Below are 57124 nucleotides of genomic sequence, written 5' to 3' on the forward strand. Positions count from 1 at the left end.
ATGCATTGATGGAGCCAGCGACGAAGCATGCTTAGAAATGATTCAGCACCGATGAAAGCGATTTATTCAGCGCTTCCTTAAAGCGTGCATGTTCGCCGGGATAGATCAACCCACGTAATGCAGGCTCGACGCGGAGTTTGGGCGCGCGCGTGCGGCCTGATGATTTTTCCGCTTGATTTTACGAGACGATCGGTTTAATGTTGTCGCATGGATGTCAAACAACACACCCCTCGTCGCCGCGGCAGGCCGCCCAGGCAGCGTGAGAACCTGACCGAGACGCGCGAGCTGTTGCTGCGCGCGGGTCTGGAAGTGCTCACCGAGAAGGGGTTTTCCGCCACCGGCATCGAGGAGATCCTCGGCCGCGTCGGCGTGCCGAAAGGCTCCTTCTATCATTACTTCGGCAGCAAGGAGGCGTTCGGCCTCGACCTGATCGAGCGCTATGGGCTGTTCTTCGCCCGCAAGCTGGATCGCCATTTCGGCAATCCGTCGCTGGCGCCGCTGGAGCGCCTGCGTTCGTTCGTGGCCGATGCGATGGACGGCATGGCGCGCTACGAATTTCGCCGCGGCTGCCTGATCGGCAATCTCGGCCAGGAGATGGGCGCGCTGCCGGAGAGCTTCCGCGACCGGCTCAAGGAGACGTTCGAGGATTGGCAGGCGCGTCTGGCGGCCTGCCTTCGCGAAGCGCAGCAGGCCGGGGAAATCGCCCCGGATGCCGACACCGAACAGCTCGCGGTCGTGTTCTGGATCGGCTGGGAGGGCGCGGTGTTGCGTGCCAAGCTCGAGCGCAGTGCGAAGCCGCTCGAAGTGTTTGCAGGGTTTTTCTTCGCCAGCCTGGCAGCAGGCTGATTTTTTCGACCATCACTAGACAGTCGGTCTAAATGGAGGAGGATGACATGTTCAAGGGCATCTTGATCGAGCGGGACGAAGCCGGTTATCGCGCCGGCGTGAAGGACATCGACGAAGCGCAACTGCCCGAGGGCAACGTCACGGTGCGGGTCAGCCATTCGACGATCAACTACAAGGACGGCCTGGCGATCACCGGCAAGGGGCCGGTGGTGCGCAAGTTCCCGATGGTGCCGGGCATCGACCTGGCCGGCGTGGTCGAGGACAGCAGCCACCCGGACTACAAGGCCGGCGAGGCGGTGGTGCTCAATGGCTGGGGTGTTGGTGAGACCCACTGGGGCGGGCTGGCGCAGAAGGCGCGGCTGAACGGCGACTGGCTTGTGCCGCTGCCCTCGTCCTTCACGCCGCAGCAGGCGATGGCGATCGGCACCGCGGGTTATACCGCGATGCTGTGCGTGCTGGCGCTGGAGCGGCACGGCGTGAAGCCGGCGGATGGCGAGATCCTCGTCACCGGCGCGGCGGGCGGCGTCGGCAGCGTCGCCGTCGCGGTGCTGGCGAAGCTGGGCTACACGGTGGTGGCGATGACCGGCCGGCCGAACGATGCCGACTACCTGAAGGCGCTCGGTGCCACCGAGGTGATCGACCGCGCCGACTATGCCGCGCCCGGCAAGCCGCTGGGCCGCGAGCGCTGGGCCGGTGCGGTCGACGTTGCCGGCAGCCATGTGCTGGCCAACGTCTGCGCGACGACGAAGTACCGCGGCGTGGTGGCGGCCTGCGGCCTGGCGGCGGGCATGGACCTGCCGGCGAGCGTCGCGCCCTTCATCCTGCGCGGCGTGACCCTGGCGGGCGTCGACAGCGTGATGTGCCCGCGTGCCGACCGCCTGGTGGCGTGGCAGCGCCTGGGCAGCGACCTGGACGTGACCAAGCTCGGCCAGATCAGCCGTGAAGTCGGCCTTGCCGAAGCGATCCCGCTGGCCGAAAGCATCCTGAAGGGCGAAGTGCGCGGCCGCGTCGTCGTGGACGTCAATCGATAAAAACCTGCAGCGCCCGAAATCTGCCTCATCACTCGAAGGAGAAGTACATGACTCAAGCACAACAGGCCGCAGTGAGCCGTTTCCCGGTCCCCGCACTCGAGGACATGCCCGAGGACATCCGCGAGCGGATCGTTGCCGTCCAGGAAAAAGCCGGTTTCGTTCCCAACGTGTTCCTGACCCTGGCCCACCGCCCGGACGAGTTCCGCGCTTTCTTCGCCTACCACGATGCCCTGATGGAAAAGCCCGGCAACCTGAGCAAGGCCGAGCGGGAGATGATCGTGGTGGCGACCAGCGCGGTGAACCAGTGCCAGTACTGCGTGATCGCGCACGGTGCCATCCTGCGTATCCGCGCGAAGAATCCGCTGATCGCCGACCAGGTTGCGACCAACTACCGCAAGGCCGACATCAGCGAGCGGCAGAAGGCGATGCTCGATTTCGGCATGAAGGTGTCGCAGGCGGCCCAGCTGGTCGGCGAGGCCGACTTCGAGGCGCTGAAGGCGCACGGCTTCACCGATGACGACATCTGGGACATCGCCGGTATCGCGGCCTTCTTCGGCATGTCCAATCGTATCGCCAACGTCACCAGCATGCGGCCCAACGCAGAGTTCTACTCGATGGGGCGCTAAACTCCGGGGCCGGCGCGTTCAGCGCCGGTCATCGCTTTGGGGAGGCAGGATGAGCGTCGATTGGAAAAGCAGGGCTGCGGAGCTGGAGCAGTTGCTCAAGCTCCGCAGCTTCGTCTTCGGCATGAAGCTGTACGAAAGCCGGGCCGAGATGGAGGCCATCCCCAAGATCCGGCGTCCAGCGTCAGTGCACAACCTCGATCAACTCGTCGCGCAGGCCGCCAGGCTGGGCTGGACGGTCGGTGTCACCGCGGAGAATCTCTACGGCCCGCAGTGCCGTTCGGTCGTCGGCCTGGGCAATGCCAAGGATGCCGAATGGCGCAGCGGCGAGTTCATGGTCGGCCACTGGTTCAAGACGGCTGCGGATGCAGCCGCGCACCAGGCGGCGATGCACTGCGTGGAGGACGGCAAGTACGAGGCGCTGGCGATTTCGCCGCTTGCCGGCGGCCGGCTCGACCCGCCCGACATCGTGCTGTTCTACGCCACGCCGGGGGCGATGATGTACTTCATCAATGGCTTGCAATGGAGCGGCTACCGGAAGTTCGACTGGTCGGTGGTGGGGGAATCCGCCTGTGCGGACTCCTGGGGGCGCGCGCTGAGAACCCGCGAACCGAGCCTGTCGATTCCCTGTTTCGCCGAGCGGCGCTATGGCGGCGTGCTGGACGATGAAATGCTGATGGCGCTGCCGCCGGATCATCTGGACAAGGCCATCGAGGGCATGAAGGCGCTTGCGCGCAACGGCTTCCGCTATCCGTTCCCGCAGTACGGGATCCAGCAGGACGTGCGTGCCGGCATGGGGGCGAGTTACGCCTGATGAGCGACATCCTCTTTTCGCTGTGGCCGCTCTTCGTCCTGATCGTGATCGGCCACCTGATGCAGCGCTCCGGTTTTCCCGGCGCAGGATTCTGGCCGGGCGCGGAGCGCTTCAACTACTTCGTGCTGTTTCCCGCGCTGCTCTTCAGCAGCCTCAGCGGCGCGCCGCTGAACAGCCCGGCGCTGCCGCGCCTGCTCGTCGTGCTGGTGATCGTGCTGGGCGTGGTCACGGCCGGCCTGCTCGTCGCCCGCCGCATCAGGCAGTGGCCGGCAGCCCGCTTCGGTGTCCAACTCCAGGGCCTGCTGCGCTTCAACACCTATCTCGGCATTGCGGCCGTCAGCGGGCTGTACGGCAAGGAAGGCATGGTGTTCGCCGCGGTGATCCTGGCGGTGCTGGTGCCGGCGGTGAACGTGTTGTCGGTGCTGGCGCTGTCGGCCGACAAGAGCGGGAGCGTGATGTCGCTGCTGGTGCCGGTGATCAGGAATCCGCTGATCCTGGCCTGCCTGGCAGGAGCGCTGTTCAATCTTTCCGGGCTGGAGCTGAAATGGGGCACGGACAGGCTGCTGACCCTGCTGGCGAACACCAGCCTGCCGCTGGGCCTGCTGTGCGTGGGGGCGGCGTTGAAGCTCGAGGAACTGCGCGGGCAGGGTGGCGCGCTGCTCGGCAACAGCCTGATCCGGCTGCTCGTGGTGCCGGCGGTCGCATTCCTGAGTGCCAGGGTTCTGGCGCTGCCCGCAATCGAAACCGCCGTCGTCGTGTTGTTCTTTGCCTTGCCCACCGCCCCGTCGGCCTACGTGCTCACGCGGCAGCTAGGGGGTGACAGCCACCTGATGGCCGGCCTCATCACCTTTCAGACCTTGCTGTCCGCAATCAGCCTGCTGCTGGTGATGGCGGCGCTTGCGCAGATGTAGAGCGACCCGATGGGTCTCATGCCAGAGAAAACGAAATGAGCATTGCATTCCAGTATTTCTATGCCGAGAAGTTCAGCCATTGCTATGGATGTGGCAGGAACAATCCGGCAGGGCATCATCTGAAGAGCCATTGGGATGGCGACGAAACGATTGCCCGCTTCCTGCCGAAGCCCGAATACAGCGGCGGCGTTCCGCATCACGTTTATGGCGGCCTGATCGCATCCCTGCTGGATTGCCACGGTGCGGCTTCCGCGGCGGCGTTTGCCCATCGGGCCCAGAACCGTGAAATGGGGTCGGAAGGCGAGCCCATCCGGTACGTCACCGCATCCCTGAAGGTCGACTTCCGCCGGCCCACGCCGATGGGCACCGAGCTCGTCATCAAGGGGAAGCTGCGCAGCATGGAAGGCCGAAAGGTGTGGGTGGATCTCACGCTGTCGGCAGATGGCGAGGTGTGCGCAACGGGGGAAATGCTGGCGGTCCGGTATCAGCAATGAAGCCTTCCTTCGGCTGCTCCATCACGGCTGGACTGCCTTCGTCGGCGCCGTCGCCGCAGGTGATCATCCTTATCGGCCTGGTCGCGCTGGCGATCGCGATGGGCGTCGGCCGGTTTGCGTTCACGCCGATGATGCCGCTGATGCTGCGCGACGGCAGCCTCGATGCGGTGACGGGCACGGAGTGGGCCACGGCCAATTACTTCGGCTACCTGCTGGGCGCGCTGAGCGCGTCGTGGTTCGCGGGCAGCCCGCGGCGAGGGCTTCAGATCGGGCTGGTCGGGGTGGCCGTGACGACGCTCGGGATGGTCTGGGGCGATGCCGGGCTGCCGTGGCTCGGCATGGCGCTTCGGGCCAGCGCGGGCATCTTCAGCGCCTGGGTGCTGGTCTGCGCCAGTGGCTGGTGCCTGCCCGAACTGAGCCGTCAGCATGCGACCTCGCTCGGCGGATGGATGTATACCGGAGTCGGCCTGGGTATCGCGGGAACGGGTGTCCTGACCTGGCTGGGCGGCGGGCAGAGCGCCGTGGTGCTTTGGGCAGAACTCGGGCTGCTCGCCGTCCTCGGTGCCGCGTATGTCCTGCGGAAGCTTCCGGAGTCGTCCACCGCTGCGGCGCCATCGGGTGCCTCCGCTCCGCCAAAGCCGGCGTCGTCGACTGCCGGGCGCGGTAACCTCGGCGTGGTGCTGTGCTACAGCGCGTTCGGCTTCGGCTACATCATCCCCGCGACTTTCCTGCCGACGATGGCGCGGCAGCTGGTGGCCGACCCGCTCGTCTTCGGGCTCACCTGGCCGATCTTCGGCACGGCGGCGGCACTGTCGGTTGCCTTTGCCTCGCGCTGGCTGCATGGCTGGTCGCGCCGGAAGGTCTGGGCGATTGCCCAGGGCGTGATGGCCGTGGGCACCTTTCTGCCCTTGCTGCAGCAGTCGCTGTGGGTGCTGGCGGGGTCGGCGGTGCTGGTTGGCGGCACCTTCATGGTCACGACCATGGCGGGTCTTCAGCTGGCGCGCGAGCGCATGCCCGATAATCCGACGGCTCTTCTCGCGCGCATGACCGCCGGTTTCGCGGCAGGCCAGATCGCCGGCCCGCTGCTGGTGCGGCTCATCGGCGACTCCCGGATCGCCGGCTGGGATGCCCTGAGCTGGGCCAGCGCCATTGCAACCGTGCTGTTGGCGGGCACGGCGCTATCGCTGTGGCTTGGCAGCCGTCACAGCGACCGTCCGGCCATCACGAGCCCCAGCAGCAGGAAGACGCCGTAAAGCACGCGCTGGAACTGCATCGGGTCCAGGCGACCCCGTAGCCGCGCGCCCGCCCACAGCCCTGCAAAGGCGGCGATGAATGCCGTCGCGCATGCCGGAGCGTTGGCGGTCCAGTCGGCCAGGTTTGCGCTCCCCAGCCGCAGCATCAAGGCCACGGTCGCCAGCATGAAGCTGATGCCCATCGCCTGGATGAAGGCGTCCCTGGGCAGCTTCAGCGCCTGCAGATAGGGCACCATGGGGATCACGAAAACGCCGGTCGCGGCGGTCACCAGCCCTGTCGCCGAGCCGGCGACGCCGCCGGCGAGCCGGGCATGGCGCCCGAGCTCGGGGAGCGCAGGCCGGGCAAGCCCCCAGATGCCGTAGATCACCAGCACGAGCCCGAGGACCAGCGAGGCGCGTGCGCCGGGGATATCGATCGCCGAGATCGGGCTGAACAGGGCTGCCAGCAGCAGGCCGGCCCACATCGGCCACAACTGGCGCGCAAGCATCGCCCAGTGCGGGCCTGTGCATTGGGCGACGTTCGTCGCCAGCGAAGGCAGCACCATCAGCATCGCCGCTTCCGCCGGCGGCATCAGCAGGCCGAGCAGCGCCATCGAGACCGTGGGCAGTCCCATGCCCGAAACGCCCTTGACCGCGCCGGCCGCCAGGAACACTGCGGCAACGATGATGAGAGATGTGGTTTCCATGAGGTGATGATCGGAGGCGGGAGGCCTGCTGTCGATCACGCATCGGCGATGGTATCTTTCGTCGAAATCGAAGGATGAGGCCGATGATGAAGCGAAGTGGTGTGGCTCCCTATCGCATTTCCACGTTTGATCTTCATCTGTTTGCCGCTGCCGTCGAGGCAGGATCGATCACGCGCGGCGCCGATGCCATGCACCTTTCGCTGGCGGCGGCCAGCGCGCGCCTGCAGAAGCTGGAACATGCCCTGGGTACCGCCTTGCTGCATCGTTCCAAGCTCGGTATCCGGATGACCGATGCAGGGCGCACCCTGTTGCGGCATGCTGGCCGTCTCGAGCGCGAACTGGAGATACTGCATGCGGAGATGGCCGCCCATGCGCACGGCATTCGCAGCACGATACGGCTGGTTTGCAATACCGCGGCGATGACCGAGTATCTGCCGCCGCTCATCGGGCGCTTTCTCGCCGGGCACGCGGACGTGGATATCGACCTGCGCGAACTCGGCAGCCAGGATGTGCTGCTGGCCATGCGGCAGGAGCAGGCCGACATCGGCATCGTCGCCGATTACGTTGAAACCGAAGGGCTGCATACCCGCATGTTCGTAAAGGACGACCTGGTTGCAGTCTTTCCGTCGGCTGCATCCTGGCCGGCGGGTGCCGACGTGCACTTCGCCGATCTGCTCGAACATCCTTTCGTCGGCCTGCCGGCCGAGAGCGGCTTGAGCCGCTTCCTGCAGGGACGAGCGCTGCAGTACGGCAGGGGGCTTCATTACCGGGTCCGGGTGCGTAGTTTCGAAGCGGTGGTCAGCCTGGTCGCGGATGGTGTCGGCATCGCCATCGTGCCGGCCGCCGCCGCTCGGCGCCTGGCTCATGCCCGCATCGGAATGGCGCGGATCGCGGACGCCTGGGCGGCCAGAAGCTTGCTTCTATGTACTGCGGGCGGGACGAAACCCGAAGGGCGGGCAGCGCAACTGTTCGACTTCCTTGCCCGGCACGGCGATTGACGGCCGCTGCGCGGATTGCAGCGGATTCGTCCTGCCGTGTTGCCGCCGGCTGGCATCGCTGGCGGGTGGCCGCTGATGCCCGCGACGCGGTGTCGAGGGCCTCGTCAAAGTGTGTTCAGGCCTTTGGCGCCGGCTTGGCAGCCTCATCCGTCTGCTGCTGCGCTCCGGTTTCGGCAGCCGGCTTCAACCTGGCGGCGAGGAAGTCGTCGAAGCCCTTCGAGACCAGTTCGTAGGTCTTCATGATGCCGTTCTCGATGTCGCTGCCGCCGAGCACGCCCAGCCCGTCGAGGATGTCGCGCGCTTCCTTGAAGCCCTTTTCGAAGCCGCCCCGCACCAGGTCGGTGAAGTTGCGGGCGAGTTCTTCGGGGTCCTTGCCGGGGTGCTGCGCCGCGTAGGCGTCGAAGAAGCCGGTGGCGAAGCTCAGGATGCGTTCGGCGGTGGCCTCGGGCGAGTTGTCCTGTTCCATCGCCTTGCCGATGACGTCCACGTTCTGCCCCGGCGCCAGCACTTCGTTCAGGTGGTCGATGGCCGAGCGGTAGAGCAGGGCGAGGGAGTCGTTGCCGGCCTTGATCGAGACCTGCAGCGATGCGGTGATGATCGCGGCGTTCTGTTCGTGGCGTACGGTTTCCGCGCTTGCCATGCGGCTGCTGCCTTCGCTGCGTTGTGCGCTCTTCGCCGCCTGAGGGGCCTGCGTTGCGCTGCTTGCCGTTGTCTGGTTGATACCGCTGCCTGTCGTTGCCATGGTGCTCTCCTCCGTTTGCCTCGGGCGTGACTCCAGCCGTCGCCACACTAAGGGATTAACGGCTGGCTGCAGGGAAACTTTATGCCGCGAAGGCTTGGCTTGCGATTACCCGGCAGCCTGGGTGCGTTGTGCCTATATTGTGGATACATGCTCGTGAAACTGCATTTGCAATCCAACCGGGAGCGCTGGCATGAATGCGGAGAACGCACTGAAGATCGGTCTGGCGCTGTCCGGCGGCGGATTCCGGGCAACGCTCTTCGGGCTCGGCAGTTTGTGGCGCCTGAATGAGGCCGGCTTGCTCGGGGGGCTGGCGCGGGTCACCAGTGTGTCGGGCGGCTCGATTCTGGCGGGGATCCTGGCGCACGGATGGCGTCGGCTCGATTTCAGCGCTGGCCGCGCCGGCAACTTCGAGGCGGTCGTGGCGCAGCCCGTTCGCCAGTTCTGTAGCCGGTCGATCGACATCAAGACCGCCTTGCTCGGCCATCTCGTGCCGTTCAAGACATCCGGCGAGTTTCTCGCCGACCGTTACGCCGATGACCTGTTCGGCGAGACGTTGCTGCGGTCGCTGTCGGATCCGAACCAGGAACAGGCGCCGCGCTTCATCTTCTACGCTACCAACATGCAGACCGGGCGCAGTTTCCGCTTCCGCCAGGACTATGTTGCCGACTATTACCTCGGCATGTCCCGCAGCACGGATGTCAGGCTGGCGGATGCCGTGGCGGCGTCGAGCGCTTTTCCGCCGATCTTTTCTCCGGTGGTCGTGAAGACCGATCCCGGTGCCTGGGAGAAGCCGCAGCACGAGTTGCCTAATCTGGAAAAGCTGCGCCGGCGCATCGTGCTTGCCGATGGCGGGATCTACGACAACATGGGCCTGGAGGCCTTGCTCGAGGGCCTGGACATCGTCCTGGTCAGCGATGCCGGGGCGCCGTTCGAGATCGATGAATCGCCCTTCGAGGATGATCTGCTGCAACTGGGCAGGGTGCGCGACATCCTGATCGACCAGACTCGCGCGCTGCGCAAGCGCTGGCTGGTCGATGACTTCCAGGCCGGGCGGCGGCGAGGCGCTTACTGGGGAATCGGCACCCGGATCGAGGCTTACGGCGATCCTGGCGCGATCACTGCCGACAACGCAATCACCGCCGTGCTCGAGAAGATCCCGACACGCCTGAAGAAGTTCGAGGCGCGCGAGCAGGGCCGCCTGATCAACTGGGGTTATGCACTTGCCGACGTTGCCTTGCGCAGGCGCGCACGCCTGGACGTTGCGGCGGCGCAGGGCTGGCCGGTGCCCGAGTGGCCGCTGAACTGAGGCTGCAGCCATGACCAACCGCCACGGCCTCGCCGCCTGGAGCCTGGAAGTCGACGATGCGCGCTTCGCGCAGGCCTGTGCGGCGCTCGGCATCTTGAATGCTGCTGCCCGCCGCCAGCGCCGCCGCCGCATCGACCTGCTGGAGCAGCTTGCCGCCAAGCGGACGGAGGTGCATCGAATCGCAGACATCGCAGCCGTGTTCCGCAGCATGCGCGACGGCGACAAGACCCTGGACTGGGAGATGCCTGCGCTGGCGGGGCTGGCGCGATTTCCATCCGCAAGCGTGCTGGCCGCAGCGTGGCAGAAGTACGTCGACGACGCGCCCTGGGGCACGCGCATCGCGGTGAAGAGCCGGGGACGCCGCTGGGGTGGGTTGCTGCCCATGTTGCGCACCTTGCAGCAGGCGCCGGTGGACGCCGGCAGCGTGTTCGTCGCCGATGCCTTCGCCTGGGACGGACAGGTCGATTGGCAGTTGCCATTCAGCTTCGCCGCCTTGCCGGACGATCCGCTGGCCGATGCCTTCTCGGACTTCCGTACCTATTGGCGGGAGCCGTGGCCGTACCGCTTCTGCGTGGCGGACCGTTCGCAGGCGCGAGTGGAGATGCTCGTGTTCAGCGGACCGCTGCGGCATGTGGCGGGCCAACTGCTGGCGAAGGGAGTGAGGTGCCGGGCGGCGCTCGTATTGCTGCTGGGTGGCATCGACGATGATGCCGACGTCGAGGACGTCGCGCGCATCGTGGCCCGCGAATTGTCGGCAGAGGGTGTGGTGTGCGTCACGCCGCCAGCCGAAGCGGAACCTGATTGGGAGATGCAGGCGCTGGTGCGCCTGGGTGATGAGCTGACCCATGACCGCCCGCTCGACGTGGCGCTGCCGATGGCTTTCGGGGAGGGCGTGATCGCTTTCCTGAGCCGTGACCTCGTTCAGCTCAGCCATCTCTCGAACTCGGTGGACCGGATCGCGGGGCGCCTGAAAGCCTTGCCGCCAGATGCATCGCTGGTGGTGAGCGAGCGCTCGCTGGATGATCTGATCCATGTTCCCGACTTCGTCGACACCTTGGAAACTGCGGAGCCGAGAGAAGGGCTGGCAGGCGCCAGCCCTCCGGAAGAGGGAGGCGCGCCGGCCATGGCGGACGCCCTGCGCAAGGTCTCGCCGAAAATACTGGCCAGGAACATCAGCGGATCGCGGGGAGCCTACGGCTACTACCGCGAGTCCGACGAGGCCTCCTCGCTGACGGAGGTGACCAACGAGGTGAGGAAGCATGAGGCCGCCCGAGCTGCCGAGCAGCCCGAGACGCGCTACGTGCAGCACAGCTTCTGGCGCACGGAGGCAGGCGAACTGGTCGAGGAGCGTCAGCGCCTGATCGTGGGCACCACGGTGATGCTGCGCGTGCGCATCGGACCGCCGGACGAACGCTGGCAGGCTGCGCCAGAACCCTTTCCGGCACATGAGCTGCCGCGCAATCGGCGCCGCCACCGCCTGCAGATCGTGTTCCACGAGCCGACCCAGCTCGACGCGCCGATGGTGGAGGCACTCTGGCTGCCCGGTTCGGGGCCGAGCAGCGTGGCCGAGTTCGTGTTCACGCCCCGCGAGCCCGCGGCATTCCAGGCCCGGATCGCCGTGCTGCACCGGGGGCGCGTGCTGCAGACGGTATTGATCCATACCCGTGTCGTGCCGCAGGGTGTGCGGGCCGGCGCAGGGGAGGGCATCACGCAGCGGATCGAGGCGCGGGTGCGCGAGCACTGGAGCGACCTGGGCACCCGGCGCCAGTTCGACGCGTCCTTCGTCCTCAACCAGACGAATGCCGAGCGGCCGTTGCTGACCGGCGTTGCCGGCAAGCGGGCCTGGGCCACCGACCTTGGCGGCATCAGGGAGCCGGTCGATACCATCAACCAGTTGCTGTCGGAGGTCGCCTACAGCGTGGCCGACTACAGCGGAGGCCTGACCCAGGGCGACAACCTGAAGCTGTTCTACAAACTGGCCCGGGTGGGGAGCGACCTCTATTCGGTGCTGGTGGCCGACCATCTGCAGCAGTTGCGCAATGGCGGAATGGATGTGGAGGAAGCCACCCATATCCAGATCATCAGCACCCGCGCCGACGAAGTGGTGCCTTTCGAGTTCATCTACCAGTATCCGCCGCCGGACGACGAGGGCAGCGTCCGTTTTTGCCCCGACGCGCTCGAAGCGTTGAAGTCTGGCGCCTGTCCCGGCCATTGCGACGGGCAGCAGGAGCCGGGACGGCATGTGTGCCCGATGGGCTTCTGGGGCTTGCGCAAGGTCATCGAGCGGCACATCTACAGTCCGGCGGTCAGCGGCAGGCCCGACGGCGCGGAGTTGATCGTCCAGGCGGAGCCTGCCGGCGACCGGGTGCGTCTGCAGCTCGATCAGCCTGCCCTGGTGGCTTACAGCAAGGAGGTGAAGCACGGCGAAGTGAGCCCCGTCATCGCAATCCTTGCGGCGCACCTGAACGGGCGCGTGCAGGAGGTGAAGGACTGGGACGAATGGAAGGCCACCGTCACCGGAAGCCGTCCGACGCTGCTGGTGGCGTTTCCGCACAACACCGGCGACAAGCAGGACATCGCGCTGGAGATCGGCGGCAAGGCCTTCAAGACGCTGCGCCTGCCGCGTGAATATGTGCACGTCGACGGCCCGTATCCGCTGGTGATGCTGCTCGGCTGCGACGTGTCCAGCACCGCCCAGCAGTATGCGAACCATATCCGCTATTTCCGCCAGGCCGGGGCGGCGGTGGTCATCTCGACCATCGCGACCGTGTTCGGGCCACATGCGGTGAAGGTGGGCGAGAAGCTGATCGAGGGCCTGCTGTCGATCAGCGGGCAGGCGGACGACGCGCCTGGCGCGAATACCGAAACATGCCTTGGCGAAGCCTTGCGGGCGGCCAAGCGCCAGGCCTTGCTCGACAGCCTGCCGATGGCGCTCTGCGTGGTCGCCTTCGGCGATGCCGATTGGCGGCTTTGAAAGGGAGCCATCCATGGCGGAACAGGATTTTTTCCGCATCGAACTGCTGCCCGCCCTGCATGGCGACTGCCTGCTGGTGGAGTACGGAAACGCTTCGCGCACACGGCGAATGCTGATCGACGGCGGCCCGATCGGCGGCTACAAGCACCTCGATGCGCGCCTGAACGCGCTTCCAGCGGGCGACCGCCGGTTCGAACTGGTGGTGATGAGCCATGTGGATACCGACCACATCGAGGGTATCGTGCGGCTGTTCGCCAACCTCCCCGTTCCCATCCGCGTGATCGACATCTGGTTCAATGGCTGGAGCCATCTGCAGCCGGGCAGGCAGGTGCTGGGCGGCAAGCAGGGCGAGTTCCTGAGCGCGCTGATCGTCCGCCGCTTCCGGCTGGACCAGTGGAACCACGCGTTCGGCGGCAAGGCCGTGGTGGTGCCGGATGACGGACCCTTGCCGGAGCACACGCTCGCCGACGGCATGAAACTGACCCTGCTGTCGCCGACGAACGCAAGGCTGGACAGGATGCGGACGAAGTGGAAGAAGGATCTCGGCCCGGAAGTGGTGCCCGGCGACCTGGATGCAGCGTGGGCAAGGCTGGCCGCACGCAAGGTCTATCTGCCCGGGCAGGGGCTGCTGGGCAGCACGCCCGAGCTGGACAAGCTGCTCGAGCGCCAGCTCAAGATCGACGGTGCCGCCCCCAACGGCAGCTCGATCGCTTTCCTGGCCGAATACGGCGGCAAGTCATGCCTGTTCCTGGCCGATGCCCATCACGAGGTGATCGCGGCTTCGATCACGCGCCTGCTGAAACAACGCAGCCAGAAAACGCTTCATGTCGACGCGGTGAAGGTGGCGCACCATGGCAGCGCGGGCAACATCAGCGACAAACTGCTCTCCCTGATCGACAGCCCGCGCTTCCTGATCAGCACCAATGGCGCCCAGTTCGGCCACCCCGATGCCGAGGCCGTGCAGCGCATCATCGCCCGTTCGGTGCATCAGCCGCCCATGCTGTGCTTCAACTATGACTGCGACACCACCCGCCCCTGGGCGTCGCCGGAAAAGCAGGCCGAACTCGGCTATGTCGCCGAATACAATCCGGTGCCGGACAAACCTTATGTGATCGAGCTGTGACCGGGGGGCAGGCGCAGCGCCGGATTTCGTTATCCGCCGGTGGCCGCGGGACGATATTCCGGCCGGCTTCGGCAGTGTGTCAGCGGCGCCGGGAACGGAGAAGGAATCCGGGGAGAGGGGGGATTTCGCCCATCCTCATTTGCGTTCCCGTTGGGCCGGCTCCATGGGGTCTTGTCGCATTTCGCTCGGCGCTGTCCCCGTCCAGGTCCGGAATGCCCGCGCAAAGCTCTTTTCGCTGTCGAAACCGACCGCGGCGGCGATTTGCTTGATCGGCTTCTTCGTCTGCAGCAGCAGGCGGACGGCGTGTTCGCGGCGGGCTTCGTTCTTCAGCCGCTGCAACGACACGCCTTCGTCCTTCAGTTGCCGGTGCAGGGTGCGCACCGACAGGTTGAGCCGGGCGGCGACATCCTCGGCGGTATGGGCGGCGCCGGGCGCGGCGTTCAGAATCTGCGCGACGCTGTGCACCAGCAGGCGGTCGCGGCGGTATTGCAGCACGGTGAGCGGCAGCGCGCGCTGCAGCATCGCCTGCAAGGCGCGCTCGTCGCGGCGTACCGGCAGCGACAGGTAGCGGGCGTCGAAGCCGAAGCCGGCGGTGTCGGCGTCGAAATGCAGTCGGCAGGGGAAGAGGTGGGGGTAGGCGTCGGCATGGCGCGGCGCCGGGAAGGGAAAGCGGGTTTCCGTCAGCGCGATGCGCGAGTCGATCAGCCAGCTCGCGTAGCCCAGCAGGTAGCGCAGCGTGGTGACCAGGCAGAATTCGCGCAGTTCGCCGAGTTCCACGTTCTCGACGACGCGGACCGCCGCGGTGCCGCGCTGCTGGCTGCCCGTCTGGCTGAATTCGAACACGATGTCCTCGGTCAGCAGGCGATGGTGGCGGCACCAGCGCTTGAGCGCCACTTCCAGCGTGGGCGAGGTGAGCGAGGCACGGCACAGCATGCCGTAGCTGCCCCAGGGCAGGCGGCGCGAGAACCAGCCCAGCGCTTCGTCGTCCAGCGCCTGCATGGCGATGCCCGAGATGGTTTCCATCTGTGCGGCGGTGACGTGCGCATCGGGGTCGTCGAGCAGACTGGTGGGAATCTGCGCCTGGCGCAGGGCGCTGTCCGGATCCATCCCCCGGCGCAGGTACGCGGTGACGATCGCGCGGATGAAGGCGGTCGGTGTGGCGGCACGGCCCAGCGTAAGCTCGGCGGGTGAGGGAGTGATGATCTTCATGACTGGAAATACTAGACAAGGTGGCAGGATCTGCAACCCTGATGGCAGTTGTCGGGCATCGTGAGGGGCTAATCTCGCTTCATCTTCAGGCGTTCGCCGTCCATCATTGGAACCTGCGGCCAGCCCTGGCGCCAGGACAAATCGAGAAGGAGACACCCATGAACGTGCCCAGCCTTAACTTCAACCTCGGCGAGACCATCGACGCGCTGCGCGACACGCTGCAGGCTTTCTGTGCGGCCGAGATCGCCCCGCGTGCGGCCGAGATCGACCGCGTCAACGAGTTCCCCGCCGAGCTGTGGAAGAAACTCGGCGACCTCGGCGTGCACGGCATGACGGTCGGCGAGGAGTACGGCGGCACCGACATGGGTTATCTCGCCCACATCGTCGCGATGGAGGAGATCTCGCGTGCGTCGGCCTCGGTGGGCCTGTCCTACGGTGCGCACTCCAACCTGTGCATCAACCAGATCCGCCGCAACGGCACCGAGGAGCAGAAGCAGAAGTATCTGCCCAGGCTGATTTCCGGCGAGCACGTCGGTGCGCTGGCGATGTCCGAGCCCAATGCCGGCTCCGACGTGGTGTCGATGAAGCTGCGTGCCGACCGCAAGGGCGACCGCTTCATCCTCAACGGCAGCAAGATGTGGATCACCAACGGCGGCGATGCCGACACCCTGGTGGTCTATGCCAAGACCGACGTCAATGCCGGCCCGAAGGGCATCACCGCCTTCATCGTCGAGAAGGACATGAAGGGCTTCTCGTGCGGCACCCACCTCGATAAGCTCGGCATGCGCGGCTCCAACACCTTTCCGCTGTTCTTCGACGACGTCGAAGTGCCGCTCGACAACGTGCTCGGCGGCGAGGCCAACATCGGCCGCGGCGTGCAGGTGCTGATGTCAGGTCTCGACTACGAGCGCGCGGTGCTGTCGGGCGGCCCGCTCGGCATCATGGCGGCGTGCATGGACGAGGTCGTGCCCTACATGCACGAACGCAAGCAGTTCGACACGCCGATCGGCGAATTCCAGCTGATGCAGGGCAAGATCGCCGACATGTATTCCACCTGGTCGGCCTGCCGCGCCTACGCCTACGCTGTCGGCCAGGCCTGCGACCGCGCCGACCACGCCCGCACGCTGCGCAAGGATGCGGCCGGCGTGATCCTCTACACCGCCGAGAAAGCCACCTGGATGGCGGGCGAGGCGATCCAGGCGCTGGGTGGCGTCGGCTACACCAACGAATACGCCGTCGGCCGCCTGTGGCGCGACGCCAAGCTGTACGAGATCGGCGCCGGCACCAGCGAGATCCGCCGCATGCTGATCGGCCGCGAACTGTTCGGCGAAACGCGCTGACAGGGAGGGCCGGAACATGGCTGAGCCGATCGATTTCTACTTCGACTTCTCCTCCCCCTACGGCTACTTCATGGCCGAGCAGATCGACGCCCTGGCGGCTGCTCATGGCCGCAGCGTGCGCTGGCGGCCGTTCCTGCTGGGAGCGGTATACAAGGTCACGGGCGACGTGCCCCTGCCTTCGAAACCGCTCAAGGGCGATTACTCGAAGCACGACTTCGAGCGCTCGGCCCGCTTCCTCGGTCTGAGCTGCCGCATTCCCGATGTCTTTCCGATCGGCACCCAGATCGCCGCGCGTGCCTTCTACTGGCTGGAAGACCGTGATGCCGCTGCGGCCCGCCGCTTCGCCCTCGCAGCCCTGCGCGCCTATTTCGTAGACGGGCGCGACATCTCGCAGCAGGATGCGGTGCTGGACATCGCTGCCGCCCACGGCGCCGACCGTGCGGCGCTGGTCGAGGCACTTGCCGGCGACGCGATCCGCAACCGTCTCAAGGACGAATGCGCCCAGGCCATTGCCCGTGGCGTGTTCGGCTCACCTTTCGTCATCGTCGATGGCGAGCCCTTCTGGGGTGTGGACCGCGTGCCGCAGATAGTGCGCTGGCTGGAAACGGGCGGGTTCTGACGCTCAGATGCGCATCCTGCCGGTCTGTGTCATGCCGGCCGCCATGTAGCCGCCGTCGACGGTGAGCGTTTCGCCGTTGACGTAGGATGCTGCGGGTGATGCCAGGTAAGCGATGGCCTCGGCAATGTCCTGGGGTGTGCCGCGGCGGCGTGCGGGCACCATCGCCAGAATGTTTTCCCAGGTTTCCTCCGAATAGGTGCCCAGCGTCATCGGCGTCTCGATCGCGCCGGGTGCGATCGCATTCACTGTTACGCCGAGCGGCCCGAGTTCCAGCGCGAACTGGCGGGTCAGGCCGATGATGGCGGCTTTGGAGGTACCGTAAGCAGTGCGTCCGATGCCGGCGCGCAAGCCGGAAACCGACGTGAGGTTGATGATCCTGCCGTAGCCGCGTTCTGCCATGCCGCGTGCGGCACGCTGGCTGGCAAGAAAGGTGCCTGTGACATTGACGCGCATGACCCTGTCCCAGCTCTCCGGGGAAAAATCCAGCAGTGGCTCCACCAGCATCAGCCCCGCACTGTTGATGAGGATGTCGATGCCGCCGAGTGCTGCCTCGGCGCGATCGAAGCCGGCGGCAATCGAGGCCGCGTCGCCAACGTCCATCGCCATGCCGATTGCTTTGGCACCGGCGGCGGTGATTTCCTGCGCAACCGTGCTGGCCTTGTCCGCGTCCCGGTCGGTCACGGCGAGCCGTGCGCCGCGCTGGGCAAGTGCCAGCGCGGCCGCTCGCCCGATGCCCGACCCGCCTCCGGTCACGAGGGCCGTACCGTAATTCTTGGGCATGTTCGTCATCCTCCTGTCTCAGCGGCCCATCATGGTGTCGGGCAGCCAGGTCGTGATCACGGGGAAGGCGAACAGGATGACCACGGTGAACAATTCCATGACGACGAACCATTGCGCGCCACGGAAGATGTCGGTCAGTGAAGTGCTGCGGTCGATGCCGGCAATGACGAAACAGTTGAGCCCCACCGGCGGTGTCATCAGGCCGATTTCGCACATCTTCACGCACAGGATGCCGAACCAGATCGGATCGAAGCCGAGGCCGGCGACCGTCGGGAAGACGATTGGCAGCGTGATGACCATCATCGAAAAGGCATCGAGGAACATGCCGAGCGGTATATAGGCCAGCAGCAGGACCGCAACGATCAGCGTGGGCGAAATGCCACTCTGCACGATCGCTTCCGAGATTGCCTGCGGGATCTGCACCAGCGTCAGGAAGTAGCTGAAGATGCCGGCGCCGATCATCGTGAACAGAATCATGACCGTGGTCGTTGCCGTGCTGCGGAAGCTGTCGAGCAATCGTGTGCCGAGTGTTGCGCGGGCGACGCGGGAAAAGAGCAGCATCAGCAGCGCGGCGAATGCCCCGACCGCCCCCGCCTCGGTCGGCGTGATGAGGCCGAGATAGATGCCGCCGAGTACGAGCAAAAACAGAACAAGCACTTGCCAGGCCTGCCCGGTCGAGCGGATTCGCTCACTCCACGGCGAACGTGGACTGCGTGCTTCCTTGTTCATGCCTCGTCGGCCGATGAAGGCGACGCCGGCCATGAAGACGAGCGTGGTCAGGATGCCGGGCACGAAGCCGGCGATCAGCATCTTGCCCGCCGAAACCTCGGTCAGCGCAGCGTAGAAGATCAACAGCACCGACGGCGGAATCAGCACGCCGAGAACGCCGCCCGCAGCGACCGAGCCTGCCGAGAGGCGAGGGTCGTAGCCCGCCTTCTTCATTTCGGGGAGGGCGACGGCACCGACGGTGGCCGCGGTGGCGACCGATGAACCCGAGGTGGCGGCAAAGCCGGCCGAAGTGAGGATGGTGGCGATGGCCAGCCCTCCGGGCATATGGCCGACCCATTTGCGTGCGACGTCGAAGAGCCGCTTGCCGACCTGGGCGTGATGGGCGAAAGCGCCCATCAGGATGAAGAGGGGGATGACGGTCAGCGTGTAGCTTGCCGTGGTCGAAAAGGGCAGGGATTTCATCCGGTTGAGAAGGAAGTCGAGGTTTTCGACCATGACGATGCCGAACGCGCCCGACAGCGCGAGAGCGGCAAATACCGGCGTGCCGAGGGCCATGAGCAGAAGGATCAGCCCGACGGCGATAGTGGTGATGAGGGTGACGTCCATGACGGTTCCTGGGGGGTGATGCCACCGGAATGTGGGTGCGGCGGGGGCACGGGACCCTTGGGATCCCGTGCCCGCCGTTCAGTGGGTGACGGAGGTGACGCTCACGCGGCGCTGCGGGGGCAGGCGGTCGAGCGCGATGAGGGCGGCGTGGATGAGCGCCTGCAGCGCGGCGAACCAGAGTCCGACGGCGACGATGACCTTGGCCCACCAGACGGGCATTTGCACGGCGCCCCAGCGGAACTCGAAGATCGAAACCGAATAGGCGGCTTCTTTCGTCGCAGGCCATGCGAGCAGGGCGAAGGTCAGTCCCGCGAAGACCCAGCCGAGTGCGGTGAATTGACGGCCAAGGGGCTGCGGCAGCCGCTCGGTCAGCAGGGTCACGCGGATATGCCCGTCGTCGAGCAGGGTCGCGCCCAGCCCCATGAACACGACCATTGCCATCGACAGCTCCGAGAGCTCGAAGAGTCCCGGAACCGTGCGCCCGCTGAAGGCGCGGGCAAAGACATCGATGGTGATGGCCAGCATCATGAAGGCGAGGAAGGCGAGCGCCACCCAGCTCATCGCGTGCGCGATGCGCGTCAGCAGGCGGTCGAGGGCGGACATGTTTACAGGCTCGCCGCGATTTCGATCGGCCGCTTGAGCTTGCCCGAGGGCGCATGCCTGGCGATCGCCTGCTCGATCACGTCCTGCATGGCCTTGCCATCGATGCGATTGGGTCTGGCAACCTCGTCGACCCACTTGTCGACCTGGGCAGGCTGGACGATGGCTCGTGCGTGCTCTTTCTCGGCATCGGGAAGCGAAGTGAACTTCACCCCTTCGGCCAGCGCCTTCTTGACGTAATCGGTCAGCACACCTTCATAGATCTCGGCGAACTTGCCGGCGTAGAGTTCGTTGGCGAGATCGGTGCAGATCTGCTGGTTGGCCGGGGACAGCTTCTCCCATGTCCGCTTGTTCATCACCGTGAGTGCGGGAGCATGAGCGCCGTCGCCGATGTCGTAGAAGTTGGGCGCGATTTCATGCAGCTTGTACGCCACTGCAGTGACGAAGTCGAAACCGTAAACGCCGTCGAGCACGCCGCGCTCGAGCGATTGGTAAACCTCGCCTGCGGTCATCGGTACCGCAATGCCGCCGAGCCGCTCGATGACGTCGGTGGCAACGCCGTAGGCGCGGATCTTCTTGCCCTTCAGGTCGGCCAGCGACGAGATCGGCCTGCGCATCACCAGCGGCGCATAGTTCCAGTTGGTCCAGTACAGCACCTTGCACTTGTGGCGCTGTTCCCATTCCTGGCGCAGCGGCTCGAAGTTGTCGTAGGTGTCGCGGCAGACCTGCTGCAGGGTGTCGGCGCGATCGACGCGGAAGTACCATTCGAGCCCCCGCGTCACCGGCATCTCGGCCTGGTAGTAGCCCGGCGAGATGATGGTGATTTCCGAGGTGCCGTCACGCACGGCGCCGAGATGCTCGCCGGCCTTGTTGAGGCTGCCGGCCCAGTAATATCTCACCGAGATCTCGCCCTGGGAGCGCTTCTGGAGTTCTTCGAGGAACCAGCGGTCGATCCACGAGGGCCCCGCGCTCTCGGTGACATAGCTGTCGAACTTCATCGAGGTACGGGCCTGGGCCAGGCCCGGCAGGCCCAGCATGCCGGCGCCGGCAAGCGCGCCGCCGGTCTTCAGAAAATCACGTCTTTTCATGGTCTCCTCCTTGGTTTTTGCTGCGGGTGTCTTTCCCGTCGGTCGTTGTCAACGTGTGGTGCGAAGGGCTGCGTGCCGCAATTCGGTCTTCAGGATCTTGCCGTAGCTGTTCTTGGGCAGTTCGGTGGCGAAGACATAGCGCTTCGGCCGCTTGAACGAGGCGATCTGCTGCCGGCACCAGCTGTCCAGCTCCGCTTCGGTCACGTGCAGGCCCGGCTGCGGCACGACGTGGGCGACCACCTGTTCGCCCCATTCCGGTTCCGGTTCGCCGATCACGGCAACCTCGAAGACGGCCGGATGGCGCAGGAGCGCTTCTTCCACCTCGCGCGGATAGATGTTGGTGCCGCCGGAGATGATCAGATCCTTGGAACGGTCGGTCAGGTACAGGAAGCCGTCTTCGTCGAAATGGCCGAGGTCGCCGGTGTGCAGCCAGCCGTCGTGCAGGGTTTCCGCGCTCGCTTCGGGGTTCTGCCAGTAGCCGAGCATCACCGTCGGCCCCTGCACGCAGATTTCGCCGGTATGGCCCGCGGGCAGTTCGGCGCCGTCCGGGCCGAGGATCGCGAGCCTCACGCAGCCTGCGGCATGGCCCACGGAGTTCCGGCGGGCGCGCCAGCGCGAATGGCTCTGGTCCGCGACCAGCTTGCGCGGCAGGACCGAGATCGTCATCGGGCTTTCGCCCTGGCCATAGATCTGCACGAAACGCGGCCCGAACACCTCCAGCGCCTCGTCGATGTCATTGGCGTACATCGGGCCGCCGCCGTAGGTGATCGTGCGGATGCCGGAGCCGTCGTAACCCGTCGCCCGGGCCGCGGCGATGAGGCGCTTGATCATGGTGGGCGCGGCGAAGAACACGAGATTGCCCTTGCTCTGGGCGAGCTGGATGATCTCGGCGCAGTCGAAACCCCGCGATGCGGGCACCAGATGCGCTCCGGCCGCGCGGATCTGCGCGAACATGTAGAGCCCCGCGCCGTGCGACATCGGCGCAGCATAGAGCATGTGGTCGCCGGGGGCGGGCGTATCGACGTCCAGGCTGTAGCACAGAGTCATGTTCCGCAGGTTCTCATGGCTGAGCATGACGCCCTTGGGTTTGCCGGTCGTGCCCGAGGTGTAGAACAGCCAGGCGATGTCCTTGTCGCCGGCCGGGCGTGGCGCCGTCACCGGCGCGCCTTTGGCGACGGGGGCCGAGAGCGCCTCCTCGACGAAACCGGCGTGGCCGGAAAAGGCATTGCCCTGGTCGGTGAGGACGAGACGTGCGCCCGCGTTGGAGATGATCCATTCGGCCTCGGCCGGATGCAGCTTGTAGTTGACCGGCACCACGACCGCACCGATCCACCAGCAGGCGTGCAGCACCTCGATGTATTCCGGCGCGTTCTGGCTGAAGAGCGCGACTCTGTCTCCGGGGCCGATGCCGTGCCGGTCGGCAAAATGGCGCGCGCGGTCGCAAACCGCCTTGAGCAGTCCCGCGTAGTTGTGGGTCAGGCGGACGCCGTCGAAAATCGCGGGGTTGTGCGGCCAGGCAAGCGCTGCCTGATGAAGCCAGTTGGCGATGTTCATGCGAGCCTCAGGCGCGATCGGCATTCAGCAGCGAGGCGTAGTTCGCCACCGCCGTGCCGCCCATGTTGAAGGCCAGGCCCCATTGCGCGCCCTTGCGCTGCATGGCGCCGGCCTGCCCGGTGAGCTGGCGGAAGGCAAGGGCGTGCATCGATACCCCCGTGGCGCCCACCGGATGCCCCTTGGCCTTGAGCCCTCCCGACAGGTTCACCGGGGTGCGGCCGTCGGCGAACACCGTGCCCTCTTCGAGCGCCCGCGCGCCCTGGCCTTGCGGCACGAGTCCCATGGCCTCGTACGTCAGCAGCTCGGCAGGAGTGAAGCAGTCGTGCACTTCGGCGAAATCGAGATCGTCCACGCCGATTCCCGCTGCCGCGTAGGCTTGTGCGATCGCACGCCGGGGGCCTTCGAAGGCGAGGAAGTCGCGCCGCGACATCGGCAGGAAGTCCGAGACGTGCTCGGCGGCGGCGATGCGCACGCGACGCTTCGCGCTCGCCGCTGCATCGGCGGAAGACAGCACGATCGCCGCCGCGCCGTCCGAGATCAGCGAGCAGTCGGACAGCCGCAGGGGCGGTGCGATGAGCGGGTTCTTGTCGCTCACTTCGCGGCAGAACTCGTAGGGCACGGCCTTGCGCATCTGCGCGAGGGGATTGTTCAGCGCGTTGGCGTGGTTCTTTGCCGAGATGCGTGCCATGGCATCGAGCGGATCGCAGTAGCGCTCGGCGTAGGCTTTCGCGGCGATGGCGAAAACCTGCGGAAAGCTCAGTGCCGCTTCCGCGGGATCGTTCTGGTAGCCGGCGCCGGCCAGCGCCGTGGTGACGTCGCCGGTCGACCGGTGGGTCATTTTCTCCGCGCCGACGACGAGCACCTGCCGCGCCCGGCCGGCGCGGATCATGTGCAGCGCGGCGTGGATTGCCGCCGAGCCCGAGGCGCAGGCGTTCTCGCAGCGCATCGCGGGAGTGAAGCGCAGCGCGGGGTCGGCCTGATGGATCAGCGATGAGGCGAAGCCGTCGGGCACCAGCGCCGAGTTGAAGTGTCCCAGAAAAACCGCATCGATTTCCGATGCAGCGATCGCGGCCTCCGACAAGGCCTCCTGCGCGGCCTCGACGATCAGTTCTTCCAGAGTCTGTTCCAGCCGGCCGAAACGGGTATGGCCCGAGCCTGTGATGTAGATGTCAGGTGTCATGTCTCTCCTCCTGCCAAACAGTTTGGCTTTTGCGAGGGGCTGGCGCCTATGCGTCAAACTACGTAGATTTATACGTAGAAATTACTTAGATGCGCCCAGGACGCGGCATGAGCTACAACAATCTTCCGGACGAGACCCTGAATCTGACCGGCTTCATGGATGCGCCGGTCGGCATCATGGTGACGTCCAACCGAACCATCCTGAAGGTGAACACCGAGATCGAACTGCTGTTCGGCTGGAACCGGGTGGATCTTGAAGGGCAATCGACCCGCCTGCTGTACCCTTCGCACATCGACTTCGAGAAGACCGGTTCACGCTGGAGCCGCTGGCTCCTCAACTGCCCGCGCTACGAAGACGAACGCTTCATGCAGCGCAAGAACGGCGAGATCATCTGGGTTCGCGCGCGCGGCCGCACGCTGGTGGCGGCAGAGCCTTTCCTGCTGATGGTGTGGACCTTCGAGCACCTGAAGGACCGGGCCCCGAGTTCTTCGGCCTTGACGCCGAAGGAGCGCGAGGTCGCGCGCCATATCGTCAATGGCCATACGAGCAAGGAGATCGGACTGGCGATGGGGATATCTCCACGGACGGTCGAGGTGCACCGTGCGGCGATCATGCGCAAGCTGGGGGTTCATAATGCTGCCGAGCTCGTGACGCGGATGATCATCGCCCGCTAGGCAGATCCCTGGCCGGATCGATTCCCCGTACGGCTCGCCTGTCGGCGGTCGGATTCATGTGCGCAGGCATGGCGCTGCATAGGACGCGAGCGGAGCGGGTGGCGCTGGCCGCCGGATTTCCGCAATGCATCGCTCCGCCCGGTGATGGCATGAATTGCGACCTTCTTGGCACTCGCGGCACAGCCTGCGGCGCTAGTCTTGCGCAGTGTGCTGGCTGCGGCGTCTGATAGATAAATAAGATAGACAAGACACGAGGACGAGGGGACATGAGTACGATCAAATCTGCCATCAACGTGCGCAGTGAAGAATTCCAGGCCAATGCGGCCAGCCTGCGCGGCCTGGTCGACGATCTGCGCGCCAAGGCCGCTCAGATCAGCTTGGGCGGCGGCGAGGCGGCGCGCACGAAGCACACCGCACGCGGCAAGCTGCTGCCGCGCGACCGTGTCGGCCACCTGCTCGATCCCGGCACGCCCTTCCTCGAAATCGGCCAGATGGCGGCTTTCGGCATGTACGGCGACGAGGCGCCCAGCGCCGGCGTCATCACCGGCATCGGCCGTGTGCAGGGCGTCGAATGCATGATCGTGGCCAACGATGCCACGGTGAAGGGCGGCACCTACTACCCGATGACGGTCAAGAAGCACCTGCGCGCGCAGGAGATCGCCGAGCAGAACAACCTGCCGTGCATCTACCTGGTCGATTCGGGCGGCGCCTTCCTGCCGAAGCAGGACGAAGTCTTCCCCGACCGCGACCACTTCGGCCGCATCTTCTACAACCAGGCCAACATGTCGGCCAAGGGCATTCCACAGATTGCGGTGGTGATGGGTTCGTGTACCGCCGGCGGCGCCTACGTGCCGGCGATGAGCGACGAGACCGTCATCGTCAAGAACCAGGGCACGATCTTCCTCGGCGGTCCGCCGCTGGTGAAGGCGGCCACCGGCGAAGTCGTCAGCGCCGAGGACCTCGGCGGCGGCGATGTGCACACCCGGCTGTCGGGCGTTGCCGACCATCTGGCCGAGAACGACGCCCATGCGCTCTACCTGGCGCGCCGCATCGTCTCCAACCTGAACCGGACCAAGCCGATGGGCGTGGCGCTGGGCCAGGGCGAAGAGCCCGCCTACGACCCGGAAGAGATCTACGGCATCATCCCCACCGACACGCGCAAGCCCTTCGACGTGCGCGAGATCATCGCCCGCGTGGTCGATGGGTCGCGCTTCGACGAATTCAAGGCTCGCTACGGCAGCACGCTGGTGTGCGGCTTCGCCCAGCTCTACGGCTATCCGGTCGGCATCGTCGCCAACAACGGCATCCTGTTCGGCGAGTCGGCGCAGAAGGGCGCGCACTTCATCGAGCTGTGCGGCCAGCGCGGCATTCCGCTGCTGTTCCTGCAGAACATCACCGGCTTCATGGTCGGCCGCAAGTACGAGAACGGCGGCATCGCCAAGGACGGCGCCAAGATGGTCACCGCAGTAGCCACCGTGCAGGTGCCCAAGATCACCGCGCTGATCGGCGGCAGCTTCGGCGCCGGCAACTACGGCATGTGCGGCCGTGCCTACAGCCCCCGCTTCCTGTGGATGTGGCCCAATGCGCGGATCAGCGTGATGGGCGGCGAGCAGGCCGCGAGCGTGCTGTCCACCGTGCGCCGCGACGGCATCGAGGCCAAGGGCGGCAGCTGGAGCGCCGAGGAAGAGGAGGCCTTCAAGGCGCCGATCCGCGAGCAGTATGAGTTCCAGGGCCACCCCTACTACGCCACCGCGCGCATGTGGGACGATGGCGTGGTCGATCCGGCCCAGACCCGCCGCGTGCTCGGCCTGTCGCTGTCGGCGGCGCTCAATGCACCGATCCAGCAGACGCGCTTCGGCGTGTTCCGCATGTAAGCAACGGGGGCCAGAAAGATGGACTACGAAACCCTGGAGATCCAGTGCGACGGCGGCGTGGCGACGATCTGGATGAACCGCCCGGATGTGCATAACGCCTTCAACGCCCGATTGATCGCCGATCTCACCGCGGCCTGCCGGGCGCTGGACGCCGACGAGGCGGTGCGGGTGGTGGTGCTGGCCGGTCGCGGCAAGAGCTTTTCCGCCGGCGCCGACCTGAACTGGATGAAGGCCGCCGGCGAGGCGAGCGAAGCGGAAAACTTCGCCGACGCGATGAAGCTGGCCGGCATGCTGCGCACGCTGGCGGGGATGGCCAAGCCGACCATCGCCCGCGTGCATGGCGCGGCGCTGGGCGGCGGCATGGGGCTGGCGAGCGCCTGCGACATCTGCATCGCCGGCGACAAGGCGGTGTTCGCCACATCCGAAGTCCGCTTCGGCATCATCCCGTCGGCGATCAGTCCCTATGTGATCCGCGCCATCGGCGAGCGCCAGGCCTATCGCTACTTCCAGACCGCCGAGCGCATCGACGCCCGGCGCGCGGCCGAGCTGGGGCTGGCGCACGAGGCGGTGGCCGGCGACGAACTGGATGCGAAAGTGCAGGCCATCGTTACCGCGCTGCTGCAGGGCGGGCCGAAATCGCAGGCCGCGGGCAAGGACCTGATCCGCGCGGTGGCGAACAAGCCGGTGGATGACGCGGTGGTGCAGGATACCGCACGCCGCATCGCCAGCCTGCGCGTCACGCCGGAGGCGCGCGAAGGCCTGGACGCCTTCCTGTCCAAGCGGCCGGCGGCCTGGGTGCCGCCAGCGCAGGACTGAACCGCGCCTGAGGGCGATGAACATGGATACCCTGGCCGAATGGTTCGCCGGGCTGGGCAGCCTGACGCCGCTGCTGGACTGGAGCGGGCTGCCGTTGGACCTCGCCTCGCTGGCGGTGCTGGCTGCCGGTGTGGGCTGGGCGAGCGGCCTGCGGCTCTATGCGCTGGTGTTCGTGCTGGGCGCGCTGGGCCGCTGGGGCGGCGTGCATCTGCCGGGCGTGCTGGAAGTGCTGACCAATCCCTGGGTGCTCGGCCTGTCCGGACTGATGCTGTTCACCGAATTCTTCGCCGACAAGCTGCCCTGGCTCGATTCGCTGTGGGATTCGCTGCACACCTTCATCCGCATTCCGGCCGGCGCGGCGCTGGCCGCCGGCGTGATGGGCGACCAGGGTGCCGGGCTGCAGCTTGCCGGCGCCTTGCTGGGCGGTTCGCTGGCGGCCAGCACCCATTTCGCCAAGGCGGGTGCGCGGGCGGCGCTCAACACTTCGCCGGAGCCGGTGAGCAACCTGCTGGCGTCCTTCGGCGAGGACGGGATTTTCATCGGCGGCCTGTGGCTGATGTTCAACCAGCCGCTGTGGTTCGCCTTCGGCCTGGTGGTGTTCGTGCTGTGCGCCATCGTCCTCATCGTGCTGCTGTGGCGTTTCCTCAAACGCATTTTCCGGCCGCGTCCACGACCGACCGCAGTGTGACCGAACGCGACAAGATTGACCCAAACCTGGGGGAGACAAGATGTTCGACAAGATTCTGATCGCAAACCGTGGTGAAATCGCCTGCCGGGTGATCAAGACCGCCCGCCGCATGGGCATCAAGACCGTCGCGGTCTATTCCGAGGCCGATGCCAATGCCCGCCATGTGCGCCTGGCCGACGAGGCGGTGCTGATCGGTCCGGCGGCAGTGCGCGAGAGTTATCTCGTGATCGACCGCATCATCGCCGCGGCCAAGCAGACCGGCGCCCAGGCGATCCATCCGGGCTACGGCTTCCTGTCCGAGAACGAGGATTTCTGTGAGGCCTGCGAGCGCGAAGGCATCGTCTTCATCGGCCCGCCGGTGTCGGCGATCCGCGCCATGGGCTCAAAGTCCGAAGCCAAGAAGCTGATGGAAGCGGCCGGTGTGCCGCTGACGCCCGGCTACCACGGCGATGACCAGACGCCCGAGCTGCTGCACCGGCAGGCCGAAGCCATCGGCTACCCGGTGCTGATCAAGGCGGCGGCCGGCGGCGGCGGCAAGGGCATGCGCCTGGTCGAGAAGTCGGAAGATTTCCTCGACCTGCTGGCATCCTGCAAGCGCGAGGCAATCTCCAGCTTCGGCGACGACCACGTGCTGGTGGAGAAGTACATCACCAGGCCGCGCCACATCGAGATCCAGGTGTTCGGCGACACCCACGGCAACGTGGTCTATCTGTTCGAGCGCGACTGCTCGGTGCAGCGCCGCCACCAGAAGGTGCTGGAAGAAGCGCCGGCTCCCGGCATGACGCCCGAGCGCCGCGCGGCGATGGGCAAGGCGGCGGTCGATGCGGCCAAGGCGGTGGGCTACGTCGGCGCCGGCACGGTGGAGTTCATCGCCAACCAGGACGGCTCCTTCTACTTCATGGAGATGAACACCCGCCTGCAGGTCGAGCATCCGGTCACCGAGATGATCACCGGGCTGGACCTGGTCGAATGGCAGTTGCGCGTCGCCTCCGGCGAGCCGCTGCCGCTGGCCCAGGAGCAGCTGCAGATTCGCGGCCATGCGCTGGAAGCGCGCATCTACGCCGAAGATCCGGCCAAGGGCTTCCTGCCTTCCACCGGCAGGCTGGTGCACCTGGCGCCGCCGGCCGAGGGCCTGCACGTGCGCGTCGATACCGGCGTCGAAGAGGGCGACGAGATCAGCCCGCACTACGACCCGATGATCGCCAAGCTGATCGTCTGGGACATCAACCGCGACCGCGCGCTGGCCCGCCTGCTGCAGGCGCTGGCCGACTACCGCGTGGTGGGTGTGGCCAACAACATCGAGTTCCTGTCGCGGCTGGCGGCCTGCCCGGCGTTTGCCGGTGCCGACCTCGACACCGGGCTGATCGAGCGCGAAAAGGACTACCTGTTCCCCGACGACGTCACGCTGCCGGACGAAGTGCTGCAGATCGCCGCGCTGGCCGAACTGCTGCGCGAGGCGGCGCTGGCCGACAAGCGTGCGCAGCGCAGCGCCGACGCGCATTCGCCCTGGCACGCGCGCGACGGCTGGCGCATGAACGCCACCGCGCGCCGCACATTGCTGTTCCGCCACGGCGAGACCGACCATGCGGTCGAGGTCGCCTACCTGCCCGGCGCCTGGCGGCTCACCGTCGAAGGCCGCAGCGTCGAGGCGCGCGGCGAACTGAATCCGCGCGGCCTGCTGCGCGTCGAACTGGACGGCACCCGCATGGATGCCACCGTGATCGCCGCTGCCGGCCGCCGCCACGTCTTTGCCCGCGGCCGCGCCTGGCAACTCGCCGCGATCGATCCGCTGCATCACAGTGGCGAAGGCGGCGGTGCCGAAGGCGGGCTGCTGGCGCCGATGCCGGGCAAGGTCATCGCGCTGGTCGCGAGCGAAGGGGCGAAAGTGGAGAAGGGCGCGCCGCTGCTGATTCTGGAGGCGATGAAGATGGAGCACACCATCACCGCGCCTGCGGCCGGCACCGTCAAGGCCTTCCGTTTCGCGGTCGGCGATCAGGTGGGTGATGGCGCCGAGCTGGTCGACTTCGAGGCCGCGGCAGCCTGAGATTCTGAAACCAGGGGAGTATCGAGCGCTGCCAGCCGGCCGTCCAAGAGCCGGCTCAGCCGTGAGGATGCAAAGGAGACGAAGATGTCGAGCAATATCCCGAGTTACGTGCACGGTTCGACCGGCAAGGAACTGATCGGCCTGACCATCGGCCGCTATTTCGACGAGGCCTGCGCCCGCCACGCCGAGCGCGAAGCGCTGGTGGTGCGCCACCAGAACGTGCGCCTGACTTATGCGCAGTTGCACAGCCGCGTCGATGCGCTGGCCTGCGGCCTGAGGCGGCTCGGCCTCGCGCCGGGCGAACGCATCGGCATCTGGTCGCAGAACAACCTCGAATGGGCGCTGACCCAGTTCGCCACCGCCAAGGCCGGCCTGACGCTGGTCAACATCAACCCTGCCTACCGCCGCTCCGAACTGGAGTACGCGCTGAACAAGGTCGGCTGCCGCGCGCTGATCCTGGCGCCGGCGTTCAAGACCAGCAACTACCTGGAGATGATCACCGACCTCGCGCCCGAACTGGGCCACTGCGAGCCGGGCCTGCTGCGCAGCCATCGCCTTTCGTCGCTGGAGATGGTGATCCGCATGGGCGGCGACAAGTCTCCCGGCATGATCAACTTCGACGATCTGCTGACGCAGCCGACCAAGGAGGAACTGGGCGAGCTGGAACTGCTGGGCGAGCGGCTGCAGTTCGACGATCCGATCAACATCCAGTTCACCTCGGGCACCACCGGCCGTCCCAAGGGCGCGACGCTGTCGCACCACAACATTCTCAACAACGGCTTCTTCATCGGCGAGACGATCAGGCTCGTGCCCGGCGACCGTATCTGCATTCCGGTGCCGCTGTACCACTGCTTCGGCATGGTGATCGGCAATCTCGCCTGCCTGACGCACGGCGCCACGATGGTGTATCCGGCCGAGGCCTTCGAGCCGCTGGCGGTGCTGGAAACGGTCGCCGAAGAGAAATGCACCGCCCTTTACGGCGTGCCGACGATGTTCATCGCCGAACTCGACCATCCGCGCTTCGCCGAATTCGACCTCTCCAGCCTGCGCACCGGCATCATGGCCGGCAGCCCCTGCCCGATCGAGGTCATGAAGCGCGTCATCGGCAAGATGAACATGGGCGAGGTGACGATCGCCTATGGCATGACCGAAACCTCGCCGGTCAGCTTCCAGAGCGGCACCGACGATCCGATCGACCGCCGGGTGTCCACCGTCGGCCGCGTCCAGCCGCATCTTGAAGTCAAGGTCGTCGATACCGAAGGCCGTATCGTGCCGCGCGGCACGCGGGGCGAGCTATGCACCCGCGGCTACTCGGTGATGCTCGGCTACTGGGACGACGAAACCAAGACCCGCGAGGCGATCGACGCCGCCGGCTGGATGCACACCGGCGACCTGGCGGTGATCGACGACGAGGGTTTCTGCAACATCGTCGGCCGCATCAAGGACCTAGTGATCCGCGGCGGCGAGAACATCTACCCGCGCGAGATCGAAGAGTTCCTCTACTCCCATCCGAAGATTCTCGACGTCCAGGTCGTCGGCGTGCCCGACAAGAAATACGGCGAGGAGCTGTGCGCCTGGATCATTCTGCGCGAGGAAGGCTCGATCACCGAGGACGACGTGCGTGCCTTCTGCCAGGGCCAGATCGCGCACTACAAGATCCCGCGCTACATCCAGTTCGTCGACAGTTTCCCGATGACGGTGACGGGCAAGATCCAGAAATTCCTGATCCGCCAGAAGGTGACCGAAGCGCTCGGACTCGAGGAAGCGAAAACCGCCTGAACGGACGGAGTGATCCATGACGACCAGCAAGACCCTGCCTGCCGCCGTCCGCATCGTCGAGATGGGGCCGCGCGACGGGCTGCAGAACGAAAAGCGGCTGGTGTCCGCCGACACCAAGGTCGAACTCGTCCGCCGCCTGGAGGCGGCCGGGCTGAAGGCGATCGAAACGACCTCCTTCGTGTCGCCCAAGTGGGTGCCGCAGATGGGCGACAACACCGAGGTGCTGGGCCGCGTGCTGGCTGCCGCCGCGCCGGGCGTCGCCTATCCGGTGCTGACGCCCAACCTGAAGGGCTTCGAGGCCGCGCTGGCCGCCGGCGCGACCGAAGTCGCGGTGTTCGGCGCGGCTTCGGAGTCCTTTAGCCGCAAGAACATCAACTGCTCGATCGCCGAGTCGCTCGAGCGCTTCCGCCCCGTCACCGAGGCGGCGCGGGCGGCGGGTGTCAGGGTGCGCGGCTACGTCTCCTGCGTGGCCGGCTGTCCCTATGAAGGCGAGGTGGCGCCGCAGGCGGTGGCCGAGGTGGCGGCGACGCTGATCGAGATGGGCTGCTACGAGATCTCGCTGGGCGACACCATCGGCACCGGCAACCCGGCCAGCATCTCGCGCATGCTCGAAGCGGTGATGCGGCGGGTGCCGGCCGAGCGCCTGGCGGGCCACTACCACGACACCTACGGCATGGCGATCGCCAACATCCACGCCTCGCTGCAGATGGGCGTGGCGGTGTTCGATGCCTCGGTCGGCGGCCTGGGCGGCTGCCCGTATGCGGCGGGTGCGTCGGGGAACGTCGCCACCGAGGACGTGGTCTGGCTGTTGAACGGGCTGGGCATCACCACCGGCATCGACCTCGATGCGCTGGTGGATGTGGCGGCCTGGATCAGCGCGCAACTGGAGCGCGAACCGGCCTCGCGGGTGGCGCGCGCGGTGCTGGCCAAGCGGGCGAAGGCCGGCTGCATGTAGCACGTGGCAGCACGCCCCCACCCCCTGTGGGAGAGGGCGTCCGGTGAGGGGGCCCGGGATACCCGATGCAGAGGCATCCGTTCAGCGCCGGGGGAAGGGGGCCGCGACGGCGTTTCGGCCCGGCCTGCGCCGACTCGGTCATAATCCGGCCTGCCACCAACGAGACGGTGCACACGCATGCGCCGTCCGCGCCCCACCGAGAGAGTCGCCATGAATCCTGCTTCGCCCTGTATCAACGTCTGCCGCATGAGTCCGGAAACGGGCTGGTGCGAAGGCTGCCAGCGCACGATCGAGGAGATCGTGCGCTGGGGCAGTACTACGGATGAGGACCGCCGGTCCATTCTCGCCGCCGTGGCCGAGCGCCGCGTCTGGCTGGAGGAGGCCGGCCAGCCGGTGGAGGTGCGCGAATGAGCGGCGATGCACTGTGTGTCGGTGTCTGCATGATGGACTGGGAGGCGGGCGTCTGCCTGGGCTGCGGCCGCACGGCCGACGAGATCTACGGCACGACGGAGACGTCCGAGGCCGAGCCGCCGGCCGAGTCCCAGGCCGGATTGCCGGCAAGCGAAGGCGCGCCCGCGCCCGGCGCTGCCGGACAAGCCGGAAAGGACGAGGCTTGAGCACACCGCCGCGCCTGCCCGACACGCTGCGTGTGCTCGAACGCGGCTGGCTGTCGGCCAACAACGTGCTGCTGTTCGACGGCGACGAAGCCACGCTGGTCGATAGCGGCTACGTCACGCACGCGGAACAGACCGTGGCGCTGCTGCATGCCGCGCTCGAAGGGCGCCATCTCGGCAGCCTGATCAACACCCATTCGCACTCCGACCACATCGGCGGCAATGCCGCCGTGCAGCGTGCTTTCGGCTGCAGCATCACGGTGCCGAAGGGCGTTGCACCGGCGGTGGAAAGCTGGGACGAGGCTGCGCTGCTGCTCAGCGTCATCGACCAGGCGGGCGAACCTTTCAAGGCCGACGCCACGCTCGATGCCGGCGACCGCTTCGTCGCCGGCGAGCTGGAATGGCAGGCCATCGCCACGCCCGGCCACGACATGGACGCGCTGGCCTACTACAACGCCGAGCGCCGCATCCTGATGTCGGGCGATGCACTGTGGCGCGACGGCTTCGGCATCCTGTTCGGCCACGTGCTCGGTACCGGCGATGCGCTCGGCGAGGCCCGCCGCACGCTCGAAACCATCGGCCGCCTGGCGGTGGATGTGGTCCTTCCCGGCCACGGCGCGCCCTTTGCCGAATTCGACGATGCGCTCGAACGCGCTTTTGCCCGCCTGCGTGCCTTCGAGGCCGACGGCGCGCGCATGGCGCGCAACGCGATCCGTGCCTGCATCACCTTCAGGCTGCTCGACGTACGCAGCATGGCGCTCGACGAACTGCCGCGCCACCTCGACGAAACACCGCTGTACCGCGCGGCCAACCAGCGCTTCCTCGGCCTCGATCCCGATGCGCTGGCCGCCTGGCTGGTCAAGGAGCTGGAGCGGGCCGGCGTGGCGCGGCGGGAGCACGGCGCGCTGGTCGCAAGCTGAATCATGCGGCGGCTTGAGGGCGATGTGCCAGAACTCTAGCGCGCGAAACTGGCGACCTGCAACCATAAGCCGCTGTACCAGGGGCACTGCACCTGCTAACCGGCCCGCACGGTGTCGAAATTAAGGCGCATAGGTGCTCGGTTCGCGCCAGAGGCTTCCGCGCTGATCAGTGCCCCGGCGTGATGGAAATACAGGATGTCTTGCGCAATGTCGCAGATGGCAGTTCGCCAAACAAAGCTTTGTAATAGGCGGAAAACATCCCCATGTGCCAGAATCCCCACTTACAAGCTATTCCATTTACCGAGCCCTCGGGACCCGCCATCAGCAGATCCTTTCTCGCTCCATGAAGCCTGACGTAGCGCAAAAAGGTGACAACGTTGATGCCCAGCACGTTCATGAAGGCATGATGCAACCCCCGCCGACTCATTTTGAGCCAAGCACTCAGTTCAGTGACCGTCGGCGGACTCTGCCTGTTGGCAAGAACGTACTGTCGGGCGCGCTCGACGATTGCGCGCTGCACGAAATGGCTGCTGCGCGCCACCTCACTTTCGGCCGAGCGTGCCAACACTGCATGTAACGCAGCGCCCAAGATGGTCTCGACCATCGCCTTCATTGAGTTCTCATGCTCCAACACTTCCGGCGTCGATACTGCTGACGATAGAACTTCCTTCAACGACATCCGCAAAGGACGGATCATTGCTTCCGGAAGCTCGCGTGTATGTGAACCAGCAATCGGCAATGGTGTATCCCGTCCAGTGGTATCGCGCGCGAAAGCGTCAAACACGTTAGAGTCGATGACCACGACCAGAATCGTCGACTTCTTCGGCGTGCGGAAATGCAGTTCCTCGTTGGGGCGCAGCAGCATTAGCGAATCACGTACCACGTGATGGCCCTGCCAGTAGCCGCCTTCCCCCATGCACACCGGCACGCCGACCGTGTAGCTGTTGCGCCGCGGATTTGCCTTTTCGTCCACGCACTGCCAAATCGTTTCGCGGAAGATTTGAATCGGCCCGATCGTCGTTTCGATGATTTCGCCGAAAAAGCGTCCTGCCGATAGCTGCAGGTAGTCCTGCGTCCAGTCCCGAAGGCTGGCCGCATGCACACAGGGGTCGTCGGTGGGGATGACGGAACATCGCTCGGTCGACCGGCGCGATGCCGCCTGGCCCAGGGGCAGGCCAGTGTTCATCATCTGGATTCGTCTCCTCAAGCGCCGCCGCATGGATGCGGCCTCCGGTACGCACGTTCACTCGCCAGGGGGCGGTTAATTCCGCCGGCTCCGTTAAGATTAGGTTGGTAACACTGCTGTCGCAAGAGCAGGCGCCACCCCGCTTCGGCGTCTGGCCGATTCTTGATAACTCCAGCCAGATGCTGTGGCCGTTTCACGATACTCCCCACTCGTCCTCCGCCCTAAGATGTCATTCAGACTTTGCATCGCAGTTGGATGTGCTGGCCCCATCGACTGGCCCTTTTCCACCAACAATGATTCGGCCCGCATTGCACGTGCCGGCACCGGGGGAGACAAGCGTGACTGCAACAACACCGTTCGCCAAAAATGTCGGGCCGCAAAGATTTGGAGGTGACTCACTCGAGCTTGCGGTATCGATGGTCAATCCAATGTCGCTTTCCGAAGCCGACGACTCCGCCACCAGGTATGCCTGGTGGCGGAACGCGCTGGGTGACCACGAGTTGGCCTCATGGCTCGCGAATTTCACACCCACTCATTTGTATGTCGGTAGCGAGTTCTGCGAACACCTTCTGCCCGGGCTGCGGACCTGGGAGAAAGCGATTGCCCATGCACAGACAGTGCAATGCCGCGTGTCTCTGCTCACACCGATCGCTTCACCACAGCTCATCCGGGATCTTGGCAAGCTGCTTCCATCCCTCACGGATGGGAGCGAGGTGATTGTCAACGACTGGGGTACGGCGCATTTCATCCATGAACGTTTTCCGGCGCTCCACCTGATCGCAGGGCGACTGCTATGCCGCATGATGAAGGATCCACGGCTTGACCTGGCCGCCCAAACCGCCGCATTCAGATTCGATCCGCGTCCCTTGCGGGCGATATTCGCCCGACTGGGTATTCGTCGCATGGAAATCGATGTGCCACTCTCTTCCGATGTCGACACTTTTTTCACATTACCGCTACCGGCTGGTGTCCATGTTCCATTTGCCTGCGTTGCCAAGGGAAGAATGTGCCGGATCGGGTCGAGTTCGATTCGTGGTCCGGAACGGTTCGCTGTCGGGCGCAAATGCAGGAAAGAATGTCTGAAAGTCAGCGCCCAACTCGAACGGCCCGGCTTCCGCGACACACGAGATGTATATCAGATCGGTAACTCCATCATCAGCAAGCATTCGGCAACGATGTTCGAGGTCGTGAGAAACGCAATCGAGCGAGGTTTCATCAGTCGGATCGTCGTGCCGGGAGAGCCGATATGAAGATCGTCGCACCCATTGCCAGCGTGGAGGAGGCTGAAGCACTGGCACGTGCCGGGGCCCGGGAATTCTATTGCGGCTTCGCCCCGGATGAATGGATCGGCAGGTTCCGTGCAGTGAGTACCAACCGGCGGCCATCAGGCAATTTCCGTGATCGTGCCGAACTCCATCGCGCGGTCGACGTCGTTCATCGACACCGGGGTTCGATCTCTCTGGTCTTGAATGCGCAGACCTATACTGACGAACAGATCGCCGCCACCATCACGATCGCCGAGTTTTTTCTGGGCATCGGGGGAGACTCACTAATCGTTTCCGACCTCGGGCTGGTCGGCGAATTGTTCCAGCACGTGCCGCTGTCGCGCATCCACGTCAGCTCCGTGGCAACCTGTCGCAACGGCAGTGCTGCCCGGCTTTGCAAGGAACTGGGCGCGTCACGGATGATCCTGCCGCGCGACGTGACGGTGGGCGAGGCCTGCGAAATCGCCACCGAAGTGCCAGGTATCGAAATCGAAGCTTTCATCCTCAACGATGGCTGCGTATTCGAAGAAGGCGCCTGCGCCACGCTCCATCTACCGCAGAGCCTGGGCGGCCCGATCTGCTTGGATAATCATACCGCTCACTATAGGCGGCGTGGCAGCGGGACGCTGGACGGCCCTGCCCTCGACAAGCTTCGGGACAATGACGAGGAATACCGGAAATGGCTCTGGTATCGCTTCTCCTGCGGATTCACGACGAATGCGGAGGGGATGCCCTTTGGTCCCTGCGGGCTGTGTGCGTTGCCTAGCCTGCTAAGAGGCGGAATCGCTGCCGTGAAGATCGCCGGCAGGGAGGCCCCCACAGCCAGGAAGCTTGCCAGCGTGCGCATGGTCAGAGCAGTTCTCGACCGGATCGAGGCGGGCGAAGACGATGAACACATCATGCAGTTTGCGCAGGCATTGAGACCCTCCGAGGAGCACTGCCGAACGGGATACATGTGCTACTACCCAGAGGTACTCGGGCATTAGATGCCGGTAGCCCTCCCGATCGTTTCCAGCACCCCGTGAAGATGGAACGGGGACTGCGACGCGGACACTTGTCCAATCACCACCATCACTTCCATCAGGAGACATCGAGATGATCTACGCAATGCCCGGCCAATCCGGGGCCCCGGTGCAGCACAAGGCGAAGTACGACAACTTCATCGGCGGCAAATGGGTTTCGCCGGTCAAGGGCCAGTACTTCGACGTGGTGACGCCGATCAGCGGCCAAGTGTATACGCAGGCGGCGCGCTCGACGGCCGAGGACATCGAGCTGGCGCTGGACGCGGCGCATGCGGCGTTTCCGGCCTGGAGCAAGACGCCGGCGGCCGATCGGGCCAACATCCTGCTCAGGATCGCCGACCGCATCGAACAGAACCTGGAGCGGCTGGCCTACGCCGAGACGGTGGACAACGGCAAGGCGATCCGCGAGACGCTCAACGCCGACATCCCGCTCACGGTCGATCACTTCCGCTACTTCGCCGGCTGCCTGCGTGCGCAGGAAGGCAGCATCAGCGAGATCGACGAGAACACCGTGGCCTATCACCTGCACGAACCGCTGGGCGTGGTCGGGCAGATCATCCCGTGGAACTTCCCGATCCTGATGGCGGCCTGGAAGCTCGCGCCGGCACTGGGTGCGGGCAACTGCGTGGTCCTGAAACCGGCCGAATCGACGCCGGTGTCGATCCTGGTGCTGGTCGAGCTGATCGCCGACCTGCTGCCGCCGGGCGTGCTCAACATCGTCAATGGCTTCGGTCGCGAAGCGGGCATGCCGCTGGCCACCAGCAAGCGCATCGCCAAGATCGCCTTCACCGGCTCGACCTCGACGGGGCGGGTGATCGCCCAGGCCGCGGCCAACAACCTGATCCCGGCCACGCTGGAGCTGGGCGGCAAGTCGCCCAACATCTTCTTCGCCGACGTCATGGACAAGGACGACGCCTTCCTGGACAAGGCGATCGAAGGCATGGTGCTGTTTGCCTTCAACCAGGGCGAAGTGTGCACCTGCCCGAGCCGGGCGCTGATCCAGGAATCGATCTACGACAAGTTCATCGAGCGTGTGCTGAAGCGCGTGGCGGCGATCAAGCACGGCCACCCGCTCGACACCGAGTCGATGATGGGCGCGCAGGCCTCGCGCGAGCAGATGAGCAAGATCCAGTCGTATCTGGCGCTGGGCAAGGAAGAAGGGGCCGAAGTGCTGATCGGCGGCGACAAGGCAGCGCTGGGCGGTGAGCTGAGCGAGGGCTATTACATCCAGCCGACGCTGTTCAAGGGCCACAACAAGATGCGCATCTTCCAGGAAGAGATCTTCGGCCCGGTGCTGGCGGTGACCACCTTCAAGGACGAAGCCGAGGCGCTGGCGATTGCCAACGACACGCTGTACGGGCTGGGTGCCGGGGTGTGGAGCCGCAACGGCAACGTGGCCTACCGGATGGGCCGGGCGATCCAGGCCGGGCGGGTGTGGACGAACTGCTACCACGCCTATCCGGCGCACGCGGCCTTCGGCGGCTACAAGGAATCGGGCATCGGGCGCGAGACCCACAAGATGATGCTCGACCACTACCAGCAGACCAAGAACCTGCTCGTCAGCTACAGCGAGAACAAGCTCGGGTTCTTCTGATGAATTGGGCCCCACGCCGCTGCAGGGCGGCGCGGGTGCCGGCGTTCTCCCCCATCTCACGAAAGTGAGTCTTCAGGCGGCCTACGGGCCGTCTTTTTTTGCCTGCCCGCCGCGCATCCGCCGATTCCGCCACCGCGCGCGGCGGGGCGTTTCCGCACCCGGCGGCCCTCGCCCCCCCGGGATGTAAACACGTGGCCGATTCTTGATACGGCCGCCGCTGCCTCTGGCCGTTTCCCGATAAGCCCCTGGGGCCTTCCCTCCTATAGTCGTTTCGCGGCGCCCGGTATGGGCCGCGCCACCATCCGATATCGAAGCCGCCCGCTCATGCGCGGCCACGCCAATCCAGATTCACGAAGGAGACAACTCGATGGAGAAAGTACACGGGAGAAAACCCCGCATGCTCGCGCTGGCCGCGAGCCTGGCGGTACCGCTTCTCACCCCCCCGGCACAGGCCGCGACGCAGGGCGAAACCCTGGTCAACAGCAAGTGCATCACCTGCCACGCGCCGGCCGAAGACGGGCAACTGGCCCGCATCGGCGACAGCCGCCGTACCCCCGAAGGCTGGGACATGACGGTGGCGCGGATGATCATCAGCCACGGCGTGAAGCTGAGCGCCGACGAGCGCGCCGCGGTCGTCAAGTACCTGGCCGACACGCGCGGCCTGGCGCCCGAGGAGACCGACAGCTACCGCTATCTGATCGAGCGCGACTTCAACCGGGTCGAGCGCGTGCAGGGCGAAGCCCAGCTAGCCTTCGACACGTGTGCGCGCTGCCACTCCTATGGTCGCATCGCGCTGCAGCGCCGCACTGAGTCCGACTGGGCCAAGCTGCCCCACTACCACGTGGGCCAGTACCCGGTGATCGAGATCCAGGCCGGCGGCCGCGACCGCAACTGGTGGGAGCTGGCGACGACGCAGGTGCCGGCAATTCTCGGCAAGCTGTACCCCAACGACAGCGGCGCCTGGCAGCAGTGGCAGCAGCGCGAGCGGGTCAGCGCCGCCGGCACCTGGCGCTTCGCCGGCCACCGCCCCGGCCGCGGCGCCTATGAAGGCGTGGCGACGATCGAGGCCGACCGCGCCGGCACCGACCGCTACAAGGTGAAGTTCCAGTTCGACTATGCCGACGGCCAGCGCGAGACCGCTGAAGGCGAAGCCATCGTCTACACAGGCTACGAATGGCGCGCTTCCGTCAAGCAGGGCAGCATGGACGTGCGGCAGGTGTTCACGCTGTCGCCCGACGGCCAGACGCTGTCCGGCCGCTGGTACGAGAACGGCATCGACGCGATCGGCGGCCGCCTGCTCGCCGCCCGCAGCGGCAAAGGCTCGGCCGAGCGCCTGCTGGCGGTCGAGCCGACCCACATCAAGGCCGGCACGACCCAGCACGTCACTCTCTACGGCAACGGCCTGTCGGGCGACGTGAATCTGGGCGACGGCATCACGGTCGCCAGGGTGGTCGAGCGCTCCGCCGGCAAGGTGGTGGTCGAAGCGCGGGCCGACGGTGCGGGCAAGGACGGCGTGCGCGCCGCCGCGGTCGGCAACGCCCGGCTGCAGCAGGGGCTCGCGCTCTACCGGAACGTCGATTACGTGGCTGTCGAACCGGAGCAGGCGATGGCCGTGGTCGGCGGCGGCAAGGGTCCGCTGCCGAAAGTGCCGGTCCAGTTCGAGAGCGTGGGCTACGCCTTCGGCCCCGACGGCAAGCAGGGCACGGCCGACGACATCCGCTTGGGCTATTTTCCCGCCACCTGGTCGATGATCAACGCCAACGCCTTCGCCGAAGAGATGCAGGACACGGCCTATGCCGGCACCCTGCGTGCGGACGGCCTGTTCATCCCCGGCGATGCCGGCCCCAACCCCAAGCGCCGGTTCGGCACCAACAATGCCGGCGAACTGGCGGTGACGGCGACCGTGGATGACGCCGGACGCAAGCTCAGCGCCAGCAAGCACCTGATCGTGACCCTGCAGCGCTGGAACGATCCGCCGCTGCGCTGAGACGCGCAAAGGAGCCGACCCCATGACCACCTTGTTCGTCAACCGCCACAGCTTCCACGACGTGAAGCTGCCCGAGCGGCGGATGCTGTTCCACATCCCGTCCAGCGGCCTGTTCGAGCTGGACGAGGTGGGCGGCTCGCTGCTCGACTTCCTGAAGGAAAACGATCGCGTCTCGCTGGATGGCGTGCGCGAGCGCTTCGACGGCCGTGTCACGGCCTCCGACCTGGCACAGACCTTCGAAAACTTCCGCGAGCTGTCGATCCTGTGCGACGCCCCCGCCGGGCCCGACTTGGGCCTGCGCACGGAGATTCGTTCCTTTCCGATCAGCACCGTGGTGCTGAACGTCAACACCGGCTGCAACCTGAGCTGTACCTATTGCTACAAGGAGGATCTGGACGTCCCGTCCAAGGGACGCCGAATGAACTTCGACACCGCCCGCAAGAGCATCGAACTGCTGCTCGCCGAGGGTGCCGTCCACGACCGTATCAACGTCATCTTCTTCGGTGGCGAGCCGCTGACCAACCTGGCGCTGATCGAGCAAGTGGTGGACTACACCGAACGGCGCTGCGCCGAGGAAGGCAAGCACGTCGATTTCTCGATGACCACCAACGCCACGCTGCTGACCGAGGAGATCGTCGACTACCTCGACCGCCACCGCTTCGGCCTGTCGATCAGCATGGACGGCCCCGAGGCGGTGCACAACCGCCGCCGGCTCACCGTCGGCGGCAAGGGCACCTACTCGGTGGTGGCCTCCAAGGCGCGGATGCTGCTGGCGCGCTACCGCTCCAAGCCGGTCGGCGTGCGCGTGACGATGACTGCGGGCTACACCGACGTGTCCGCCATCCACCAGCACCTGAAGGGCGAGCTGGGCTTCTTCGAGGTGGGGTTCGCGCCCGCCACCTCGGGGCCGCTGACGGCGTTCAACCTCGACGCGGACGAGTTGCAGGCGGTCTTCGACGGCATGAAGGCGCTCGGCCGCGCCTACCGCGACGCGGCGCTGCGCGGGGAGAACAACGGCTTCTCCAACATGCACCAACTGATGAGCGATCTGTACGAGGGACGCAAGAAGGCGCTGCCCTGCGGCGCCGGCGTCGGCCTGCTGGCGGTGGACCACCAGGGCGACCTGAATCTGTGCCACCGCTTCACCGGCTCGGACATGCCGCGCTTCGGCAACGTCGGCGAAGGCATCGCCAAGGAGGCGCTGGGCGCCTTCCTGGAGAAGGCCACCGACCGCGCCGGCAAGGGCTGCGCCACCTGCCGCATCCGCAACCTGTGCGCCGGCGGCTGCTACCACGAGTCCTACGCCCACTTCGGCGACCCCTTGTCGCCGACCTACCACTACTGCGACCTGATGCGCGACTGGGTGGACTTCGGCATCGAGATCTACACCGAGATTCTGGTCAAGAACCCGGGCTTTTTCAGACAACACCTGAGCACGAGGAGTATCCAGCTATGAAGCACATGAAAGCGATGAACGCGAAGGCCCACCAGGTCGAGGTGGCGATCGGCAAGGGCGGGGGCGAGGCCGAGGAAGTGATGGCGATGCAGACCGTCGTCGGCTGCGCCACGACCTTCGACCCGGGCTGGGAAGTCGACGCCTTCCTCGGCGTCGCCGGCTTGTGCCAGCCGATGGAGGCCGACCTCTACGGCTGCGCCGACCCCTGCTGGTGGCCCGCGCAGGTGCCCGACACCCTGCACAACTACACCGACTGGGCCGCCGGCAAGGATGCCGCCGTGCAGGACTGGACCAAGCTGCAGTCGGTCTACCCCAAGTAGGACCCGGTCGACGAATCCCGCCAATGCATTAGGCGCGGCGGCGCCGCCGCCGCGCCAGGAGACTCCCACAATGAAAAACAAGCAGCAATCCACCCTGCGCAAGGCATTCGCGCTCGGCATCGTCGGCCTCGGCATGAGCCTGCTCAGCCAGGCCAGCCTGGCCGCCAAGGACTATCTCGTCACCGCGGTGCGCCCCAACAAGCTGGTCGTCGTCGATGCCCAGGCGCGCCAGGTGGTCAAGACCCACGAGATCCCCAACACTGCGCCGGGCAACAGCGTCGCCGGCATCGCGGTGTCGCGGGACGGCAAGGTCGCCTACGCCATCCACAACCGCTGGGAAAGCGTGTCCGGCATCGACCTGGAAACCGGCAAGGAGGTCTTCCGCGCCGAGCTGTCCTCGCCCGACATCCGCGCCAAGGCGCATTTCGCCATCGACGTCAGCCCGGACGGCAAGGAACTGGCGGTGTACGTCAATCCGACCCGCCTGAAGCCGGGCGAATACGAGGTGCTGGACCCTTACATCGCCATCTACGATACCGCCGCCGGCATCCATGCCCAGCCGGTGCGCAAGCTGCCCGCCCCCCGCCGGGCCACCACGCTGGCCTATTCGCCCGACTACAAGCGCCTGTATACCTTCACCTGGGACATGCTGGTGCTCGATCCGAAGACCGGCGAGCAGATCGGCTCGCACCCGTGGAAGAGCTGGAAGCGCGAAGGCTACGGCGAACCGGACTCGCTGTCGGTGTCGCCGCAGTTCGAGCAGACCAACGAGTTCGCCACGCCCTACTTCATCCAGCACAAGGACAAGGACGGCAAGGAGTCGCTGCGGGCCGGCATCTGGGCGCTGGACATCGAGAAGGACACCGTGCGCTTCTCCGAATTCGAGGACGCGACGGTGATGTTCTTCTCCACCGCCATCAACCCGGTGCGCCGCAACGAAGCCTACACGGTGTACACCCAGCTCACCAAGACCGACCTCGACACCAACACGCTGCTCAAGCGGGTGGACCTCGACCACACCTTCTACACCGTCAACGTGTCGTCCGACGGCAAGGAGCTGTACATCGGCGGCACCATCAACGAGATCGCCGTCCATGACAGCGACACGCTGGAGAAGAAGGGCACCATCATCGTCGGCCGCGGCGACCAGGTGCTCAGCTCGATGCGCCTGGTGCGCCGCTGAAGCCGGCCGGCGCCATGCAAGCCCATGCCGCACATGGCGCCGCGCCGGGCGCGGCGCCCCTTCCGGAGCCAAGCCATGCATGAACACCGAACGGACGCCCGCCCGGCGGTCTGGCTCGTCCTGCCGGCCGCCGCGCTGTCGTGCGCCGCGCTGCCCGCCGCCGGCAACCTGGCGGTGCTGGGCGCCGGCCTTTGCGCGCTTGCCGCCGGCCTGCGGCCAATCGGCCGCTCGGCCTGGGCACGGGCCGCGGCGGCGCTGCTGTGGGGCGCACTGCTCGGGCTAGCCCTGCTATTGCTCGGCGACCGTTTCGAGGTGCGCTACGTCTGGCTGTACAGCGGCGCCGAACTGCCGCCGCACCTGAAGCTGGGCAACCTGTGGGGCGGCGACGAAGGCACGACGCTGCTGCTGGCGGCCTTCTGCGCCAGCCTCGCGGCACGCGGCCGCAGTCAGTCCGTGCGCGTCGATGCCACAGCGCTCATTGCCGCCGCCATCGCGCTGCTCGCCGCCTGGCTGAGGCCGTTCTCCGCCACGCCCGCCGAGCTGCTGGCGCAGGCGGCGTCTCAGGGCATGAACGCCCACCTGATGAAGATCTGGATGCTGCTGCATGCACCGCTGGTGCTGGCGGCCTACGCGTGGATACTGGCGCTTGCCGCGCCGGCCCTGGCCGCGCTTGGCGGCCACGCCGCGCAGTGGCCGCACGATGCGCAGATGTGCGCGCGCCGCGCCTGGATGCTGCTCACCGGCGGCATCGGCTTCGGCATGGTGTGGGCCTTCGAGGATGCGATGTATGGCCTGGTCTGGCACTGGGACCCGGTGCAGACGGCGGTCTTCGCTGTCTGGTGCCTGCTCGGCGCCCACCTGCACGGCATCCCCGGCTGGCGGGCGGGACGGCCGGCGTGGCGCTGGATGCCGGCCACCGCGCTATGCGCGGCCGCGCTCACCCTGGTCGCCATGGGTGTGACGCGGTATGAGGCGCTTGCCAGTTCGCACCGCTACGTCGGCGCGGCCAGCGCGCCGGTGTACTTCGCCCTCGCCGCGCTGCTCGCCGCCGCCGGCGCGGCAATGGGATGGCGCGGGTGGCGCGGGCGCACCCGCGTCGCGCCTGCGCCGCTGCGCCAGGGCTTCGCCGCGTGGGGGCTGCGCCTCACCCAGTATGCCTTCGCCTTCATTGCGGCCGCCTCCGCAGGACATCTCGCCTGGGCCTTCCTTGCCAGCGCCCAGGAACTGCCGCGGCCGGACGACCTGAAGCCCTTTTTCGCCACGCTGGCCAACTGGGCGCACGGCAGCGAGCTGCCGGCACTGAGGGCGGCCTTCTCGCAGTGGGACGTGAACGGCTACGCGCTGGCACGGGCGGCGCTGTATCCGCTGATCCTCATCGGCCTGCTCGGCGGCTGGTTCTTCATGCGCCGCCTGTCGCCGCGGCTGGGCTGGACGTCGCTGGCGCTGGCGGCGCTCGCCTGCGGCGGCGTCTGGCTCGAAGGCGGCCTGCTGACACGCGAATACACCGGCACCGGGGTGCTGTCGCAGCGGATCGTCGCGGTACTGCCGCGCATCGACGCCAGCCTCGCGGCGGGCGCCTACCTGGCCCTGGCAGCGAGCGCCTGGAGCATCCGAACGGCGGCGAGGACGGCCGCCGGAGGCCATGCCCTCGCCGTCGGGCTGGTGCATGTGGGATCGATGCTCGCGCTGTGGGGAGCCCTGCTGTCGACGGCCCTCAACGGCTACTCGCAGCACGTGGTCGCCCTGTCGGACGACTGGCGGCACGACCATCACGGCTACGCCTTCCGCGTCACCGGCGTCGATGTCGAGCGCACGGCCGACGGTGGCCGCGCGGACGGCGACGCAGGCTTTCGCGCCTTCGCCCGCATCGAGTTGCTGACGCCGTCGCAGCGCCTGGCCAGCGGCCAGACCCTGTACCGCGACGGCCGCAGCGCCGTCGAAGGCTACGACGGCCCGATGCGCGAGATCTGCGAGATTCTCGACTACCGCTACGCGCGCTACGCCGATTCGCCGGGATACGTGCTGCACCCCTTCATTGAGCGCGGCTGGGCGCGTGACGTACAACTGTGGGTCTCCCCCGCCGCCGCCGTGGCCGCGCTCGAAGGCGGTCCACAAACGCCGCAGGCGACGGTGGTGCTGCGCTACTTCCCGTTCATCTCGCTGCTCTGGCTCGGCCTGATGCTGACTGCGGCGGGCGCGCTGTGGCTCGCATTCGCGCCGCAACGTGCCCGCCGGGGAAAGTCCGTACAAAGCCGCACGTAGCCTCCGCTGCCAGGCTTGCGCGAGCCCCGGGGCGCCTGTAAGCAAGACGCCGGGGGCGTGCGCATCCGTATGCCGCGCCCCGGCGTGACCGCAGGCGTGCAACCCGGCGCTCCCCAGCGCCTAGAACCGGCGCCGCCGGCCCATGACTCAAGGAGACATCCGAAGTGAAGCGATACATCAAACGCACGGCCCTGAACACCTTGCTCGCAAGCCTGCTGGCCGCTGCCTCCGCCGTGCATGCCAGCGACACAGCCACACCGCCCTTTGCCCTCGGCGCGAACGTCAGCCTGGTTTCGCAGTACGTGTTCCGGGGCGTTTCGTATTCCCAGGAAAGGCCCGCCATGCAGGGCGGCTTCGACCTGGCGCATGGCAGCGGACTCTACCTCGGCGTGTGGGGCACCAGCGTCAGCGACGACGCGCTCAACGACGCATCGGGTGAAATCGACGTCTATGGCGGCTACGCGAACACCATCGGTGACTTCGGCTACGACATCGGCCTGCTGCAGTTCATCTTTCCCGGCGGCAGGATCGACGGCACGCGCGAAAAGTACGACACGCTGGAACTCTACGCCGGCATCACGTGGAAATTCCTGAGCCTCAAGTACTCGCACACCCTGGGCGACTACTTCGGCTTCAACGACAAATCCTTCGGCCTGGGGAGGGGAGACTCGAAGGGCTCGTACTACGTCGAGGCCAATCTGGCGCATGAATTCCTGCCCGGCTGGACCGTCAGTGCCCACGTCGGCCACCAGTACGTGCGCAACTATGGCGAATACAACTTCACCGACTGGAAGATCGGCCTGGAGAAGAGCTTCGACGGCGGCTGGCAGGCGGGACTCGCCTGGGTCGACACCGACGCCGACAAGCCACTCTACACCGTGTGCGACGATGGCCGGCACTGCAAGAACACGGCGTCGGGCAAGTGGCTGGTCCACCTGACGCGCAGCTTCTGACTCCCCAGGCGCGGCGCCCGCCTGCGTGGCCCGTCCCGCAAAATCGGCCGCCGCAGCCTGGAAGCGCTTCGCCAGTCCACGGCCGCCGTCCCTCCTGGCCTTTGATGTGTATCCAGGTGGGTGAGCGTCCATGGCTCGCGGCTTAGTGCCAGCCGGTCGTTGCGCTGATGTCAGCGATGAGTTTATCTATTGTTTAGAAACCGGTTGACATGCATGCTGACCCCCTCACGCGCTTCGGAAAGCACCACGATGAGTCTGCTTCACCCTATATCGATAGTCACCGAATTAACCTGGAGTTTGGGTGGTGAGAAGGGTGCAAGGACCTGCAAGTGCTCGCCAGCCTCTCCTCGGGCTTGACCTTGGTGATTTGGTTAATCGGAGAGATGGAACGGGTCAAGGCAGTCCGCCGGTCGCGAGGATGGGTCATGCAACTGCTGGAGGGTGTTCCGTGCTGAGCCGCCTGGTCCATAGCGAGCGGCCGGACGAACTGCGCCGCGGTCTGCGCTGGCTGTACGGCTTCGTGCGGCCGCAGCGGCGTGCGATCGCCGGGCTGCTGTCCCTTTCGCTGTGCGCCACCCTGCTGGTGCTGCTGCAGCCGTGGCTGACCAAGATGCTGATCGACGACGGCCTGATCGCGCGCGATTACCCGACCCTGGTGGCGGTCGCCTGCGGCATGATCCTGGCCGGCATCACCGGCACCGTGCTGGCGGGCGTCAACCGGCAGCTGCATACGCGCCTGTCCGGCCGCATCCTGTTCGCGCTGCGCAGCGATCTCTACCGCCACCTGCAGACCCTGTCGCCGGCTTTTTACGGCCGCCAGCGCATGGGCGACCTGATGTCGCGGCTCGACGGCGACGTGGCGGAGATCCAGCGCTTCGCCGTCGACAGCCTGTTCGCCGCGGTCAGCAGCGTCATCGGCCTGGTCGGCGCGCTGGTGCTGATGCTGAGCCTGTCCTGGCAGTTGTCGCTGCTGGTGCTGGTATTGGTGCCGCTCGAGGCGGCCTGGTTGCGCTGGATGCGGCGCAAGGTGGAAGCGCGCACGCGCACGGTGCGTGAGCGCGCAGCGGACGTGTCGAGCTTCCTGGTCGAGACGCTGCCGGCGATGAAGTTCATCCAGGCCTCGCGGCGCGAAGCCGACGAGCGCGCGCGGCTCGACCGCCTGGGCGAGCGCTACCTCGGCGACCTGCTGCGGCTGCAGCGCACCGAGTTCTTCACCCAGGCCGTGCCATCGACGCTGACCTCGCTGACGCGTGCCGCGGCTTTCCTGATCGGCGGCTGGTGGGTGATCGAAGGCAGCTGGCAGCTCGGCGCCCTGATTGCGTTCTCCACCTACCTGGGCATGGCGACCGGCCCGGTCAACAGCCTGCTTGGGCTGTACGTCGCCATCCAGCGCATGAGCGTGAGCCTGATGCGGGTCAGCGAGCTGCGCGAGGCGCCGGCCGAGGTCGTCGACGAGGGCGATGAAGGCGCCGCCGAGTCGCGGCCCGCCGTGCAGCCGGCGCCGCGTTCATGGCACGGCGCGATCGAATTCGACGAGGTGGTGTTCCGCCATGCGGAACGGCCCGACGCGGTGCTCGACGGCGCCAGCCTGTCGATCCCGGCCGGCGCGAAAGTGGCGCTGACCGGCGCCTCGGGCGCCGGCAAATCGACGCTGATCGACCTGCTGCATCGGCACTACGATCCGGGTGCAGGCGCGATCCGGCTCGACGGCACCGATCTGCGCCGGATCGGGCTTGGTGAATTGCGGCGCGCGGTGGCGGTGGTCAGCCAGGACATCGTGCTGTTCCGCGGCACCCTCGCCGACAACATCCGCTACGCCGCGCCGCAGGCCGACGATGCGGCGGTGCGCGAGGCTGCGCAGCGGGCGCGGCTGGACGAACTCGTCGAACGCCTGCCGCAGGGGCTGGACACGCCGCTGGGCGAGCGTGGCCAGCAGCTTTCCGGCGGCCAGCGCCAGCGCATCGCGATCGCTCGCGCGCTGCTGCAGCAGCCCTGCGTGCTGGTGCTCGACGAAGCCACGTCGGCCGTGGATGAGGCGACCGAGGCCGGCATCATCGCCGAGGTGGATGCGCTGTTCGCCGGCCGTACCCGCATCCTCATCAGCCATCGCCCGGCGACGCTGGCCGGCTGCGATCTGCGAGTGTGCTTGCAGGCAGGGCGATTGAGCGTGCTGCCGGACAGTGGAGAGGCCGTCTAGATGAGCGCGCGGATACGCATCGGGGTGGTCGATAGCGGACATGCGGCCGCGCAGGTGCCGCACGTAGCCGCATCCGCCGCCTTCGTGCTCGACGGCGGCGAACTGCGCTGCATGCCTGCAGAAGTGGACAAGCTCGGGCACGGCAGCCGCGTCGCTGAAGCTTTGCTGCATTGTCTGCCGCAGGCCGAACTGCTGGTCGCTCAGGTGTTCCGCGACCGCCTGGCGACGTCTGCCGCACAGGTGGCGGCGGCGATCGACTGGCTGGTGGACAAGGATGCGCTGCTGATCAACCTGAGCCTGGGCCTGCGCGAGCCGCGGCCGGTGCTGGCGGCCGCCTGCGCGCGTGCGCTGGCGGCGGGCGTGGTGCTGTGCGCGTCGGCGCCGGCGCGCGGCCAGCCGGTCTATCCATCCGGTTTCCCCGGCGTGCTGCGGGTGACGGGCGATGCGCGCTGTGCCGCAGCCGGCGAGATCGCCGCGCTCGGCGCCGCACATGCCGATTACGGCGCCTGCGTGCGGCCGCTGGACGGCAGCCTGGAAGGTGCAGGGGCCAGCATGGCCTGTGCCTGGCTCAGCGGCATGGCCGCAAGCCATCTGGCGGCCGGTGGCAGCGCGGCCTCGCTGTCCGGCTGGCTGGCGGCACAGGCGCGCTACCACGGGGTGGAAGATCTGGAGAGCCTGAAACGGGAGAAGCTGAGACATGGCCGCTGACGGAATCGTCGTGATTGGCGCCGGGCCGGCGGGTGCGGCGGCGGCAATCGGGCTGGCGCGCATGGGCGAGCCGGTCACGCTGGTGGGCGAACCGCGCCGTTTCGCTGCGGTGGAAGGCGTGTCGGCGCGTGTGCTCGGAGCCTTGCGCGGGCTGGGGCTGGAGCAGGCCATGGGCGCGTTCGCGCCGCCGTCGCCGCGCCGCGCGCAGTGGAACGGCACGCTGTCCGAGGCCAATCAGGAGAGCCTCGTCGATCGCCAGCTTTTCGACCGCGGCGTGCTGGACGACCTCGAGCGCCTGGGCGTGAGGGTGGTGCGCGGCCACGTCGCCGAAGTCGTCTCCGCGCCGGGCCGCCACGAGATCCGGGTCGAGACGGCAGGCGGCATGCGGACCTTGTCGGCGGATTTCATCGTCGAGGCCCGCGGCCGCGCGGCGCCGGGCGGCGGGCTGCCGCGCGTGCGCGGCGCCGAAACGGTGTCGCTGCTGCAGTACTGGCAGGGGCCACCCGGCAGTGCGCACTCGGCGGTGCAGAGCTGCGAGGACGGCTGGGCATGGATGGCGGCGCTGGCCGATGGCCGGCGCTACCTGCAACTGACACTGGACGTGCGCAGTGCCGCGCTGCCGCCGAAAAAGGCGCTGGCTGGCTATTGCGCCGCGCGCCTGCGCGGCATCGATGCCGCCGCGCCTTTCCTGCGGGATGCCGAGCCGGTTGGCGAGCCCCATGCGCGAACCAGTACGCCGGTGCTCAACGAAGTGCTGGCCGGCGACGACTGGATTCGCGTCGGCGATGCGGCGATGGCGGTCGATCCCCTGTCGGGCAACGGCATCTTCCAGGCCTTGTCGTCGGCGCTGCAGGCGCCGGCGGTGGTGGCGACGCTGCGCCACGACCCCGCGCGCGCGGCCCTGGCGCGCCGCTTCCACCAGCAGCGCATCGAGCACCTGTTCTATCGTTTTGCCCGCATCGGGCGTGATTTCTACGCCCAGGAAACGGGCTGGACGCAAGAACCGTTCTGGGCGGCGCGGCGGGACTGGCCCGATCGGGCACCGCTGCACGCCGAGGTCAAGCCCGGTATGGCGGTGGCTGCACGCCGGCCAGTGGTCCGCGATGGCAGGATCGTCGAGGAGGAGGTGGTCGTCACGCCCGACCAGCCGCTGGGCGTGTGGCATCTGGATGGCGTGCCGCTGGCGCCCTTGCTGAAGGCAGTGCAGGCGGCGCCGGGCAGGCCGGCCGAAGCGGTATTGCAGGCGATGGAGGGCCTGGATGCTGATGTTGCGGTGCGAATCGCCGCCTGGATGCGAGCTCAGGGGTGGATTTGCTGAAGCCCGGATTGCCGATTTGGGCTAATGGGCGAATAAATTATTTGTATTTAGCTGCCGCGGCGCAGGGTTTCCGACGGTAGCTCGCCGAACATGGCCTTGTATTCGGCCGAAAAGTGCGACAGGTGCCAGAATCCCCAGCATGCCGCGATGTCGGCGACGGTGGCGCGTTCGCTGCCGCCGGCCTGCTTCAGGGCGCGGCGCACGGCATTGAGGCGGATCGCGCGCAGGAATTTCACCGGGTTCAGGTCGAGCACGTCCTGGAAGCTGTATTGCAGGGTGCGGCGCGAGACGCCGAGTTCGGTGCATAGGTCGGCGACGCTGATCGGCTCGTCGATGTGCGTTTCCATGTATTCGCGTGCTCGCGCGACGATGAGTTGGCGGGTTCTACAGGATGGCGCCAGGATAGCCGGCGCGGGGGGCAGCGTGCCGAGCAGGGTGGCGAACAGCGCCTGCTCCATCGCCGCGCGCATCTGCGGGTGGCGCAGCAGGTCCGGGGTGGCGCGCAGGCTGGCCATCATGGTCGCCAGCAGGCTGCCGAAAGCTTCCATCTGCTGGGGGCTGGCGGGGATGAGCGTATGCCCGGCAAGCTCTGCTTCGAGGTCGCGGTGCTCCACCTGCAGTGCATAGGTGTTGAGCGCGGCCGCGTCTGCCGTACAGGCGAGGATTTCGAGCCGGCGCGGCGTGCGGAAGTCGAGTTCGTCGCCGTCGCCGAGCGTCAGCATCGAGTGCCGGGAATAGGTCTCGCCGCAAAACCAGCCCGTGCCGTCGATGATCGTCGGCACCGCCACGGTGCGCGAGCCCGGCCAGGCGATGCCGGCCTGGTGCACGGACTGGTTGAGCGTTTCCCGGAACAGCTGCACCTTGCCGAAGCAGAACTCCTCGAATTCCCCGGCGAAGAGGCCGGCGCTGAGCTGGTCGTACTGCTGCTGCCAGTTGCTCAGGCAGGCGGCATGCTCGTCGGCGTCCAGCGTGTCGCGCAGCGTGTAGGAGAAAGGGGCCGTGGTGCCGGGAGCAGCGGTGCCTGCGATCGGGCCGCCCGCATCCATAGGCTTGGCGACCGCGCTCATTGCCCTCGCCTTTCGGGCGTGTGCAGCGTGGCGAACATGTCTCGTCCTCACTCGATCGATGGGCGATCGTTCTTGTCGTTATGCGCCCCTGGCTGCGGGGCGTAAGGACGGGCGCGATTCATCGCTTGCCCGTCTTTCAGGCCAGCATGGCACGCGGGGGCCGCTTGTGCAAGCCGGTAGCGTGCCGGTGGCTTGCCGTTTTCGGCTAACGCCGATCGCCTTGCATTTGTCCAGCCTCCGCGTGACTCCGGCAGCGACCGGGGCAGGCGGGTGGTAGATGTCGATGTTGCGCAGGCCCTCGCAGAAGGGCTGGAGGCCGGCCCCGTGCCGCGCCCCGGTGGAGAAAGGAGATGCAGGATCGGCTCGCCCGCCGCGAGCCGGCCGGTGTTTGTCCTCGGCCCGCGCAGCGTTGCGGTGTCCTTCGTATGGCGAACGGCCTGGCCGCGCTGCCGGAGGATGCTTCATCCACGGGTACCAAGAGGAGATCCGGTCTTGAAGATCAAAAAAATTGCCGCCGCGATGAGCGGCGTGGTTGCAGTCGGCCTTGCGCTGGCATCCTCGCCGGCAGTGGCCGCCGCTTCAGCCGAGGCCCTGCTGCGCGCAAAGTGCCTGGCCTGTCACACCGAAACCGATGCGGGCTTCAGCCGCATCGCCGACCAGCGCAAGTCGCCCGAAGGCTGGCTGATGTCGATCGCCCGCATGCAGATCGTGCATGGCCTGAAGATCACCGACGAGGAGCGCCGCGCGGTCGTCAAGCATCTGGCCGATACCCAGGGCTTGGCGCCGTCCGAAACCGAAGGGTCGCGCTATGCGCTCGAACGCCGGCTGAACACCATGGAGGCCTTCGAATCCGAGCAGTTCACGCAGATGTGCGCGCGCTGCCACTCGGGTGCACGGGTGCTGCTGCAGCGCCGCCCGGCGTCGGAATGGGAGCACCTGGTGCATTTCCACCTCGGCCAGTACCCCACCGCCGAGTTCCAGGCCTTCGGCCGCGACCGCGACTGGCTGGGGATTGCGCTCAAGGAAGTGGTGCCCGATCTGGCCGGCAAGCTGCCGCTGGAGTCGGAAGCCTGGAAAGCCTGGCAGGCGCGCGCGCCGCAGGCGGTCGATGGCGAATGGAGCCTGAGCGGCCACATGACCGGCCGCGGCGGCTTCTCCGGCGTCATGAAGGTATCGGCCGGCAAGGCCCAGGATCTCCATGCGCTGAGCTTCGAGGGCCGCTGGGACGACGGCAAGCCGATGGCGGGCAAGGGCCAGGCGCTGATCTACACCGGCTACGAATGGCGTGCCGACCTCGTCGTCGATGGCACGCCGATGCGCCAGGTGTTCGCGCTGGAGGACGGCGTGCTGCGCGGGCGGATGTTCCTGCGCGACCACGACGAAGTCGGTGCCGACGTCGTCGCCAGCCTGCAGCGCGACGGCAACGCGCGCGTGCTGGCCGTGCATCCCGCCTACCTGAAGGCGGGCGACGAAGGCGAACTGCGTATCGTCGGCTCGAAGCTCGAAGGAGAAGTCGGCCTGCCGCAAGGCGTGAGTCTGCTGGAAACCGTCCGCCGCTCGGCCAGCGAAGTGGTGCTGCGCGTGCGTGCGGAGGCGGCGGCGCGCGGCGTGCATCCGGTGACGGTGGGTGCGGCCAGCGGCGGCAGCCTGGCGGTGTACGAGCGCATCGGCGAGCTCAAGGTACTGCCCGCCTATGCCGTCGCCCGCATCGGCGGCAACGGCACGCCGACCGCCAAGGTCGAGGCCCGCTTCGACGCCGAGGCCTGGGATGCGGGGCCGGACGGTCAACCCGGTACCAGCGACGACTTCCGCATCGGCGTGGTGCCGGCCAGGTGGTCGGTGGAGCCGTTCGACGAGGTTGCGGTGCGCGACGAGGACGTGAAGTTCGCCGGCCTGATGGACGAGGCTTCGGGCGTCTTCGTGCCCGGTGGTGCAGGCCCCAATCCCTTGAGGCGGATGTCTGCGAACAACGTCGGCAACCTGAAGGTGGTGGCCGAAGTGCAGCAGGGCGGCACGCCGGTGCGCGGCGAAGGGCAGTTGATCGTGGCGCCGCAGCGCTGGAACAACCCGCCGATTCCGTGAGCGGCCGCGTGCCGTGTTCCGCGTCCCGGCGGGCGATGTCCCGCCGCCCACGATCCCGATGATTGAGGAGGCTCCGATGGGTGCCGTCTTGAACCTGGTGCAGCACAACCTGCACGAGCTGCGCGTCGACGACACGCGCATGCTGTTCCACATTCCGAGCAGTTCGCTGTTCGCGCTCGATCCGCTGACCGAAGCCTTGATCGACCGTATCCGCCGCCAGAGCCTGACCGCCGAGGCGCTGATCGATGGCCTGCGCACCGAGTTCGACGCCGACGACGTCGCCGGCGCGATCCGCGACCTGGTTGCGCTCGAGCTGGTCGACGACGGCCACCCGGCCGGCAGCGCGGCGGCCGCGCACGTGTTCGAGCGCTTTCCGCTGACGACGGTAGTGCTCAACGTCAATACCGGCTGCAACCTGAGCTGCACCTATTGCTACAAGGAGGATCTCGACAAGCCCTCGGCCGGCCGCAAGATGGCTTTCGACACCGCGCGCGATTCGATCGAGATGCTGCTGCGCGAATCGCCCGACGAGCCGCGCTACAACGTGGTCTTCTTCGGTGGCGAGCCGCTCAGCAACCTGCCGCTGATCAAGGAGGTGGTGGCCTACTGCGAGGAACGCTTCGCCGGCCTGGGCAAGCAGGTCGATTTCGTCATGACGACGAACGCCACGCTGCTCTCCAACGACACCATCGACTGGCTCAACGCCCACCGCTTCGGCCTGTCGATCAGCATCGACGGCCCAAAGGCGATCCACGACCGCAACCGGCTCACGGTCGGCGGCCAGGGCACCTACGAAACCGTGCGGCGCAAGGCCGAGCGGCTGCTGTCGCGCTATACCGCGCGGCCGGTCGGCGCACGGGTGACGTTGACCCACGGCACGACCGAGGTCGAGCGCATCTGGGACCACCTGTTCAACGAGCTGGGCTTCGCCGAAGTCGGCTTCGCGCCGGTGACCTCGGGCGACATCAGCACCTTCAACCTGAGCAACGAGGAAGTGGCCGAGGTCTTCGCCGGCATGAAGCAGCTCGGCCGGCGCTACCTGGAGGCGGCGCTGGAGGGGCGCAACATCGGCTTCTCGAACATGCACCAGTTGATCACCGACATGCACGAAGGGCACAAGAAGCTGCTGCCCTGCGGCGCCGGGCTGAAGATGCTGGCGGTCGACTACAAGGGCGAGCTGAACCTGTGCCACCGCTTCACCGGCTCCGAGCTGCCGACCTTCGGCAACGTCAAGGACGGCATCGAGCGCGAGCAGCTGGGCGATTTCCTGTCGCAGCGCCTGGACCGCAGCGACACCGGCTGCGCGAGCTGCCGCATCCGCAACCTGTGCTCGGGCGGCTGCTACCACGAGAGCTATGCGCGCTACGGCGACGCCACGCACCCCACCTACCACTACTGCGATCTGATGCGCGACTGGGTGGATTTCGGCATCGAAGTCTACAGCCGCATCATGGCCGGCAACCCGGCCTTCATCGAACAGCACATTTCCCCGAGGAGGGCGTCATGAAACATCTGAAGGCAATCAACAACAAGGCGAAGCTGCTGGAGCAGGCCGTCGGCGAGGACCGCGTCGAGGAAGTGGTGGCGATGAGTGCGATCGCCGGCTGCACGGCGACGGTGGACCCCGGCTGGGAAGTCGACGCCTTCGGCGGCGTGGCCTCGCTGTGCCAGCCGATGGAGTCCGACCTCTACGGCTGCGCCGACCCCTGCTGGTGGCCCGCCCAGGTGCCGGACACGATGATCACCTATCCGGACTGGAACAAGGATGCGGCCAACACCCGCGAAGACTGGCGCAACCTCGGCTCGGTGTTCCCGGGCGACAAGCTGTAAGGGGGCAGACATGAAGAACACGATGATCGGCGGCGCGCTGCGCCGCAGTGCACGCGCCGCCGCCGTGGCGGCCTGTGTCGCCGGCAGCGCGATGCCGGCCGCCGCGGCCAACGAGTCGCTGGCGCTGCAGCCGGGCAGCGAGTACCTGATGGTGGCGAACTACCCGAACAACCTGAACGTGGTCGATGTGGCGACCGCCAGCGTCTACAAGACCTGCACGCTGCCGGATGCCTTCGGTCCGGGCCTGACGCAGATCTCGCCCGACCGGCGCACCGCATACATCCTGAACAACCGCTTCGGCACCATCTACGGGATTGAACTGGACTCCTGCAAGGTGACGTTCCGCGCCGAGATGTCGCTGGCCGACAACGAACGGGCGAAGTCCATCGCGTCCTTCACGATCAGCGCCGACGGCAAGGAGCTGTACGCGGTGCAGAACCCGACGACGATCAACCGCGACCATTACCGCGTCGGCGAACCGCGCTTCGTGGTCTATGACAGCAGTGCCGGGCTCGATGCCCGCCCGGTGCGCACGTTCCCGGCGCCGCGCCAGTCCACCATCATGCAGGCGGCGCCCGACGGCACCCTCTACCTTGCCGGCCAGAACCTGTACGAGGTCGATGTGAAGACCGGCGAGATGAAGGTGAAGCTGCCGATCCGCGACTGGAACCGCAGCACCCACGCGCCGCTGGACGTGCTGTACATCTGGCCGGTGCAGACGCCGCAGCGGGACTTCACGATCCTCTACACCACGGCCGAATATCAGGACGACAAGCAGGACATGGAGACGGCCGAGTTCCAGTACGGCTATCTCAACGTCAACC

Annotated in this window: 50 protein-coding genes (1 of these 50 cut by a window edge); 39 read left to right on the forward strand and 11 right to left on the reverse strand. The window is 66.7% G+C overall.

The genetic code is table 11. The features are described 5' to 3' along the window. Positions 1–207 precede the first annotated feature (207 nt). The 7 genes from acuR to NX068_RS14520 are packed head-to-tail and all read left to right on the forward strand — an operon-like array spanning position 208 to position 5972. A complete protein-coding gene (acuR, locus tag NX068_RS14490; protein ID WP_263461965.1) occupies positions 208–846 on the forward strand; it encodes an acrylate utilization transcriptional regulator AcuR in 639 nt (212 codons plus the stop codon). 47 nt (positions 847–893) lie between these two features. Next, positions 894–1877, forward strand: coding sequence for an acrylyl-CoA reductase (NADPH) (acuI, locus tag NX068_RS14495; RefSeq protein WP_263461966.1), 984 nt, complete (start codon positions 894–896; stop codon positions 1875–1877). A 47-nt stretch (positions 1878–1924) separates the two neighbouring features. After that, positions 1925–2503, forward strand: coding sequence for a peroxidase-related enzyme (locus tag NX068_RS14500; protein WP_263461967.1), 579 nt, complete (start codon positions 1925–1927; stop codon positions 2501–2503). Positions 2504–2552: 49 nt separating this feature from the next. Beyond that, entirely contained in the window at positions 2553–3314 is a 762-nt protein-coding gene (locus NX068_RS14505) for a DUF169 domain-containing protein (protein ID WP_263461968.1), read from the forward strand. Beyond that, complete coding sequence (locus NX068_RS14510; RefSeq protein WP_263461969.1) at positions 3314–4225, forward strand: AEC family transporter; 912 nt, start codon at positions 3314–3316, stop codon at positions 4223–4225. The genes NX068_RS14505 and NX068_RS14510 overlap by 1 nt, the downstream gene beginning before the upstream one ends. 35 nt (positions 4226–4260) lie before the next feature. Then, positions 4261–4719: a PaaI family thioesterase gene (locus NX068_RS14515; protein ID WP_263461970.1), complete on the forward strand. Its 459-nt coding sequence runs from the start codon at positions 4261–4263 to the stop codon at positions 4717–4719. Continuing rightward, positions 4716–5972 (forward strand): YbfB/YjiJ family MFS transporter, encoded by a 1257-nt coding sequence (locus NX068_RS14520; RefSeq protein WP_263461971.1) that lies wholly within the window; start codon positions 4716–4718, stop codon positions 5970–5972. Before NX068_RS14515 ends, NX068_RS14520 begins: the two co-directional genes overlap by 4 nt. On the opposite strand, the gene NX068_RS14525 is transcribed toward NX068_RS14520, so the two are convergent. Next, positions 5921–6658 carry a sulfite exporter TauE/SafE family protein gene (locus NX068_RS14525; RefSeq protein ID WP_263461972.1) on the reverse strand — a complete coding sequence of 246 codons (738 nt, stop codon included), beginning with the start codon at positions 6656–6658 and terminating at the stop codon, positions 5921–5923. The two genes, NX068_RS14520 and NX068_RS14525, sit on opposite strands and share 52 nt — an antisense overlap. An 83-nt stretch (positions 6659–6741) precedes the next feature. Between NX068_RS14525 and NX068_RS14530 the strand changes: the two genes are divergently transcribed. Beyond that, positions 6742–7656: a LysR family transcriptional regulator gene (locus NX068_RS14530; protein WP_263461973.1), complete on the forward strand. Its 915-nt coding sequence runs from the start codon at positions 6742–6744 to the stop codon at positions 7654–7656. A 115-nt stretch (positions 7657–7771) separates the two neighbouring features. Here NX068_RS14530 and NX068_RS14535 read toward each other — a convergent pair whose 3' ends face one another. Further along, a complete protein-coding gene (locus NX068_RS14535) occupies positions 7772–8398 on the reverse strand; it encodes a DUF5610 domain-containing protein (RefSeq protein ID WP_263461974.1) in 627 nt (208 codons plus the stop codon). Positions 8399–8588: 190 nt separating this feature from the next. Between NX068_RS14535 and NX068_RS14540 the strand changes: the two genes are divergently transcribed. From NX068_RS14540 to NX068_RS14550, 3 genes are read left to right on the forward strand one after another with little or no spacing between them, the layout of a single operon-like run. Then, the gene (locus NX068_RS14540) at positions 8589–9704 is read left to right on the forward strand and encodes a patatin-like phospholipase family protein (protein ID WP_263461975.1); all 1116 of its coding nucleotides are present in this window, start codon (positions 8589–8591) and stop codon (positions 9702–9704) included. 10 nt (positions 9705–9714) lie between these two features. Further along, positions 9715–12678 (forward strand): hypothetical protein, encoded by a 2964-nt coding sequence (locus tag NX068_RS14545; RefSeq protein WP_263461976.1) that lies wholly within the window; start codon positions 9715–9717, stop codon positions 12676–12678. A gap of 13 nt (positions 12679–12691) precedes the next feature. Further along, positions 12692–13801, forward strand: a complete 1110-nt coding sequence (locus NX068_RS14550; RefSeq protein ID WP_263461977.1) for a ComEC/Rec2 family competence protein — start codon at positions 12692–12694, stop codon at positions 13799–13801. Between the two features lie 135 nt (positions 13802–13936). On the opposite strand, the gene NX068_RS14555 is transcribed toward NX068_RS14550, so the two are convergent. Beyond that, positions 13937–15010, reverse strand: coding sequence for an AraC family transcriptional regulator (locus NX068_RS14555; RefSeq protein WP_263461978.1), 1074 nt, complete (start codon positions 15008–15010; stop codon positions 13937–13939). Positions 15011–15168: 158 nt separating this feature from the next. On the opposite strand from NX068_RS14555, the gene NX068_RS14560 reads away from it, so the two are divergent. Next, positions 15169–16350 (forward strand): isovaleryl-CoA dehydrogenase, encoded by a 1182-nt coding sequence (locus NX068_RS14560; RefSeq protein ID WP_263461979.1) that lies wholly within the window; start codon positions 15169–15171, stop codon positions 16348–16350. Positions 16351–16366: 16 nt separating this feature from the next. Continuing rightward, positions 16367–16969 carry a 2-hydroxychromene-2-carboxylate isomerase gene (locus NX068_RS14565; protein ID WP_263461980.1) on the forward strand — a complete coding sequence of 201 codons (603 nt, stop codon included), beginning with the start codon at positions 16367–16369 and terminating at the stop codon, positions 16967–16969. Between the two features lie 3 nt (positions 16970–16972). Here the strand turns inward: NX068_RS14565 and NX068_RS14570 are convergent, their stop codons facing one another. The 6 genes from NX068_RS14570 to NX068_RS14595 form a co-directional block, all read right to left on the reverse strand. Further along, positions 16973–17749 carry an SDR family NAD(P)-dependent oxidoreductase gene (locus NX068_RS14570; protein WP_263461981.1) on the reverse strand — a complete coding sequence of 259 codons (777 nt, stop codon included), beginning with the start codon at positions 17747–17749 and terminating at the stop codon, positions 16973–16975. Between the two features lie 18 nt (positions 17750–17767). After that, positions 17768–19084: a TRAP transporter large permease gene (locus NX068_RS14575; protein ID WP_263461982.1), complete on the reverse strand. Its 1317-nt coding sequence runs from the start codon at positions 19082–19084 to the stop codon at positions 17768–17770. Between the two features lie 78 nt (positions 19085–19162). Next, the gene (locus NX068_RS14580; RefSeq protein WP_263461983.1) at positions 19163–19687 is read right to left on the reverse strand and encodes a TRAP transporter small permease subunit; all 525 of its coding nucleotides are present in this window, start codon (positions 19685–19687) and stop codon (positions 19163–19165) included. A gap of 2 nt (positions 19688–19689) precedes the next feature. Beyond that, positions 19690–20772, reverse strand: coding sequence for a TRAP transporter substrate-binding protein DctP (dctP, locus tag NX068_RS14585; protein ID WP_263461984.1), 1083 nt, complete (start codon positions 20770–20772; stop codon positions 19690–19692). Positions 20773–20820: 48 nt separating this feature from the next. Next, positions 20821–22326 carry a class I adenylate-forming enzyme family protein gene (locus tag NX068_RS14590; RefSeq protein WP_263461985.1) on the reverse strand — a complete coding sequence of 502 codons (1506 nt, stop codon included), beginning with the start codon at positions 22324–22326 and terminating at the stop codon, positions 20821–20823. A 7-nt stretch (positions 22327–22333) separates the two neighbouring features. After that, on the reverse strand, positions 22334–23506 hold the full coding sequence (locus tag NX068_RS14595) for a thiolase domain-containing protein (RefSeq protein ID WP_263461986.1): 1173 nt from the start codon (positions 23504–23506) through the stop codon (positions 22334–22336). A gap of 107 nt (positions 23507–23613) precedes the next feature. Here NX068_RS14595 and NX068_RS14600 point away from each other — a divergent pair, with 107 nt between their 5' ends. The 10 genes from NX068_RS14600 to NX068_RS14645 all read left to right on the forward strand — a co-directional run bounded on the left by NX068_RS14600 (position 23614) and on the right by NX068_RS14645 (position 33870). After that, the gene (locus NX068_RS14600) at positions 23614–24180 is read left to right on the forward strand and encodes a LuxR C-terminal-related transcriptional regulator (protein WP_263461987.1); all 567 of its coding nucleotides are present in this window, start codon (positions 23614–23616) and stop codon (positions 24178–24180) included. Between the two features lie 266 nt (positions 24181–24446). Next, on the forward strand, positions 24447–26054 hold the full coding sequence (locus tag NX068_RS14605; protein WP_263461988.1) for a carboxyl transferase domain-containing protein: 1608 nt from the start codon (positions 24447–24449) through the stop codon (positions 26052–26054). Positions 26055–26072: 18 nt separating this feature from the next. Continuing rightward, positions 26073–26870, forward strand: a complete 798-nt coding sequence (locus NX068_RS14610; protein WP_263461989.1) for an enoyl-CoA hydratase/isomerase family protein — start codon at positions 26073–26075, stop codon at positions 26868–26870. 22 nt (positions 26871–26892) lie between these two features. Next, the gene (locus tag NX068_RS14615; protein WP_263461990.1) at positions 26893–27558 is read left to right on the forward strand and encodes a DUF4126 domain-containing protein; all 666 of its coding nucleotides are present in this window, start codon (positions 26893–26895) and stop codon (positions 27556–27558) included. A gap of 40 nt (positions 27559–27598) precedes the next feature. Beyond that, positions 27599–29602 carry an acetyl/propionyl/methylcrotonyl-CoA carboxylase subunit alpha gene (locus tag NX068_RS14620; RefSeq protein ID WP_263461991.1) on the forward strand — a complete coding sequence of 668 codons (2004 nt, stop codon included), beginning with the start codon at positions 27599–27601 and terminating at the stop codon, positions 29600–29602. A gap of 84 nt (positions 29603–29686) precedes the next feature. Then, positions 29687–31381, forward strand: a complete 1695-nt coding sequence (locus NX068_RS14625) for an AMP-binding protein (RefSeq protein ID WP_263461992.1) — start codon at positions 29687–29689, stop codon at positions 31379–31381. Positions 31382–31397: 16 nt separating this feature from the next. Beyond that, positions 31398–32336: a hydroxymethylglutaryl-CoA lyase gene (locus NX068_RS14630; protein ID WP_263461993.1), complete on the forward strand. Its 939-nt coding sequence runs from the start codon at positions 31398–31400 to the stop codon at positions 32334–32336. 210 nt (positions 32337–32546) lie between these two features. Continuing rightward, complete coding sequence (locus NX068_RS14635) at positions 32547–32747, forward strand: DUF1289 domain-containing protein (protein ID WP_263461994.1); 201 nt, start codon at positions 32547–32549, stop codon at positions 32745–32747. After that, the gene (locus tag NX068_RS14640; protein WP_263461995.1) at positions 32744–32953 is read left to right on the forward strand and encodes a DUF1289 domain-containing protein; all 210 of its coding nucleotides are present in this window, start codon (positions 32744–32746) and stop codon (positions 32951–32953) included. The genes NX068_RS14635 and NX068_RS14640 overlap by 4 nt, the downstream gene beginning before the upstream one ends. Continuing rightward, positions 32950–33870, forward strand: a complete 921-nt coding sequence (locus NX068_RS14645) for an MBL fold metallo-hydrolase (RefSeq protein ID WP_263461996.1) — start codon at positions 32950–32952, stop codon at positions 33868–33870. The genes NX068_RS14640 and NX068_RS14645 overlap by 4 nt, the downstream gene beginning before the upstream one ends. A 166-nt stretch (positions 33871–34036) precedes the next feature. On the opposite strand, the gene NX068_RS14650 is transcribed toward NX068_RS14645, so the two are convergent. Then, a complete protein-coding gene (locus tag NX068_RS14650; protein WP_263461997.1) occupies positions 34037–35059 on the reverse strand; it encodes a helix-turn-helix domain-containing protein in 1023 nt (340 codons plus the stop codon). Positions 35060–35394: 335 nt separating this feature from the next. Between NX068_RS14650 and NX068_RS14655 the strand changes: the two genes are divergently transcribed. The 12 genes from NX068_RS14655 (at position 35395) to qhpG (ending at position 51321) form a co-directional block, all read left to right on the forward strand. After that, positions 35395–36306, forward strand: coding sequence for a hypothetical protein (locus NX068_RS14655; RefSeq protein ID WP_263461998.1), 912 nt, complete (start codon positions 35395–35397; stop codon positions 36304–36306). Then, positions 36303–37307, forward strand: a complete 1005-nt coding sequence (locus tag NX068_RS14660; RefSeq protein ID WP_263461999.1) for a U32 family peptidase — start codon at positions 36303–36305, stop codon at positions 37305–37307. Before NX068_RS14655 ends, NX068_RS14660 begins: the two co-directional genes overlap by 4 nt. Before the next feature lie 109 nt (positions 37308–37416). After that, positions 37417–38937: an aldehyde dehydrogenase gene (gene adh, locus NX068_RS14665; RefSeq protein ID WP_263462000.1), complete on the forward strand. Its 1521-nt coding sequence runs from the start codon at positions 37417–37419 to the stop codon at positions 38935–38937. A gap of 367 nt (positions 38938–39304) precedes the next feature. Continuing rightward, entirely contained in the window at positions 39305–40924 is a 1620-nt protein-coding gene (peaA, locus tag NX068_RS14670; RefSeq protein ID WP_263462001.1) for a quinohemoprotein amine dehydrogenase subunit alpha, read from the forward strand. A 22-nt stretch (positions 40925–40946) separates the two neighbouring features. Further along, positions 40947–42380, forward strand: coding sequence for a quinohemoprotein amine dehydrogenase maturation protein (peaB, locus tag NX068_RS14675; protein WP_263462002.1), 1434 nt, complete (start codon positions 40947–40949; stop codon positions 42378–42380). Beyond that, positions 42377–42700, forward strand: a complete 324-nt coding sequence (gene qhpC / locus NX068_RS14680) for a quinohemoprotein amine dehydrogenase subunit gamma (RefSeq protein WP_263462003.1) — start codon at positions 42377–42379, stop codon at positions 42698–42700. The genes peaB (NX068_RS14675) and qhpC (NX068_RS14680) overlap by 4 nt, the downstream gene beginning before the upstream one ends. A gap of 70 nt (positions 42701–42770) precedes the next feature. Continuing rightward, the gene (gene peaD / locus NX068_RS14685) at positions 42771–43883 is read left to right on the forward strand and encodes a quinohemoprotein amine dehydrogenase subunit beta (protein WP_263462004.1); all 1113 of its coding nucleotides are present in this window, start codon (positions 42771–42773) and stop codon (positions 43881–43883) included. A gap of 75 nt (positions 43884–43958) precedes the next feature. Further along, the gene (gene ccsA, locus NX068_RS14690) at positions 43959–46145 is read left to right on the forward strand and encodes a cytochrome c biogenesis protein CcsA (RefSeq protein ID WP_263462005.1); all 2187 of its coding nucleotides are present in this window, start codon (positions 43959–43961) and stop codon (positions 46143–46145) included. Between the two features lie 164 nt (positions 46146–46309). Further along, a complete protein-coding gene (locus tag NX068_RS14695) occupies positions 46310–47098 on the forward strand; it encodes a TorF family putative porin (protein ID WP_263462006.1) in 789 nt (262 codons plus the stop codon). A 448-nt stretch (positions 47099–47546) separates the two neighbouring features. Continuing rightward, complete coding sequence (locus tag NX068_RS14700; protein WP_263462007.1) at positions 47547–49295, forward strand: ABC transporter ATP-binding protein; 1749 nt, start codon at positions 47547–47549, stop codon at positions 49293–49295. Then, positions 49296–50003 carry a subtilisin-like serine protease QhpE gene (gene qhpE / locus NX068_RS14705; RefSeq protein WP_263462008.1) on the forward strand — a complete coding sequence of 236 codons (708 nt, stop codon included), beginning with the start codon at positions 49296–49298 and terminating at the stop codon, positions 50001–50003. Beyond that, complete coding sequence (qhpG, locus tag NX068_RS14710; RefSeq protein WP_263462009.1) at positions 49993–51321, forward strand: flavin-dependent monooxygenase QhpG; 1329 nt, start codon at positions 49993–49995, stop codon at positions 51319–51321. Before qhpE ends, qhpG begins: the two co-directional genes overlap by 11 nt. Before the next feature lie 47 nt (positions 51322–51368). Here the strand turns inward: qhpG and NX068_RS14715 are convergent, their stop codons facing one another. Continuing rightward, complete coding sequence (locus NX068_RS14715) at positions 51369–52388, reverse strand: helix-turn-helix domain-containing protein (RefSeq protein WP_442806750.1); 1020 nt, start codon at positions 52386–52388, stop codon at positions 51369–51371. A 492-nt stretch (positions 52389–52880) separates the two neighbouring features. Here NX068_RS14715 and peaA (NX068_RS14720) point away from each other — a divergent pair, with 492 nt between their 5' ends. From peaA (NX068_RS14720) to peaD (NX068_RS14735), 4 genes are all read left to right on the forward strand, one after another. After that, positions 52881–54470 carry a quinohemoprotein amine dehydrogenase subunit alpha gene (peaA, locus tag NX068_RS14720; RefSeq protein WP_263462010.1) on the forward strand — a complete coding sequence of 530 codons (1590 nt, stop codon included), beginning with the start codon at positions 52881–52883 and terminating at the stop codon, positions 54468–54470. 76 nt (positions 54471–54546) lie between these two features. Further along, the gene (gene peaB / locus NX068_RS14725) at positions 54547–55977 is read left to right on the forward strand and encodes a quinohemoprotein amine dehydrogenase maturation protein (protein WP_263462011.1); all 1431 of its coding nucleotides are present in this window, start codon (positions 54547–54549) and stop codon (positions 55975–55977) included. Then, a complete protein-coding gene (qhpC, locus tag NX068_RS14730; protein WP_068639426.1) occupies positions 55974–56300 on the forward strand; it encodes a quinohemoprotein amine dehydrogenase subunit gamma in 327 nt (108 codons plus the stop codon). The genes peaB (NX068_RS14725) and qhpC (NX068_RS14730) overlap by 4 nt, the downstream gene beginning before the upstream one ends. Positions 56301–56310: 10 nt before the next feature. Further along, a protein-coding gene (gene peaD / locus NX068_RS14735; RefSeq protein ID WP_263462012.1) for a quinohemoprotein amine dehydrogenase subunit beta crosses the window boundary here: on the forward strand, positions 56311–57124 show its 5' portion. 332 nt of this gene lie beyond the right edge of the window; 814 of the gene's 1146 nt are visible here — the first part of the coding sequence; its start codon is at positions 56311–56313; its stop codon lies off the right edge, out of view.

The organism is Thauera carbonicopians (assembly GCF_025699485.1).
Lineage (GTDB): Bacteria > Pseudomonadota > Gammaproteobacteria > Burkholderiales > Rhodocyclaceae > Thauera.

Excerpts from the sequence above, each read along its gene's own strand:
- NX068_RS14630 (WP_263461993.1), top strand. The coding sequence starts at position 31,398 with ATGACGACCAGCAAGACCCTGCCTGCCGCCGTCCGCATCGTCGAGATG.
- NX068_RS14595 (WP_263461986.1), bottom strand. The coding sequence starts at position 23,506 with ATGACACCTGACATCTACATCACAGGCTCGGGCCATACCCGTTTCGGC.
- NX068_RS14640 (WP_263461995.1), top strand. The coding sequence starts at position 32,744 with ATGAGCGGCGATGCACTGTGTGTCGGTGTCTGCATGATGGACTGGGAG.
- qhpC (WP_263462003.1), top strand. The coding sequence starts at position 42,377 with ATGAAGCACATGAAAGCGATGAACGCGAAGGCCCACCAGGTCGAGGTG.
- ccsA (WP_263462005.1), top strand. The coding sequence starts at position 43,959 with ATGCATGAACACCGAACGGACGCCCGCCCGGCGGTCTGGCTCGTCCTG.
- NX068_RS14550 (WP_263461977.1), top strand. The coding sequence starts at position 12,692 with ATGGCGGAACAGGATTTTTTCCGCATCGAACTGCTGCCCGCCCTGCAT.
- peaD (WP_263462004.1), top strand. The coding sequence starts at position 42,771 with ATGAAAAACAAGCAGCAATCCACCCTGCGCAAGGCATTCGCGCTCGGC.
- NX068_RS14660 (WP_263461999.1), top strand. The coding sequence starts at position 36,303 with ATGAAGATCGTCGCACCCATTGCCAGCGTGGAGGAGGCTGAAGCACTG.
- NX068_RS14580 (WP_263461983.1), bottom strand. The coding sequence starts at position 19,687 with ATGTCCGCCCTCGACCGCCTGCTGACGCGCATCGCGCACGCGATGAGC.
- NX068_RS14565 (WP_263461980.1), top strand. The coding sequence starts at position 16,367 with ATGGCTGAGCCGATCGATTTCTACTTCGACTTCTCCTCCCCCTACGGC.
- NX068_RS14560 (WP_263461979.1), top strand. The coding sequence starts at position 15,169 with ATGAACGTGCCCAGCCTTAACTTCAACCTCGGCGAGACCATCGACGCG.
- NX068_RS14510 (WP_263461969.1), top strand. The coding sequence starts at position 3,314 with ATGAGCGACATCCTCTTTTCGCTGTGGCCGCTCTTCGTCCTGATCGTG.
- acuI (WP_263461966.1), top strand. The coding sequence starts at position 894 with ATGTTCAAGGGCATCTTGATCGAGCGGGACGAAGCCGGTTATCGCGCC.
- adh (WP_263462000.1), top strand. The coding sequence starts at position 37,417 with ATGATCTACGCAATGCCCGGCCAATCCGGGGCCCCGGTGCAGCACAAG.
- NX068_RS14520 (WP_263461971.1), top strand. The coding sequence starts at position 4,716 with ATGAAGCCTTCCTTCGGCTGCTCCATCACGGCTGGACTGCCTTCGTCG.
- NX068_RS14535 (WP_263461974.1), bottom strand. The coding sequence starts at position 8,398 with ATGGCAACGACAGGCAGCGGTATCAACCAGACAACGGCAAGCAGCGCA.
- qhpE (WP_263462008.1), top strand. The coding sequence starts at position 49,296 with ATGAGCGCGCGGATACGCATCGGGGTGGTCGATAGCGGACATGCGGCC.
- NX068_RS14505 (WP_263461968.1), top strand. The coding sequence starts at position 2,553 with ATGAGCGTCGATTGGAAAAGCAGGGCTGCGGAGCTGGAGCAGTTGCTC.
- NX068_RS14570 (WP_263461981.1), bottom strand. The coding sequence starts at position 17,749 with ATGCCCAAGAATTACGGTACGGCCCTCGTGACCGGAGGCGGGTCGGGC.
- NX068_RS14605 (WP_263461988.1), top strand. The coding sequence starts at position 24,447 with ATGAGTACGATCAAATCTGCCATCAACGTGCGCAGTGAAGAATTCCAG.
- NX068_RS14515 (WP_263461970.1), top strand. The coding sequence starts at position 4,261 with ATGAGCATTGCATTCCAGTATTTCTATGCCGAGAAGTTCAGCCATTGC.
- NX068_RS14545 (WP_263461976.1), top strand. The coding sequence starts at position 9,715 with ATGACCAACCGCCACGGCCTCGCCGCCTGGAGCCTGGAAGTCGACGAT.
- NX068_RS14615 (WP_263461990.1), top strand. The coding sequence starts at position 26,893 with ATGGATACCCTGGCCGAATGGTTCGCCGGGCTGGGCAGCCTGACGCCG.
- NX068_RS14500 (WP_263461967.1), top strand. The coding sequence starts at position 1,925 with ATGACTCAAGCACAACAGGCCGCAGTGAGCCGTTTCCCGGTCCCCGCA.
- NX068_RS14530 (WP_263461973.1), top strand. The coding sequence starts at position 6,742 with ATGATGAAGCGAAGTGGTGTGGCTCCCTATCGCATTTCCACGTTTGAT.
- NX068_RS14525 (WP_263461972.1), bottom strand. The coding sequence starts at position 6,658 with ATGGAAACCACATCTCTCATCATCGTTGCCGCAGTGTTCCTGGCGGCC.
- NX068_RS14625 (WP_263461992.1), top strand. The coding sequence starts at position 29,687 with ATGTCGAGCAATATCCCGAGTTACGTGCACGGTTCGACCGGCAAGGAA.
- NX068_RS14540 (WP_263461975.1), top strand. The coding sequence starts at position 8,589 with ATGAATGCGGAGAACGCACTGAAGATCGGTCTGGCGCTGTCCGGCGGC.
- NX068_RS14635 (WP_263461994.1), top strand. The coding sequence starts at position 32,547 with ATGAATCCTGCTTCGCCCTGTATCAACGTCTGCCGCATGAGTCCGGAA.
- peaB (WP_263462011.1), top strand. The coding sequence starts at position 54,547 with ATGGGTGCCGTCTTGAACCTGGTGCAGCACAACCTGCACGAGCTGCGC.
- NX068_RS14715 (WP_442806750.1), bottom strand. The coding sequence starts at position 52,388 with ATGAGCGCGGTCGCCAAGCCTATGGATGCGGGCGGCCCGATCGCAGGC.
- peaB (WP_263462002.1), top strand. The coding sequence starts at position 40,947 with ATGACCACCTTGTTCGTCAACCGCCACAGCTTCCACGACGTGAAGCTG.
- NX068_RS14590 (WP_263461985.1), bottom strand. The coding sequence starts at position 22,326 with ATGAACATCGCCAACTGGCTTCATCAGGCAGCGCTTGCCTGGCCGCAC.
- NX068_RS14650 (WP_263461997.1), bottom strand. The coding sequence starts at position 35,059 with ATGATGAACACTGGCCTGCCCCTGGGCCAGGCGGCATCGCGCCGGTCG.
- qhpC (WP_068639426.1), top strand. The coding sequence starts at position 55,974 with ATGAAACATCTGAAGGCAATCAACAACAAGGCGAAGCTGCTGGAGCAG.
- NX068_RS14620 (WP_263461991.1), top strand. The coding sequence starts at position 27,599 with ATGTTCGACAAGATTCTGATCGCAAACCGTGGTGAAATCGCCTGCCGG.
- NX068_RS14610 (WP_263461989.1), top strand. The coding sequence starts at position 26,073 with ATGGACTACGAAACCCTGGAGATCCAGTGCGACGGCGGCGTGGCGACG.
- peaA (WP_263462001.1), top strand. The coding sequence starts at position 39,305 with ATGGAGAAAGTACACGGGAGAAAACCCCGCATGCTCGCGCTGGCCGCG.
- NX068_RS14575 (WP_263461982.1), bottom strand. The coding sequence starts at position 19,084 with ATGGACGTCACCCTCATCACCACTATCGCCGTCGGGCTGATCCTTCTG.
- dctP (WP_263461984.1), bottom strand. The coding sequence starts at position 20,772 with ATGAAAAGACGTGATTTTCTGAAGACCGGCGGCGCGCTTGCCGGCGCC.
- acuR (WP_263461965.1), top strand. The coding sequence starts at position 208 with ATGGATGTCAAACAACACACCCCTCGTCGCCGCGGCAGGCCGCCCAGG.
- NX068_RS14555 (WP_263461978.1), bottom strand. The coding sequence starts at position 15,010 with ATGAAGATCATCACTCCCTCACCCGCCGAGCTTACGCTGGGCCGTGCC.
- qhpG (WP_263462009.1), top strand. The coding sequence starts at position 49,993 with ATGGCCGCTGACGGAATCGTCGTGATTGGCGCCGGGCCGGCGGGTGCG.
- NX068_RS14600 (WP_263461987.1), top strand. The coding sequence starts at position 23,614 with ATGAGCTACAACAATCTTCCGGACGAGACCCTGAATCTGACCGGCTTC.